This window comes from Stenotrophomonas sp. STEN038, from assembly GCF_056759895.1.
Genome location: NZ_JBRRDW010000002.1, coordinates 115,344 through 173,014, shown reverse-complemented (window position 1 = coordinate 173,014; position 57,671 = coordinate 115,344). Strand labels below are relative to the sequence as shown.

The window sequence follows — 57,671 nt, the reverse complement described above, 5'->3', positions numbered from 1 at the left end:
GTGTACGCGGCGTCCATGTCCGGCTGGGCCAGAGCTGGCGCGAAATCCTGTCCCATGGCGACTACCCGGCGGCCGCCACGCGCCTGCTCGGTGAGGCCAGCGTGGCCTCTGCGCTGTTCACCGGACACACCAAGGTGGATGGCCGGCTGTCCATTCAGCTTCGCAGCAGCACCGCCCTGCGCGCGCTGTTCAGCGAATGCACCTCGGCCGGCACCCTGCGTGGCATCGCCCAGCTGAATGACGGCGAAGACGCCCCCTCCAGCCTGAGCGCCCTTGGCGAAGATGCCCTGCTCGCCATCACCATCGAGAACCCCGGCCTGGACCCGCGCGAACCGCAGCGCTACCAGAGCCTGGTCGCACTGACCGGCGACAGCCTGGACGAGGCATTCGAGGATTACTTCCGCCACTCCGAACAGTTGCCGACGCGTCTGTTGCTGGCCAGCAACGGTGAGCACGCCGCTGGCCTGCTGCTGCAGAAGCTGCCGGGTGACGAGGGTGACGAGGATGGCTGGATCCGCGCAGGCGCCTTGTTTGACACCCTCGGCCGCGATGAGCTGCTGGCCCTGCCGGGCAGCGAACTGCTGCACCGCCTGTTCCACGAAGAGAACCCGCAGCTGGTCGGCGACAAGGCCCTGAGCTTTGGCTGCTCCTGCTCGCGCGAACGGGTCAGCGCCATGCTGCAGTCGCTTGGCGAGGAGGAAGCCAGGGCCGCCGCCGAGCCCACCGGGCAGGTCGAAGTACGCTGCGAGTTCTGCGGTCAGGAATATCACTTCCCATTAGCAGAATTCGGCGTATTGTTCAGCTCTACACCGGCCAACCAGCCAGCTCCCGAGCGGCTGCAATAACGGTCCAGCGAGTTACGTTCTGGGGAGGGCGAAGACTTGTTAAGAAACCATAAACCGCATAGGATCGAGAACTCACGCGCCGGGAACTTCCTGGCGCCAACGGGGTCTTACTGAGTCCATGAACGCCTTACTCCGCCTACCGCTTGCCCTGATGATCGCCTTTGGCGTGGTCACGGGCGCGCATGCACAGAGCAAGCCGCGAGCCGTGGACAGCACCGTGTTGCCGGTTTGGAACCGCGGTAGCGGCAAGGTCGAAGCCCTGCTCTATCTGGAGCCCACCGGCACCCAGAACGTCGGCGCACGCTGGAATTTCGGCCGTAGCTCGCTGGATGCGGCCTTCGGCCTGTCCTCCGGCGACTCGCTTGGCCTGCTCTGCAACGGCAGCGGCGGTAGCAGTATTGGCGGCCTTGCCAGCCACTGCATGCTCGCCAGCCTGGGCGATGATGACGACAACAATGCTCGCCATATCTCGGCCACCACAGCGTTCAACCGTCCCGGCGGGCGCGTCGGCATCACCGCCGGCACCGGCCGCGACACGCTCCCGGCCTGGTTGTCGAACGGCGGCAAGGCCGGCGCGGCGCGGGTAGAACAGAACGACCTGACCGTATTCGGGCAGAAGAACATCGGCCGCGAAGGCTTCGTCTCCATCGGCGGCACCTATGCCAAGGCACGCCTGGTGCCATTGACCGATGCTGCTCCGGCAGTTGTCGACCAATGGGATAGCAAGAGCCTGAGCGTCGGCGGCGGCTACGGCGCCTTCAGCGCCAACGTGATCGGCCGCGTGGTCGATGCCCCCGGCCACAGTGGCAAATGGGAGGGTCTGGGCTTGGGCATCACCTGGCGCACCCCGTGGAGCGGCCAGCTCACGGTCGGCGCCGAAAACGTCATCACCCGTGGCAAGAACCCGTTCTCGCCGCGCAACGAAAGCAATGACGACGGTGCAATACCGTACGTCCGTTACGAACAAGACCTGTAATCCGGGTTACCAAATCACTTTGAGACAACGCCCCGTTCGGGGCGTTTTGCGTTTCTGCCTGTCAAATCAAGGCTTTGCCAAATTTCACCCTATTTTCCCCAATCATTAACCAATCTTTAATTTATTTGCAGTCGCAAGTACTATCGGTACAAGCCATGAGTTTTGAGTTCGCCTTTCGAACTCCCTCGCGGCCACACCAAGCACCACCCAAGTCAACTTGGCAGAGAGAGAGACCCAATGATTTGCAAGACCAACAAGCTGCGCGATGCAGTTGTCATTGCGCTGGCCGCAAGCGCCGGCACCGCCGGTGCCGCCTACGCTCAGGACGCCGAGAAGAGCGGCGCCACCAACCTGGACCGCATCGAAGTCACCGGCTCGCGCATCAAGCGCACCGACGTCGAAGGCCCGAACCCGGTGACCGTTGTTACCCGTCAGGACATCCAGGCTGCCGGTGAAATCTCGGTTGCGGACTTCCTGCGCAACAACGTCTACAACTCGTTCGGCTCGACACGTGAGTCCTCAGGCTCGGCAACCGGTTCGCAGGCCACCATCAGCATGCGCGGTCTGGGCTCTGCCTATACCCTGGTGCTGTTGGACGGCCGTCGCATCACCCCGTCGGGTGCATTGGCTGGCGGCGCTGCCAACATCAACATGATTCCGACCTCCGCGATCGAGCGTATCGAAATCCTGCGCGAAGGCGCTGGCGCGGTCTACGGTTCGGATGCCATCGGCGGCGTGGTCAACATCATCACCCGCAAGGACTACGAAGGCGCCAACATCCAGGTGGGCTATGAAAGCCCGAAGGTCGGCCCGGCCGGCACCACCGGCAGTGCTTCGGCTGGCATCAGCTCCGACCGCGGCAACATCACCTTCGTCCTGGATTACCAGGAGCGCGAGATGATGTACAACCGTGACATCAAGGACCTGGTCACCGGTGCTGGTCTGCCTTGGCCCACCAGCCCATACAACACCTCGGCTGGCCTGCTGACCCCGAACGGCATCAGGAGTGTCGCCAACTGCGATACCTTCGAGAACAGCATCCGTACCGGCCCCAACAGCTGCGGCTTCGATCACGGCGCAACGTCGGCCAACGAATCCTCGCTGCGCCGCAACGCATTGCTGGTCAACGGCAACTACAACATCACCGATAACACGACCATGTTCTTCCGCGGCCTGACCTCGGAAACCAAGAGCCTGGGCGTGTACGCATCGGCACCGGTGGACAACTCGGGCCGCGGTCCGGGCAGGTTGCCGACGATCGCAGCGAACAACCCGTTCAACCCGTTCGGTGTGGCCGGTACGCTGTACTACCGCTTCACTCCGCTGGGCACCCGCGACTCCCATCGCAAGGACACCCTGCGCGACTACACCTTGGGCCTGCGTGGCAACGTCGAACTGTTCGGCGGCGCTGACTGGGAAATCGCAGTCAACCACGGCACCTCGGCGCAATCCAGCGTCGGTCTGAACTACGGCATCGGCAGCACCCTGCAGCAGCTGATCGACTCCGGCCAGTTCAATCCGTTCGACCCGACCCATCCGAGCGTGAAGGCTTCGGCCGGCAAGATCGGCCACACCGTCTACGTCGAGTCGGTCAACAAGACCCAGGGCGTCGACGGCAACATCTCGTTCGACCTGTTCAACATCGGTGATCGCACGGTCGGCTTCGTCACCGGCTTCGAGTACCGCGAAGACGCCCTGAGCCAGATCTATGACGCTCAGAGTGCCGCCGGCAACGTCTTTGGTTCCGCTGGCGCAGGTACCCGCGGTGATCGCAATTACGGCGCACTGTATTTCGAAGCCCTGTTCCCGCTGCTGGATAGCGTCAACCTGACCGTTGCCGGTCGCTACGATGACTACAGCGACGTTGGCAGCAAGTTCTCGCCGCGTGCCTCGCTGGAGTTCCGCCCGATCGAATCGCTGCTCGTCCGCGGCTCCTGGGGCAAGGGCTTCCGTGCCCCGACCCTGTCCGATCTGCATGGCGCAGCTTCTTCCACCAACCTGAACTCGCCGTCCGACACCACCATTCCGCATGCCGGTGGTGACGAACTGGCCTGCAAGGCGCTGGCTGCCTATCGCGCATCCTCCGGCAACGCCACCTATCAGCCCTACCCGTTCAACCCCTGCAGCACTTCTGATCAGTTCACCTGGCTGCAGACCTCGAACAAGCTGCTGAAGCCGGAAGAGTCCAAGAACTGGGGCCTGGGTGTTGTGTGGAGCCCGTCCGACGCGTTGTCGGTTGCATTGGACTACTACGATATCGAGATCGAGAACATCATTGCGACCATTCCGCGCGCACTGGCGTTCCGTTACGGTGACGAAGGTCGTCCGGCCTACGGCGTGGTCCGTGGCAATGACATCACCACCCCGACCGGCACCACCCTGCCGGGTGCAGCCAACCTGATCTACCTGCCGATCGACAATGGCGCCATGCAGACTTCGCGTGGTCTGGACTTCGAGTTCAACTATCGCCATGACGTTGGCGCCTTCGGCACCCTGAGCTCAAAGTTGGCCTGGTCGCACACCCTGGAATTCGACTTCACCCCGGCGGGTGCAGGCGCCACCCAGGAACGTGCTGGCAAGTTCGGCTACCCGAAGGACCGCGGTCAGCTGGGCCTGGGCTGGAACAAGGGCGACTGGTCGGCCAACGTGATCGGCAACTACATCGCCGGCCACAGCAATGGCACCAAGGCTACGACCTTCAGCTCGCAGACCACCGTCGACCTGCAGGCCAGCGTTGCCACTCCGTGGAATGGCCGTGTGACCCTGGGCGTCCGCAACGTCGCCAACAAGATGCCGCAGTTCACCACGGCGCTTGGCTTCCCGCACTACAACAACTCGCTGTACAACATCTGGGGCCGCACCCCGTACCTGCGTTACGAGCAGAACTTCTGATCATCTGAGCAGAAACTGTGACTTTGGACGACCCGCTTCGGCGGGTCGTTCTTTTTCGGGATACCGTACCTGGCGGACACAGCGGATGTCCCGTAATCGCCGGGCGCCTTCTGCTTGAACTGGCAAACGCTCTCGCGCAAGCTGTCCGCCGAACTGGAAAATCCCTTGCTGATGCCCTACGCAACCGATCCTGATGAGCAGGCCGCGCCATGGACACGCCTCTGGCGAACCGGCGTACTGCACTCCTGTGCATCCGGCATCAATGGCAACTATGACGATGCATTCGCACGATTCTGGCAGCAACAGTTCAGCGCGTTGCCGGAACAGGCAGTGATCGTCGACATTGGTACCGGCAACGGGGCAATCCCGCTGCTGGCGCAATCCTTTGCCGATAGCTGGAACATGCGGTGGCAGGTGCACGGCGTCGACATCGCCGACATAGATCCACCCACTTCCGCTGGAGCAGCTGCACATTCGTACGGAGACATTCGCTTCCACCCCAATACATCCATGACCGAGCTCCCCTTTGCGGACGATTCGGTGGACCTGATCTGCTCGCAGTTCGCCTTCGAATATGCGCCCAGGGAAAAAGCGGCAAGTGAGTTGCTACGGGCAATCGGCGCCCATGGCCGGGCTGCAATGGTCGTGCACAGCCATGACTCCGTGATCCATTCGGTCAGCCGCAGCCAGGCCGATGCCTGCACCTGGCTTCTCCACGGAAGCGGCATCTTCGACGCGACCAGAGCGCTGCTGCGGCGGATGGCACAGGCAAACGACAGCGAGGCTCGCCAGCGACTTTCCGCCGATCCGCACGCCGAGTCCGCGCGCACCAATTTCAACAACGCCGCATCCCAGCTGCTGGACAAGGCCGAACAATCTCCCGATGCGAGGATCCTGCAGACATTGGCGCAACAACTGGGGCAGCTGCTTCGACACCCTTGGCACAGCGCCGAAGATGCTGATGCCGCGGCGAAGTCGTTGCAGGCCTGGACAGAGGATGAGCATGCCCGGTTGAAATTGATGCTGGCTGCGACACTCGATCCAACCGCCCTGCAGGAAACAACCATGCTGCTGGGCGCTACCGGCCTTCCCGTGCGGACTGGCAAGCTGGTTTACCAGGACGCCACGGTGATGGGCTGGACGTTGGTGGTTGGTCATGGATAAGTCCCAGCACGCGCGTGGATTGCATGCGAGCGGTCACTTGGACGCGGCAAGGCACGCATACCAGGATGCCCTGACGAGCTCACCGGATGATGTTGCGCTCCGGCGCGACTTTGCGGTGTTGCTGATGCAGTCGGGCAGCGAAGCCGAGGCAGCTTCCCTGCTGGATCGGAAGGACGTATTGCTTGCAGCCGACGCCGACCTGCTCAGCATTCTCGCGCTCTGCCTGCGCGCTACCGGTCATCACCAGCGCGCACTTGAGGTCTCTCGCGAAACGACGGTCCGCGATCCACGCAATGCACTCGGCTGGATGCTGCTTGGCAGCCTGATGGTCAACACAGGATCGGCCGCTGCGGCGCAAGCGCCATTGCAACGTGCATTGGTGCTGGAACCGAATTTCGGCGAAGCCTGGCACTACCTCGGCGAATCGCTGCAGGCACAACGGCAATGGGACAACGCCATCGCGGCCTACCGCCGGGCCTCGACGCAGCAACCAACCGAGATAATGAATATCGCCCTGTGCCAGTCCCTGGCCGGTCGCACCGACATCGCGCTTCGTGACTTCGAGGCCGCACACAGGATGCTGCCGGAGCGCACTGACGTGTTGGCGCAGCTCGCACACTGCCAGGCAATGCTCTGCCAACATGACAGCCAGGAGAAGAGTGAAGCTACGCTGGCCAGACTGCTTGCCGCCAACACCAGCCATCGCGCTGAGCCGGAGCCATTCCTGCTTTCCACATTGGCATTGCCTGAGACACTGAAGGCAGAGTCCATCAGCAGGTACAGCCAGGCAATCCCGGCGAGATCGCAGTTTGTCCTGCCTGCCGGCAAAGCACGAGAACCGGTCTCCGCACGGCGCATCAGGATCGGCTACCTTTCTGCCGACCTCGGCGAACATGCCATCGGCAGCTTGGTGCGTGAGCACTTCGCAGCGCATGACCGTGGTCGCTTCGAGGTATTCGGCTATTCATTGACAGGTACCCATGCGCTTCATCCCGCCATCGTCGAAGGATTCGACACGCTGATAGATGCATCCACCCTGGATGACGACAGCCTGGCCAAGTGCATCGCAGATGATTGCATCGATGTATTGATCGACATGAGTGGCTTCACGCTTGGGGCACGGCCTGCTGTATTGGCGCGCCGCCCGGCGCCAGTGCAATGGGGATGGCTTGGCTTCATCCACGGCCAGCAAGCGCCCTGGCTGGATGGGCTGCTGCTGGATTCGCATGTCCAGCCTCCCGGCGAGCACTGGCACTACGCTGACAAGCTGATCCACCTCGAAGGCAGCCTGTTTCCCGCGTCACCGATGCGACCCGGCATTCGTGACCGGGCCCGGTTCGGGTTGCCCGAAGATGCGACCGTGCTGGCCAGCTTCAACAACACCTACAAGCTCTCCGGCAAACTCATCGGTAGCTGGAGCAAGATCCTCGCCCAGGCCGATGCCGCACACCTGATGGTCTTTGTACCTTCCATGGCACGCACTGGTTTCCTGCAGCAATGGCAGTCCTGCGGCGGCCCCATTGAGCGTCTGCATCTGGTCGACAAGGTCGAGCTTGACGAGCAGTCGGATCGCGCCGCCAGCTGTGACCTGTTCCTTGACGCGTTCCACTACCAGGCGGGGGCAACCGCAATCCACGCCATAAGCAACGAGCTACCGCTGCTTTGTGTCGAGGGGCCAGCACCTTTGGGGCGCCTGGGTGCAGGCATCAATCGTTTCCTCGGCATGGACGAGCTGGTCTGCAGGGATGCGGATGCTTATGTTGAACGCGCGGTACGCTTGGCCAGGTCGCCTGCACTGTTGGCTGAGCAGCGACAGCGGCTACGCCAGCAAGCAGCCGATCGGCACCTGTTCGACCCGCGTCGCGCTGCCGCTTCCATCGAAGCCGCCGTGCTCAAACACTTCGCCTGATAAGCCTGCAACCAGCGTTCGATAGCCCCATGTCACGACAGATTGCCAGCACCGATCACATACGCCAGCTGATCCAGCAAGGTCAGCCAGCGGCTGCAATGGCATTGCTGGATCAGGCGCTGCTCGCCGCACCGCAGGACCCCGAACGGCGCTACCTGCGCGGCATGCTGCATGCGGCTGCACACCGGAACCTGCAGGCGCTCCATGATTTTGACGCCGCGCTGCTGATGGCACCGGACCTGCCACCGCTGTTGTTCAATCGCGGACTCGTGTTGTTCCGGATCGAACGGATGGAGGAGGCCCTCCAGGATTTCGAGCGGCTCAGTCAGATCGACCCAAGCAGCACCGATACCTGGATCAATATCGGCCTGATCCATGCCCGTTCCGGGCGTGCGCAGGCGGCACTGGAAAACCTTCAGAAAGCAGACCGCCAACGACCTGGTGACCCGGTAATCCTGCGCGGCATCGCCAATGCACTACGCGAGACCGGCCAAGCGGATGCGGCAAGCCTGGTTCATCAACGCGTGCTGTCCTTCGCGCCTAACGACCCGGCCGCGCTCACCGACTACGCACTCTGCCTGTTGTCATTGGGCAGGATCCAACAGGCCGACAATATCTATCAGCAGGTGCTGATGCTCGACCCGACGGACCAGACTGCATTGGCGGGGCTGTACATGACCGGCAAGGAACTCGGCAACGACAAACTTGTTGACCACCTGATGGACTATGGTCGCCTTCTTGGCAGCGATGACGTGCTGGCCAATACCATGACCAACCTGGACGCCCTGCGCGAACTGGCGCTCTCACATGCGGGTCTGATCTGGGAGCCTGCCGGGCGCTCCACCACCTTCGGCCGGCAGAGCCCGATGCTCGACCTGTCACAGGACCAGGAACTGCAGCGCTTCGAGCAATTGCTGGTGCGGACCGTCGAATCGCGGATGCAGGCACTTTCTGCCATGGCACCATTGTCCGCTCACCCCTGGATGAAGGCCATGCCGCGACGCTGGCGGCTGCAGTCATGGATCACCGTGCTCGAACAGGGGGGCCACCAAGCACCGCATATCCATCCGGCAGGCTGGCTCAGCGGCGTGTTCTATGTCGATCCCGGTCAACCGGACACGCCTGCAGCGGGCAATCTGCTGTTCGGGCATCCCCAGCAGGGGCTTCCACTGCACCGGCCTGACACCGAGCACACGGTGGTCCCGACCTCAGGCCGGCTGGTGACGTTCCCGTCCTACTTCTTCCACAACACCACGGCTTATCAGGGGCCATCTCCACGGATCAGCATTGCCTTCGATGTGATTCCGTTGCGCTGAATCAGCCCAACGCCGGACACCCCAGCAAGGCCAAGGCGCCACAATCGGATCCCGCCCAGCGCCAGCGTCAATCAGTTGGCCGGAATCAAGGTCTCGATCACGTGCTCGACATAAGCCTCGAAATCCTCACGCGCCTGCTTGGGCTGCTGCAACTGCAGCGACAACTGCAGGAAGCCGACATATGCAGCATAGGCAAGCCGGGCACGATGGCGGGCATCGGTGGAGCTCAGTCCAGCCTGGCGGAACGAGGCGATCAGGTATTCCATGCGCCGTTGCGAGACGCGGTCGATGACCGGACGCACCATCGGGTTGTCCAAGGCCTTCAGCAGTTCGCTGTAGATCACGTGCGGAGTGACTTCATGCGCGACCAGCTGGAACAGCGCGCGCAGCCGCGTGCGCGGATCAGGCACCTCTTCCAGGCTGCCGAAGACCTGCTGCTGCTCCACTACTTCCCAGCGCTCCAAGGCTGCTTGCAACAGCGCGTCGCGCGAGGGGAAATGCCAATAGAAGCTACCCTTGGTCACGCCGAGGCGACGCGCCAGCGGCTCGACCGCAACCGCACCCACACCCTGTTCAGCGATCAGGTCCAAGGCCGCTTGCGCCCAGTCATCCGCGCTCAGGCGGCTGTTCCGCGTGCTGCGGGACTCGGTGCTGGAAACTGAAGAATCGTTCATGGGCAGATTTAACCATACGGCGGGGACTGGTTGCAGTATGTGGGCAACAAATCCAAGGACAATCTGGCAAATAAATGATCAAGCGAAGCATCCTGAGCCTGCCCAGCCAGTATTTCCATACTCATGGGTATTGACAGCCTTTCAGGCCATTCCATACCATCAGGTATGGTTACGCCTACTTCCTTCTCTGTACCCCCTGAAGACATTCGCCTGGAAGGTGCGCATGGCGCTGGCTTGGGCGCGTCCAGAACCAGCGGAAAACAGCCCTGCATCCTGTTCGCACATGGCTTCGGCCAGACCCGCGGCGCATGGACCGCAACCGCAGAAACGCTCAATGCCGAAGGCCACGCCACGCTCAGCTATGACGCGCGTGGCCATGGCGATTCGGACTGGAATGCCAGCGATGTGACTTACCACGGCGACCAATTCACCGATGACCTGATCGTGGTCGCCGGCGAGCTGCCGCGTCCGCCGGTATTGGTCGCAGCTTCCATGGGCGGCCTGTTCGGCCTGATGGCCGAAGCGCGCTGGCCGGGCCTGTTCTCGGCGATGGTGCTGGTGGACATCACCCCGCGCTGGGAAACCAGCGGCGTGGAGCGCATCCTCGCTTTCATGAGCGCGCATCCGGACGGTTTCGCCTCGCTGCAGGCCGCCGCCGATACCATCTCCGCTTATATGCCGCACCGCCCACGCAAGAGCGAGGATTCACTGCGTGCGCTGCTGCGCCCAGGCAAGGATGGCCGCTGGAACTGGCATTGGGACCCGCGCCTGGTCGACGAACTGGCCCGCGACAGCGAGCAGCACCAGGGCGTGATCGCACAAGCAGCGCGGCAGGTGCAGTGCCCGCTGTTGCTGGTCAGCGGTGGTCGCAGTGACCTGGTCTCGCCGCAGACCGTTGAAGAATTCATGGCGCTGGTGCCGCACGCGCAACATGTCCATCTGCCCCACGCCACCCACATGGTGGCCGGCGATGACAACAACGCGTTTACCGCCGCTGTGTTGAACTATCTGGACGCACTGCCTTCCGCAGCGTCCGCCCGAACCGAGCACGTTACCGGAGCACGTCCATGAGCATCGTCGTACCTTTCCTGGCCCTGCTGCTTGCAGCGGCCTTTGTTGCCTACCACCGCATGCGACTCGTCGTATGGACGGTCATCAGCGTGGTGGCCCTGGCAGCCTGCTGGTTTGCCGGCATCAACCAGACCGCGATCATCGTCGCCGCCGCCATCGTCGCGCTGGTCTGCGTGCCGGTGCTGCTGCCGTTCCTGCGCAAGCCGCTGATCACCGCACCGTTCATGGGCGTGTTCCGCAAGGTGCTGCCGCCGCTGTCCAAGACCGAACGCATCGCCCTGGAAACCGGCTCGGTCGGTTTTGAAGGCGAGCTGTTCACCGGCGACCCGGACTGGAACATCCTGCTCAACTATCCCAAGCCGCAGCTCACCGCCGAAGAACAGGCCTTCATGGATGGCCCGGTGGAAGAACTGTGCAAGATGGTCAACGACTTCGAGATCACCCATGTACACGCGGACCTGCCGCCGGACATGTGGGAGTTCATCAAGAAGAACAAGTTCTTCGGCATGATCATCCCGAAGGAATACGGCGGCCTGGGCTTCAGCGCGCTGGCCCACCACAAGGTGATCCAGAAGCTGGCCTCGGTGTCGAGCGTGGTCAGCTCCACCGTCGGCGTGCCGAACTCGCTGGGGCCGGGTGAACTGCTCAACCATTACGGCACCCAGGAGCAGAAGGATTACTACCTGCCGCGTCTGGCCATTGGCCAGGAAGTGCCGTGCTTCGGCCTGACCGGCCCGTTCGCCGGCTCCGATGCGACCTCGATTCCCGACTTCGGCATCGTCTGCAAGGGCATGTGGAAGGGCGAGGAAGTACTGGGCCTGAAGCTGACCTTCGACAAGCGTTACATCACCCTGGCCCCGGTCGCGACCCTGATCGGCATGGCCTTCCGCATGTACGACCCGGACGGCCTGCTCGGCGATACCAAGGACATCGGCATCACCCTGGCACTGCTGCCGCGTGACACCGATGGCGTGGAAATCGGCCGTCGCCACTTCCCGCTGAACTCCACCTTCCAGAACGGCCCGATCCGCGGCAAGGACGTGTTCATCCCAATGAGCCAGCTGATTGGCGGCGCCGAGAAGCGCGGCCTGGGTTGGAACATGCTCAATGAGTGCCTGGCCGTTGGCCGCTCCATCACCCTGCCCTCCACCGCGTCCGGCGGTGCCAAGGCCGGCGCGGTGGTGACCGGTGCCTACGCACGCATCCGCAAGCAGTTCGGCCTGTCGGTCGGCCGCTTCGAGGGCGTGGAAGAAGCGCTGGCCCGCATCGGCGGCAAGGCGTACAAGATCAGCGCGCTGTCGCAGGCGACCGCAGCCGCGGTTGACCGTGGCGACGTGCCGTCAGTGCCGTCGGCGATTGCCAAGTACCACTGCACCAACATGAGCCGCGAAGTCATTTCCGACGTGATGGACGTGATCGGCGGCAAGGGCATCATCCTCGGGCCGCGCAACTTTGCCGGCCGCAGCTGGCAGGCCGCACCGATCGCCATCACGGTGGAAGGTGCCAACATCATGACCCGCTCGCTGCTGATCTTCGGCCAGGGTGCCATCCTCTGCCACCCGTGGGTGCTGAAGGAAATGAAGGCCGCGCAGGATGAAGACCGCAAGGCCGGCCTGCGTGAATTCGACCAGGCGCTGTTCGGCCACGTCCGTTTCGGTATCTCCAACGCCGTGCGTTCGCTGTGGTTCGGCCTGACCGGTGCGCGCTTCGGTGCCGCCCCGGGCGACGCTTACACCCGCCGCTACTTCCGCAAGCTCGACCGTTACTCGGCCAACCTTGCTTTGATGGCCGACATCTCGATGATGACGCTCGGCGGCAAGCTCAAATTCAAGGAATCGCTGTCTGGTCGCCTGGGTGATGTGCTCAGCCACATCTACATGACCAGCGCCATGCTCAAGCGTTACCACGACGAAGGCGCACCGAGCGCTGACCAGCCGCTGCTGGCCTGGGCCTTCCACGACAGCGTGCACAAGATCGAGGAATCGCTGTCGGCTGCCCTGCGCAACTTCCCGATCCGTCCGATCGGCTGGCTGATGTGGGCACTGATCTTCCCGTTCGGCCGTCGTGCCGAGGCACCGGGCGATCGCCTGAGCCGCCGCGTTGCCGCAACGCTGATGGCACCGGGCGAGGCCCGTGACCGCCTGGCACAGGGCGTGTTCCTGACCCCGTGCGAGAACAACCCGGGTGGCCGCATCAACAGCTACCTGTCCAAGGCGATCATGGCCGAGCCGGTGGAACGCAAGTTCATCAAGGCGCTGAAGACCAAGGGCATCGAAGCACTGACCTTCGCCACCCAGCTGGACGAAGCGGTGGCCGAGGGCGTGATCACCCAGGACGAGCGCAAGCTGTTGGAAGAACTGCGCGAGATCACCATGGACACCATCACCGTGGACGACTTCGAGCCGCACGAACTGCGTTCGGCCGGCTACTACGACCTGCCGGGCAAGCAGCGCCCGCAGCCGCAGCAGGCCGCGTAAGCCAATCCACCTGCAGTACCGACGGCGGGCCTTGTGCCCGCCGTTTTCATATCAGGACACCATGCCATGACTGCGCCCTTGCTCTCGCTATACCGTCGCTTTACCCGCTGGCCCGCCGGCAGCTGGCTGTTCTCGCGTGCTGTCTGCTTCAAGGCACCCTACTTCGCCAGCATCTCGCCGCTGATCACCGCGCTGGAGACGGGCCGCTGCGAAGGCGTGATCCGCCAGCGCCGCCGCATCAGCAACCACATCGGCACGGTGCATGCGATCGCGATGTGCAATCTTGCCGAGCTGGTCGGCGGCGTGATGGTGGATGCCAGCCTGCCCGGCGACATGCGCTGGATCCCCAAGGGCATGCAGGTGAAGTACCAGGCCAAGGCGCTGGGCGTGTTGAAGGCGGTGGCCACCCCGCAGCAGCCCATCATCAGCACCGACCACGGCTACGACTTGCCGGTGCAGGTCAGCGTCACCGATGCCGCCGGTACCGAGGTATTCCAGGCCATCATCGCGATGTGGGTATCACCACGCCCAAGCCGCGGCGAAGGCTGACTCATGCAGATCGCGGAATGGATGCTGCGCCTCGGCGGACTGCACTGTCTGGGCTTTACCCTGTTCCACCTCGCGTTCTGGCGTTTGTTCGGCTGGAAACACGAGCTGGCAAAGCTAAGCGCAGCCAACCGCGCAATCATGCAGATCCTCAATCTGCGCCTGGTCTACGTGTTTGTGGGAATGGCCGTGCTGTCACTGGCGTTCACCCGCGAACTGCTCGATACCCGGCTGGGGCACGTGGTGTTGGCTTTCATGACCTTGTTCTGGCTGGGCCGCACCATCGAGCAATTCGTTTTCCTGCGCATCAATGACTGGCGCGTGCACCTGCTGACCGCCTTGTTCGTGCTGGGCGCCGTGCTGTACGCAGTACCGTTATGGCTGGGATTCTCGCTCTACATCAGCCGTTGATCCCCAGCGATGCCCCGTAGTGCCGAGCCATGCTCGGTAGGGGCCTTACAAGCCAACCCAACGTAGTGCCGAGCCATGCTCGGCACGAGCTCTACGGGTAATGCCCCTGCCGAGCATGGCTCGGCACTACGGTTGATCTATCGGCAATACCCCTGCCGAGCATGGCTCGGCACTACGGTTGATCTATCGGTAGTGCCTCTGCCGAGCATGGCTCGGCACTACAGCGCGCGTAGCAGCAGCGCCACGATTGCCGGTACGGCCTGCACGTAGAAGATGCGCGGGCTGACGCTGTACGCGCCGTAGGCACCGGCCACCACCACGCAGACCAGCGAGAACGTCACCAGCACCGGCTGCGCCAGTACCAGCCCGGCAATGATGCCTGCCGCAAGAAAACCGTTATACAACCCCTGATTCGCCGCCAGCACGCGCGTGGCCTGCGCCTTCTCCGGCGTGTTGCGGAAGGTCTTCAAACCCTGTGGCTTGGTCCACAGGAACATCTCCAGCACCAGGAAATACACATGCAACACCGCGACCAGCAGTGTCACCACCATTGCACTCACGCCCAATACGCTCATCGCCATCTCATCCTCGCAGCACAGCGGCAACCCGCCGCGGGGGAATCACTCAGCGATCCTGCGGCAGCTTCTTCTCTTCGCGCAAGACGCCCAGCGCCGACAGCGTCATGAACACCGCCACCGCTGCGCCACCGACGAACACCGCCTGCGAACCAAACAGGGACAAGCCCTTGTGTACCCAGGCGAAGGTCAGGTCAGCGCCACGGTAAACGACGGTATCGATGGCCGCACCGGCCTTGTAGCGCCATTGCCGGTCCACACGCGTATAGATCGTCTCGCGTGCCGGTTTGCCCAACGAGAATTCGCTGGCGCGGGTGAGCACCTGGATCACCGCCACCATCACCGGCAACGGTGATGCTGCCGCGATCGAGAAGCCGATGATGATCGCGAAACCCGGAATCAACAGCGCCGGAGCCACGCCATAACGTGACAGCAACCAGCGGGTCAGGCCCAGCTGGATGATCAGGGTCAAAGCATTCACCGCCAGGTCGATGCGCGAATAGAACGCGGTACTGGCCGCTGGATCGGTGATCATGCGGCGTACGATCGAGGCCTGCTCGTTGTACAGCATGGTCCCCACGCCCACCCCGAAGACCACCATCAGGGCCAGCCAGCGCAGCAGCGGCTCGTGCGCGATCAGCTTCAGTCCGTCAAACACACTGCCGCCCATGGGCTGCTCGCCATCGGCCAATTGCTGTTCGCGTTCGCGCTGCACCGCCCACGGCCGCAATTTCCAGATGCAGAACAGGCAGATCGACAGGAAGCCGGCTGAGACCAACATCAGGTTGGCGATGCCAACACGCTGCACCAGCGAGCTGGTGATGATCGGCCCGAGGAACGCCCCAACCGTACCGGCCGCGCCGATGTAGCCGTAGAACGCACGCGCCTGCACGTTGGAGAAAACGTCGGCCATGAAGCTCCAGAACACCGCCACCGCGAACAGGTTGAAGACGGTGATCCAGAAGAAAAACGCCATGCCACGGCCCGGTACATTGGCGCTGAACATCGCGTAGAAAACGAACAGGGTGAAGATGAAGAAGCCATACACCAGCGGCAGGAACACCCGGCGCGGATAGCGGCTGACCAGCCAGCCGTACAGCGGCTGCAGCACCAGCATGATCAGGAACACGCAGGAGAACAGGAACTGCAGGGTGAAGTCCTTAAGCGGCATGCCATGGCCGGCAAACCACGTGATCAACCCTGTCGGGAACAAGGCCCCCATGTCCGCCGAGGCCGCCATCGCCTCACGTACCGGGCGTAGCACGTAGTAGCCGCTGAGCAGGCAGAAGAAGTACAGGAACGACCACCACAGCGGCGGTGAGCCGCGCAGCGCCAGCAACAGCCGATGCATTGCACCGGGTCCGCGCGGAACGGTCATGCGGCACCCCGGCGAAGCGGGTGGCGAGAGGACGGCGGCATCGGGGAACTCCGGTGGGACTCGGCAGAGCGCGTACGTTATCTAATGCACTGCAACATCGCCAGTGCGGCAGGGCTTACCCCGGTACAACGCGCCGTTCTATCCTGAGTGACTCGGGAGGGAGAAGCGTGTGAGCGAAGCTGCAAAGGAATTCGACTACATCATCGTCGGTGCCGGTTCGGCCGGCTGCGTGTTGGCCAACCGGCTCAGTGCCGACCCGCAGCTACGGGTGCTGCTGATCGAAGCCGGCCCACGCGACTGGCACCCCTTCATCCATATGCCGGCCGGCATCGCCCGGCTGGTCAACAACCGCAAGGTCAACTGGAGCTACGACACCGAGCCGGAGCCCGCGCTGGGCAACCGCCGCCTGTGGTGGCCGCGCGGCAAGGTGCTGGGCGGCTCCAGCTCGATCAATGCCATGTGCTATGTGCGCGGCGTGGCCGGTGATTACGATCGTTGGGCGCAGGCCGGCGCCACAGGCTGGAACTGGGACAGCGTGCTGCCGTGGTTCCGCCACAGCGAAGGCAATGCGCGTGGCGCCGATGCGCTGCACGGGGCCGATGGCCCCCTGCAGGTAGCCGACCTGCGCCACGTCAATCCACTCAGCCACGCCTTCATCGCCGCCGGGCAGCAAGCTGGCCACGCACACAACACCGACTTCAACGGCGTCCAGCATGAAGGCGTTGGCCTTTACCAGGTGACGCAGAAGAACGGCGCTCGCTGCTCCTCAGCCGCCGCGTACCTCACTCCTGTGCGTTCGCGCACCAATCTGCAGGTGATCACCGGCGCACTGGTTGAACGGCTGCAGATCGACGCTGGGCGCGTTACCGGCGTGCACCTGCGGATGGGTGGCCAGCGACAGCGGTACCGCGCGGCCGGCGAAGTGCTGCTCAGCGCTGGTGCGATCAACTCGCCACAACTGTTGATGCTGTCCGGCATCGGCCCCGCCAATGCGCTACGCGCGCAGGGCATCGACGTCCAGCTCGACCAACCGGGCGTTGGCGCCAACCTGCAGGACCATCTGGATATCTGCACGCTGTACCGCAGCGTGCCAGGCATCAGCTACGACCGCGCCAGCGAGATCATGATCGGGCTGAACTACTTTCTGCGCGGTCATCGGGGTGCCGGCACCAGCAACGTCGCCGAGGCCGGTGGCTTCGTTCGTTCGCGCTTCGCGCCGGATGATCGTGCCGACATCCAGCTCCACTTCGTCCCGGCGATGCTGGATAACCACGGCCGCAATCGCCTGCCCGGCGACGGCTACACCCTGCACGCCTGCTACCTGCATCCGCGCAGCCGCGGCCGCATCAGCCTGGCCAGCGCCGACCCCGCCGCACCCGCGCGCATCCAGGCCAACTACCTCAGCGACGCCGAAGGCTTCGATCTGAAGATGATGATCGAGGCCGCGCGCCTGAGCCGCGACATCCTGCAGCAGGCCGCGTTCGCAGCTTGGCGCAAGTCAGCGCTGTTCCCCGCCGATGAGCACCTGGACGATGTCGGGCTGGAAGCCTTCATCCGCGCCAAGGCCGAGACCATCTACCACCCGATCGGCACCTGCCGAATGGGCAGCGACGATGCGGCCGTGGTCGATCCGCAGCTGCGGGTCCGCGGCATCGATGGATTGCGGGTGATCGATGCCTCGGTGATGCCGACACTGGTCAGCGGCAATACCAATGCGCCGACCATCATGATTGCGGAGCGGGCAGCGGGGTTGATGCTGGGGTGAGGCCCAGTGGTTGTTGGCAGGGAGAAGCAAGCAGAGGCAGAAAGCCCCCCTCCCCGGCCCTCCCCTTCGCCTTTGGCGAAAGGGAGGGAGACAAGCTACTCACGTCACCTGCAGCATTGCTGGCAAGGGGCAATGCAAGGTGGCGCAGATCGTCCGCAGCAACTCGGCCTCGGCGATGTTTACGCGCTGGTTGTGGCTCACCGTTGCGGTCACCGCTTCCACCAGCAGCTGCTTGGCCAGCGGGTCCATTGAATCCAGCGGTGCCCAGACTTCATCCAGGGCCAGCACGCCGGTGGCGGGCGGCGCGTACGGCAGATGATCCTGCGGCACGATGCGCTGCAGGCCGGCCAGGTAGGCGCGACGCGCGCCCGCTTCGTCGCCGGGGTTGCCGGCGCGCGCCACCACCGACAACAGGATGGCGAACTCGCGCTGCACGCCAGTGGCTTTGCGGCGGCCGAAATGCAGGTGACGCGATGGATCCAAGGCTGCCTGCACCTGCACCAGCAACAAGCGGGACAGGCAGTACTCGAACAGGGAGATGCGCCCATCGGCGTGGGTCACGGCATCAATGCAGCGCATGAAGGCCGTCAACTGCGGGCGCGGCAAGCTGCGCAGGGTCGGGAATGCCAGAGCCGCCAATGGCAGCCGCAGCGCGGCGTGCAGCTCGCGCAACGGGCCTGCCGCGATGCTCACTACGCTGGTGGCCATCGGCTCGCCCAGTTGCGCGCTCACCGCTTCGCGCTGGCGCGCGGCGACCGCGGCATCCACGTCCAGCAACATCGCCAGCAACAGCGGCTGTGCGGCGCCACGATCGCCGGCCAATGCGCGCAATGGCGGCGGCAGACTGCCGGCCAGGCGCACTGCCTGCTGGTAGTCGTCGTCGGCAGGCGTCGCCACCTGTGCGGCAACCATCACCGGATCAACAGACACCCGCTGCACTCCCGGCAACGGCGGTAGCACTGCATCCACACTCGCCACATCGCGCCCTGCCAGGCCCAGCACGCGATCCTCGGCCAGCCCGTCGGGCGGCGCAGCGGACCAATCGCCGCGAAGTCGCTGCAGCTGTTCGGCGCGAAATGCTGGCTCCAGCCGCTGGATGCGTTCCAGCAACGGCGGATGCGTCGCGAACCAGCTGGACAGCCGCAAGCCTTCGCCAAACAACATATGGCTGACTTCCTCGGCACCGGCACGGTCGGCCAGATGCGAGCCGTCATCCAGCCCGCCGATCTTTTTCAGCGCACCAGCCAAGCCCTGCGTCTGCCGGGTGAACTGCACCGCCGAGGCGTCCGCCAGGATTTCGCGCTGGCGCGATACCGCCGCCTTGATCAGCCGACCAAACAAGACGCCGATGCTGCCGATGGCGATGCCGGCCAAACCAATCAGCATCAACAAGAACACCGGCCCGACACTGCGACCGAAGCGCACACGCGTGCCGCCGCCCATATGCAGCAGCACGCGCTTGCCGATCACACTGAGCATCAGGATGCCGAACAGCACGCCCATCAGGCGGATGTTCAGGCGCATGTCGCCATTGAGGATGTGGCTGAACTCATGCGCGATCACGCCTTGCAGTTCATCGCGGTTGAGCCGCTGCAAGGTGCCGCGGGTCACCGCAATGGTCGCGTCGGCAGGCGAATAACCGGCGGCAAAGGCGTTGATACCCGCTTCCTGCTCCAGCACGTACAGGCGCGGCATCGGCACGCCGGAGGCGATTGCGATCTCCTCCACCACGTTGCGCAGCCGCCGCAATGCAGGATCGCGGGTATCGGCCGGCACTTCGGTGCCGCCCATCTGCGCAGCCACCGCCTCGCCACCGCCGCTCAGCGAACGGTTCCGGTACAGCGAGGCGAAGCCGATCACCGCCAGGGTCAGCAGGCTGCTCCACAGCACGCCGCGCACGCTGCCAGTGCCGAACCACACCAGCACATCCACCACCAGCACGATGGCCAGCACCGCAAACGCAAACAACAGCACCAGCCGCCCGGAGTTACGCCGCGCCTGGGCCTGGTGTTCGAAGAAGTTCATCCCGCGCCCCTGTTATACCTGCGCCAGGTTCAGAACTGCACCTTGGGCGCTTCGCGCACCTGCTCGCGCTTCTCCTGCGGAATATCCAACAGCGCCGCCGTGGCGAAATTGAACATGTCGGCAAACACATTGGCCGGGAAGGTCTCGCGGCGGTTGTTATAGCCCATCACCGCATCGTTGTAGGCCTGACGCGCGAAGGCAACCTTGTTCTCGGTGCTGGAGAGCTCCTCGCTGAGCTGCATCATGTTCTGGTTGGCTTTCAGTTCCGGGTAGGCCTCGGCCACCGCCATCAAGCGCCCCAGCACACCATTCAACTGACCCTGCGAGGCCGCCAGCTGCGCCATCGCCGCCGCATCACCCGGATCGGCCTTGGCCGCAGCCAAACCTGACTGCGCCGCGCTGCGCGCCGCGATCACTGCCTCCAGGGTCTGTCGCTCATGTCCCATATAGGCCTTGGCGGTCTCCACCAGGCTGGGAATCAGGTCAAAACGCCGCTGCAGTTGCACGTCGATCTGCGCAAATGCGTTCTTGTAGCCGTTGCTGGCCCGCACCAAGCCGTTGTAGATGCCCACACCCACCGCCACAACTGCGACAACCACCACAAGAAAGATCAGCAATATCAACGCGATGCCCATTCATTCTCTCCCCGTTTGTGCATTGGTGAAAAGCGGCGCTAGAATCGCCAACAGCAGTAGCTTACAGGCACCGATCACGATGAAAGACACGAGCAAGCGCCGGCACATTCGCCCGGTGGCATCGGGATTGCTGGGGGTGTTGATGCCCTTCGCATTGTCGTCTACCGCGCAGACTCCCACCCCCACCACCCTGGCCGTCGAAGCATCGACTGCCGCGGCGTTGCCGGTGAACTTGGAGAACGCGCCCACACAATCGCCGACGCAGCCGATGCCGTATCGCACTGCGCTGCGCCCGGACCAGGTGCAAGCGCTACCGGCCGACTTCAATGTCGCCGCCATCGAATCACTCGCCGAGCAGCTGACCTACGGCAACCGCGTTCCCGGCATGGCCATGGCCATCGTCCAGAACGGCCGTGTGCTGTCGGCACGTGGCTACGGTGTCACCGATATCAGCAACCCGCAGGAAGTGGACGCACACACCGTGTTCCGTCTGGCGTCGTTGTCCAAGGCCTTCGCCGGCACCATGGCAGGCCTGCTGGTCAACGACGGCACCCTGCGCTGGGACAGCAAGGTCACCGACTACGTGCCGGGCTTCCGCCTGGCTACGCCTGAAGCGACCGACAAACTGACTGTGGCCGATGTGTTGAGCCAACGCGTCGGCCTGACCAGCAATGCCTATGACCGCGATGTCGAGGCCAATGCCGATTACTACTCGCTGACCCAGAAGCTGGCCACCGCGCCACTCAAGTGCGCACCGGGTGATTGCTATTCCTACCAGAACGTCGCCTTCAGCCTGGTCGGCGATGTGGTGTTCGCGGCCTCCGGCAGCTTCTACGAGCAGGCTGTTGAAAAGCGCATCCTCAAACCGCTGGGCATGAACGATGCCAGCCTTGGCCTGGCCGGCATCCAGGCCAGCTCGCGCTGGGCGCGTCCGCACGTGCGCAGCCGCAACGGCTGGGTGTCGCTGACGCCCAAGCCCACCTACTACCGCGTCGCACCGGCTGCCGGCGTCAACGCCAGTGCCAGTGACATGGCGCAGTGGCTGCTGGCCCACACCGGCCACCGACCGGATGTATTGCCGGCACCGTTGCTGGCAACGCTGCATGCGCCGCTGGTGAACACGCCCGGCGAAATGCGTTCGGGCTGGCGCCACCAGCGCCTGGACTCGGCGGGTTATGCACTGGGTTGGCGCGTATTCGATTACTCCGGCCACCAGGTGGTCTTCCACGCCGGTGCGGTGCAGGGCTATCGCGGCCTGGTCGCACTGCTGCCGGAACGTGATCTTGGCATCGCCATCATGTGGAACGGCGAGAGCAGCCTGCCCAGCGGCATGATGCCGACCATCCTCGATCGCGCCATCGGCCTGCCGACGCAGCGCTGGCTGGACGTGGACACCGACTTCGGCAGCGACAACCTGATGGCAGAAGATGCGGCTCCGGCACGCGGTGGCAAGAAAGGCGCGTCTTCGGATCGCGCGGTGGCATCGCCGCGCTGAGTTGCATGGTGGTTTCCAGCAGTACGGGAAAGGCGGCCGATGGCCGCCTTTGTCTTTGATCGTTAGTCGAAACCGCAGCCAGCAGATCCGATGCAGCACTGGCTTCGCGGCTGACGCCGCTCCTACAAAAAGCCGGCGCCACCTGTAGTGCCGAGCCATGCTCGGCAAGGGGCTTTACCAGCAAATCAAAAGCACCCCTCCCAACCCTCCCCTTGCCTTCGGCAAAGGGAGGGCTCGGTTCGTCGGCATCGGTCAATGTGTCGACAAAGCTCGTAGCTCCGGTAGTGCCGAGCCATGCTCGGCAGCGGCTTTACCAGCAAATCAAAAGCCCCCCCCTCCCAACCCTCCCCTTGCCTGCGGCAAAGGGAGGGCTCGGCTCCTTGGCATCGGTCGATGGAAGTCAGATCTCCCTCTGACGCGCAGGCATTGCCCGAGCGGATGCATCGCTGGCTTCGCGGCTTACCCCGCTCCCACAAACCAGTCCTCATCTCCAGCGCTCTGGATGTTGAGCGACTTCGCGGCTGACGCAGCACTCAATGGTGGGCTGCTGCCGAGCATGGCTCGGCACTACCGTGCAGGCCGGCCTGATCGGCGCCTGCCGTTCCGGTTCGCCCATAAAAAAACTCCCTCCCCGCTGGGCAGTCGGGGAAGGAGTTTCAGGTCTTGCTAGTGGAGCTGGATCAGATCAGCGGCGCCGGGGTAGCCGGCAGCGCTACCGGAGCGGCCTTCTTCTTGCGAGCGGCCGGCTTCTTCTTCGCAGCAACCTTCTTGGCGGCCGGCTTCTTGGCGGCAACCTTCTTTGCAGTCTTCTTTACGACCTTCTTGGCAGCTGCCTTCTTGGCAACCTTCTTGACGGCCTTCTTAGCTACTTTCTTGACGGCTTTCTTGGCGGTTGCCTTCTTGGCAACCTTCTTGACGGCCTTCTTAGCTACTTTCTTGACGGCTTTCTTGGCAGTTGCCTTCTTGGCAACCTTCTTTACGGCCTTCTTGACGGTCTTCTTGGCTGCTGCCTTCTTGACGGTCTTCTTGGCTGCTGCCTTCTTCACGGTCTTCTTGGCGGCTGCCTTCTTCACGGTCTTCTTGGCAACAGCCTTCTTTGCGACCTTCTTCACTGCCTTCTTGGCGGTTGCCTTCTTGGCAACCTTCTTCACGGCAGCCTTCTTGGCGACTTTCTTTACCGCCTTCTTGGCGGCCGGCTTTTTAGCAGCTTTCTTCGTAGCCATGGTTTGTTCCTCGTCAGTGATCTATGGAATTGAAATGCCCAGTTGAAGCAAATCCGCGGTGTTCGGCGGAGGACCGACGACGCGTCTAGCGCATCGTTACGGATACAGAAACACCCGCAACGGGTCCCGCTGCAGGTGCCATATAAAAATCAGGGGGGTGTTTCGCGGAAGGAAGCGAGTCCTGCTCCACCATCAAAAAAATCCTGGCGGACGTCCAAGTTGTGCTTCGCGTCTGAATGTTGATCCGGCTCACTCGCTTCCGCAGGAAAGGTCTGCTGGGCGAAACCTAATCACGGTTTTTTTTACTGTCAACTATCTTTGCAAAATATTTTTCGGAAGCCTTCAGCCTTCCACGCCCGGCCGCCTGCCGCCACAGCCCGTCACCTGCACCCTTCGACACCACGCCTGCATGCTTAAAAAAAAACACAAAGTAAAAAAACATCGGTAAAAGTGCACTATTCGTTTCGACGCAGCCAACATGCAGCTGTGTTCGCAGTACACCAACGCCATCTCACGGTGTGCGACCAGCAGTCGCCGCCGGCCACTTCCAGCACCCAAAAAAAAGTTTGCCAAAGGCAACGCTTTAGCTGCGCAACGGATCATTTTGCGCAAACTTTTTGGACCACTTCGCAGTCCGCAACGACACCGATCAGAACCACTTCGCGTCCGTTGGCATCCACATCAACGCGTCATCGACAGCCACTCATCACCGCCGATCATCACGTGATGCTGACACCGACATAAAAAAACGGCCGCTGGTAGCGGCCGCTTTTCGGATCACGACAGGACTCAGTGGTCCTCGTTCTCCAACATCTCGGCATAGTCGTCCGGGCCGAGCAGGTCGTTCAACTGGTCCGGATCGGACAGCTCGACCACGTACAGCCAACCGTCGCCGTACGCGTCTTCGTTGATGGTTTCCGGCTTGTCGGTCACCGCTTCGTTGACTTCGACAACGGTGCCGGACACCGGGCTGTAGACGTCGGAAGCAGCCTTCACCGATTCGACCACCGCGGCACCCACGCCAGCCTGCACGCTGTCACCGACAGCCGGCAGTTCGACATAGACCAGGTCACCCAGCAAGCCCTGGGCATGATCGGAAATACCGACGGTAACGCGGTTGCTGCCTTCGACACGTGCCCACTCGTGGGACTTGAGGAACTTGAGGTCGCCAGGGATCTCGCTCATGGAACTACTCCGGAAAAACGGTGGTCGGGATGAATCGCTAGTTTAACGAACCGGAAGCAAGGTCGCTTCCGGCCCGGTCCTACAGGTCAAAGATTGATGCCGGCCTGTGCCTGGCCGTCACGCACGAACGGGAACTTGACGATGCGCACCGGCACTTCCTTGCCACGGATGTCCACCCGCACATCACCCGGTGCACCGGCCGGCACGCGTGCAAAGGCGATCGCCTTGCCCAGCGTCGGCGAGAAGGTACCGGACAGGATCTCGCCTTCGCCATTGGCGGTGAGCACCTTCTGGCCGTGACGCAGCACGCCCTTCTCGTCCATCACCAGGCCGATCATCTGCCGCGCGTTGCCGGCGGCCTTCTGCGCTTCCAGCACGGCGCGACCGGTGAAGGCGCGCGGCGTGCCATCGGCCAGATCATCCAGCGCCACGGTCCAGGCCAGCGCCGCCTCGTACGGAGTGATGGCTTCGTCCATGTCCTGGCCGTAAAGATTCATGCCGGCTTCCAGGCGCAGCGTGTCGCGCGCACCCAGGCCGGCCGGCTTCACGCCAGCAGCCAGCAGCGCATTCCAGAACGCGACGACCGCGCTCTGCGGCAGCAGCACTTCGTAGCCGTCTTCGCCGGTGTAACCGGTGCGTGCGACGAACAGTTCAACGCCATCGGTGGAGTTGACGTCCAGCGCGGCGAAGCGGCCGAGCTTGTCCAGGGCGGCACGATCCGACTCCGCCACCAGGCCAGCGACCAGTGCACGCGCCTGCGGACCCTGCACGGCGACGATGGCCAGGTCTTCGCGTTCGACTACTTCGACGCCGAAGGCTTCGGCGTGCTGACGGATCCAAGCCAGGTCCTTCTCGCGGGTGGAAGCATTGACCACCATGCGGAACATGTCCTCGGCCAGGAAGTAGACGATCAGGTCGTCAATCACCCCGCCCTGCGCATTGAGCATGCACGAGTACAGCGCCTTGCCGCTGACCTTGACCTTGTCGATGGAGTTGGCCAGCAGTTGGCGCAGGAACTCACGGGTGCGTGCACCCTTCAGGTCGACCACGGTCATGTGGCTGACGTCGAACATGCCGGCGGCGGTGCGGACCAGGTTGTGCTCGTCGATCTGCGAGCCGTAGTGGATCGGCATGTCCCAGCCTCCGAAGTCGACCATCTTGGCGCCGAGTGAGCGGTGGGTTTCGTTGAGCAGAGTCTTCAGGGTCATGGCCGTTCCACACTAAGGGGACCGCCATTATCCCAGATGGTTACTTTTAAAACCTGCGGCACTGCCACAACGGCAGTGCCGCAACGGTATTCAGACTGGCTGCACCTTGAGCGTCATGCCATCCACGGCCACCACCCGCACTGTACTGCCCTGCGGCAGATCGGGGCCGGCGACCACCCAGAACGCATCATCCACCTTGGCCCGACCGACACCGGCGCTGATCGCCTGCTCCAGCGTCACCACCCGCCCGATCAGCTGCTCGGCGCGACGGTTGAGCAGTGGCTGGTCGCTGGGCCGCGCACGTTGCCGGAACCAGGTGCGATAGACCTGGATCGAGACAAAGCTCAGTACCACGAACAGGATCACCTGCAGCAACACGGTCATGCCGTCGATCGCCCAGACGGTGAGGAACACGGCCGCTGCGGCGATGCCCATCCACAGCATGAAAGCCCCCGGCGCCAGCGCCTCGGCGGCAAACAGGGTCACCGCCAGCGCTGCCCAGATCACCACTTCCCAGCGCATGGCTCAGCGCCCCAGCGGCGGCGGGTTGCCGCGTGTCGGCTGCTTCGCTTCGCCTTGCTTGGCGAAGGCTTCCTTGGCCAGTTCCGAAATACCCGCAATGGAGCTGATCACACCGGTCGCCTCCATCGGCATCAGCACCAGCTTCTGGTTGGGCGAATTGGCCAGTTCACTGAAGGCTTCCACGTACTTCTGCGCGATGAAGTAATTGATCGCCTGCACGCTGCCATTGGCGATGGCATCGGACACCATCGCGGTCGCCTTGGCCTCAGCTTCGGCCAGACGCTCGCGCGCCTCGGCATCGCGGAATGCGGCCTCCCTGCGCCCTTCTGCTTCCAGCACGGCGGATTGCTTCTGGCCTTCGGCGCGCAGGATCTCCGATTGGCGGATACCTTCGGACTCCAGAATGGCAGCGCGCTTGTTCTGCTCGGCCATCTTCTGCTGCTGCATCGACTGCACCAGGTTGGCCGGTGGCTGGATGTCCTTGATCTCGATGCGGGTGACTTTGACACCCCACGGATTGGTGGCATGGTCGACCACGTTGAGCAGCTTGGCGTTGATGGTTTCGCGCTGGCTCAGCGATTCGTCCAGGTCCATCGAGCCGATCACCGTACGGATATTGGTCTGCACCAGCGCAATCATCGCCACTTCCAGGTTGGCTACTTCATAGGCCGCCTTGGCCGCATCCAGCACCTGGAAGAACACCACCCCATCCACCCGCACCACCGCATTGTCCCGGGTGATGACGTCCTGGCTGGGTACTTCCAGCACCTGCTCCATCATGTTCACCTTGCGACCTACGCCGTAAACAATTGGAATCAGGAAGTGCAGACCGGGGGTCATCGTGTGCGTGTACTTGCCGAAGCGCTCCACCGTCCACTCGTAGCCCTGCGGCACCATCCGCACCGTCTTGAACAGCACGATGATGCCGGCCACCACGACCACCAACGCCAACAACCCTGCTCCGCTGCCCATGAGATCGCTCCTCGTGCTGATTGATGGGCCGAGTATAGCGACAGCCCCGGAAACAACTGGGCAGGCGCTTACAGCCGCACCCGCCCGCGCAGGATGTCGACGAACATCACCCAGTCACCGGCAAATGAATAGAAGGGGTGGCGAAAGGTCGCCGGCCGGTTCTTCTCGAAGAAGAAGTGCCCAACCCAGGCAAAGCCGTAGCCGCATAGCAGCGCGAACCACAGCCAGCGCAGCTGGCCGCTCCACAGCAGCATCGCCACACAGAGCAGCACGCCGCAGCTGCCGATGAAGTGCAGGCGACGACTGACGACGTTGCTGTGTTCGCCCAGGTAGAACGGGTAGAACTCACGGAAACTGCTGAAACCTGACATGGCCTGCACCCAGGGCTGGATGCCTCCAGCATAGGCGCTTCAGTTGCTGCGCGGGGCGAACATGATCACCGCCATGCCGAGCAGGCAGAGGCCGCCGCCGAGCAGGTCCCAGCGGGTGGGTTTGACCGAATCCACCAGCCATAGCCACAGCAGCGCCATGCAGACATAGACGCCGCCGTAGGCGGCATAGACGCGCCCGCTGGCAGCCGGATGGAGGGTCAGCAGCCAGGCGAACAAGGCGAGGCTGGCAGCAGCCGGCAACAGCAACCACGGGCTGCCCTGCTGCCGCAGCCATAGCCACGGCAGGTAGCAGCCGACGATCTCGGCCAACGCGGTCAGCAGGAACAGCGCCAGGGTTTTCACTGCGCGGCGTCCTTTTCGTGCTGTTTCACCTGCTGCCAGAGTGCTTCCTGCTGCTGCAGATCAAGCTGCGACATTGCTTTCCCCTGCTCGGCCGCCAGCGCTTCCATCGCGCGGAAACGGCGCTCGAACTTTTGGTTGGCATGACGCAGGGCGGTGCCGCTATCGACCTTGGCGTGGCGGGCAAGATTGGCGCAGACGAACAACACGTCGCCCAGTTCTTCCTGCAGGCGGGTGTGGTTGTCGACGCCAGTGGCAGCAAGCTGAAACTCGGCCTGCACTTCGTCGATCTCCTCACGCAACTTGTCCAGCACCGGCACTGCATCCGGCCAGTCGAAGCCGGTGCGGGCGGCACGCGACTGCAGCTTGGTAGCGCGCAGCCACTCCGGCAGTCCACGCGAAATACCGGCCAATGCAGACCCATCCTGCTCACCCTTGGCGGCACGCTCGCTGCGCTTGATCTCGTCCCAGTTGGCCAGCACTTCGTCGGCGTCGCTGACCTCGGTGTCACCGAAGATATGCGGATGGCGGCGGATCATCTTGTTGCTGATCGATGCCACCACGTCGCCGAAATTGAACGCGCCCTGCTCGCTGGCCATCTGCGCATGGAACACCACCTGCAGCAACAGATCGCCCAGCTCGTCCTTCAGGTCCGGCAGATCGTTGCGGTCGATGGCATCGGCCACTTCGTAAGCCTCCTCCACCGTGTACGGCGCGATGCTGGCGAAGTCCTGTTCCAGGTCCCACGGGCATCCGCCATTGGGATCGCGCAGGCGCGCCATGATCTGCAACAAGGTCTGGATATCGGTCAGTTCGGACATGCGCGCATCACCTTTCATTACGAATACGCCGGCAATCGCCGGCGTTTGAGATTCTCTGCAGGCAGGCTGCGGCCTGGCATCAAAGCCCAGCCACCCACTCCTGCCATGGCAGCGAGGCATCACCCAAGGCGACGAAGTCACCGTTGAGCAGCCGCGGGCGTTGGTTGTAGGCGAATGGCACACCGTCATCGGCAGCCAACACCACACCACCTGCGGCTTCCAGTACGCACTGACCGGCAGCGGTATCCCATTCACTGGTCGGCCCAAGACGCGGGTACACGTCCAGCGTGCCTTCGGCGATGCGGCAGAATTTAAGCGAGGAACCCTGCGCGATCAGCTCGATCTCGCCCATCCGCGCCAACAAGGTCGCGGTGCGCGCACTGGCATGTGAGCGACTGGCGGCAACCCGCAGCGGCGATGCCGGTGGCACCCTTGTGGTGATCGCATCCTGCTGTTCACCGCTACGGCGCCAGGCCTGGCCACCGCGCTGTGCATGCCAGATGACCTCGGTCACCGGCGCCTGCACCACCCCAAACACCGATACGCCCTGTTCGATCAGGGCGATGTTGACGCTGAACTCGCCATTGCGCTTGATGAACTCGCGGGTGCCGTCCAGCGGATCCACCAGCCAATAGCGCTGCCACTGGCGGCGGGTCTCCCACGGCAGTTGCGCCGATTCCTCGGACAGCACCGGGATATCAGGGGTCAGCTGCGACAGACCCGCAACAATCAGCCGGTGGGCGGCCAGATCGGCGGTAGTGACCGGGCTGTCGTCAGCCTTCTGCTCGATATCGAAACCGCTGGCATAGACCTGCATGATCGCCGCGCCTGCGCGCTGGGCGATATCCAGCACGCCTTCGCGCAGGACGTCATCAACTACTGCGCTCATGCGCCACCTCGCAGCCACTCACGGGCAATGAACAGGGCAGCCAGCGAGCGTCCCTCGGAGAAATCCTCGCGCAGCATCAGCTGGTCCAGCTCGGCCAGCTTCCATGGCACCACTTCCAGTTCCTCGGGCTCATCGCCAGGCAGGCGCTCCGGATACAGGTCGCGCGCCAGCACCAACGTGGACTGGTGACTCATGTAAGTAGGTGCCAGGGTCAGACTGCGCAGTGCGTCCAGCCTGCGCGCGCCGTAACCGGCCTCCTCCTTGAGCTCGCGGTCGGCCGCTTCGATCGGCGTCTCGCCTTCATCGATGCGGCCCTTGACCAGACCCAGCTCGTAGCGGTGCAGGCCGGCGGCGTATTCACGCACCAGCAGCACGGTCTCATCATCGAGCATCGGCACCACCACCACCGCGCCGTGACCACCACTGACCAGCCGCTGGAAATGCCGGCGCTCGCCGTTGGAGAACTCCAGATCCAACTGCTGCTGGCGGAACGGACCGATGTGTTCTTCGACCACGTTATGGATCTGTGGCAGGCGGCGACTCATGCGCCGCTCCGGGCAAAACGACGGTAGATCGATAGAATGCGCATTGGCAGATACGTTTTCATGACGTTGAAATGCTAGCAGACCCAGCCGCTCCCCACGCGGCACCGCCTTTGCGAGAACTCCCATGCGCCTTACCCGTTGCCCGATTGAACTGCCGCTTGCCGCCGGCCAGAGCCTGTCCCTGCCTGAGGATGTCGCCAACCATCTGGTCCGGGTGATGCGCCTGCGCGAAGGCGAAGGCTGCGTGTTGTTCAATGGCGATGGCCATGACTACGCGGCCACCATCAGCGCGATCAGCAAGCGCGAGGTACAGGTACACATCGACAGTGCCCAGGCCATCGACAACGAATCACCGCTGGCGATCACCCTGCTGCAGGGCATCGCGCGCGGCGAGAAGATGGACCTGATCCTGCAGAAAGCCACCGAACTGGGGGTCAACCGCATCATCCCGGTCAACGCCGAGCGCACCGAGGTAAAACTGGACGCAGCCCGCGCCGAGAAGCGCATCGCCCATTGGCGCAATGTGGTCGGTTCGGCCTGTGGCCAATCCGGGCGTGCACGGATTCCGTCCATTGGCAGCCCGCAGGCGCTGGCTGCGGCCACCGCGGCACTGCCTGAGCAGACCCTGCGCCTGACCCTGGACCCATTGGGGGAACATCGCCTGGCCTCGCTGCCCGCAGCGCCAGCCAACGGCGTGGTGATCGCGATCGGTCCGGAAGGCGGCTGGTCGCCGCGTGACCGCCAGCAACTGAGCGAGGCGGGCTTCCAGGGCCTGCAGTTGGGCCCGCGCATCCTGCGCACCGAGACCGCCGGCCTGGCCGCCATCGCGGCCCTACAGGCCCGCCTGGGCGACCTGTAGCGCCGAGCCATGCTCGGCTGAGCGTTATCGGCTGCACTCACTGTTGTGGAAGCGGTGTCAGCCGCGAGGCCGACACCGCTGGAACAACCAACCGGTCTGCAATCTGATGGGGTGAGAGCTTCGCGGCTTACGCCGCTCCCACAATGTTGAGGATTGCCGGGAAAGCTTCTGCCGAGCATGGCTCGGCACTACGGGTGCCCTATGCGGGTGCCTTGTGCCGGTCAGGCTACGGCTTCTGCCAGGGCGAGGATCACGGCGCTTTCCACGGCGTCCAGGTCCGGCAGCAGTGCGCTTTGTTCGCCTAGCAGCACGCGCATGTGCACGCCAACCGGCAGGCTTTCTTCCGATGCGTCAGCCAGCAGGCCGTCGCGGGGTACCGCGATCAACTGCGGGAAGGACTGGGTCAGCAGGGCGAAATACGGCAGGTCCGGGTTACCACCCAAGGCCTTGAGCACCACCACCTTGTTGTTGCTGGTCACCATTTCATTGCCATGGCCACTGAGCCCGGCATAGGACAGCAACGGCACGCTCCAGCCATGCCACGCGATCTGCCCGACCAGCCACCCGGGGGTATTGGCAATCGGCTCGACCGCCACGCGGGACATCATTTCCGCCACCGTCGCATTGGGCAGCAATACGCGCTCGGTACCGGCCTGTATCAGTACCCCACGGACTTCATCGTTGTTTGCGTAGCTCATCGTCAGTTCCTGGGTCGCGCTGCGGTCACGCCGCGCAATGCACAGCCAATTCGGCGGCGAGATATTCCGGATCACCGGCGTTCATGCCAGCGACGGCCAGCTGACTGGCAGCGGCCGGGTCATAGCACCCCTCGCCGATCTGCCCCGCCACCCAGCCACCCTTGCCAGCAAATTCCAACACCGGCGCGACCATCGCTACGTCGGCGCCACTGAGCATAAGCACCGCGCTGCGGTCTGGCTGCAGGGCGCCGAGCAGGTCGTTGGCTTCCGCACAGAAGCGCAGGCCCTCGGCACTCGCCTCCACGCCGATCACATCGGGAAGAATGTAGACATCGCCCGGCACCAGGTTCTGCCCTGGGTCGGCCAAGGTCACCGGCAACGGCGTGGCCCGTGCCATCTGCTTGACCAGGTTGGCATAACGACCGCCATCCAGACGCAGCTGCACCAGCACCGGTCGCGCGAAGTCTTCCGGCAAGCTGGCCAGCACGCGGCGCACCGCGTCCGGGCCGCCGATACCAGCGATCAGCAGCACCGCGCCATTCCCTTCTGCAGGGCCGGCATCGATCTCAACCAGGGACAACTCGCTGTTGAGCAGGCTGGCCAAGGCCGGAGGCGGCTCCGGGGCACTGTTGGTTACAGCTGGCGGCGTCTCATAGCCATCGTCCTCTACCAGCGACCAGCTGCTGAAGTCAGCAATCGGCGCCTTCTTGCTTTCGGGTTCAACCGGTGCGGCAACCAGCTCCGGCGGCAGCGGCGGTGGCAGGCTCGGCGACAGCGCTTGCGGGGCTTGCGTGTTCCCGGCGATCAATTCCTCGAAAGACAACACTTCCGGATGCGGTTCAAGCGCGCTGGTCGGAGCGATATAGATTTCGTCGGCAGGCAGGTCATAGGCCTGCACCTGCGCCTCGTCCAGGTGGAACTGCAGCGGCGCGTCCACGTGACCATCGGCCGGGCGCGGCGGCAGGCCGGGCTCGAGGGTGATTGCCGGCTCGGCGTCTTCATTCTCCAGACCCGGCGGCAGCACGTTGTCATGCCCCTGCAGCTTGGCTGCCAGATGGCGGATCCAACGCTGTGCTTCCCAGCCTTCACGGCGTGCCGCCAGCTCGGCCTCCTCGAACAACAAGGAAAGCTCCGGCGTCTCCAACACCGACTCCAGCCGCTCCAGCGCGTCCTCGATCGCCGGCTCCAAGGCCACCAGCACGACCTGTGGCGCAGCCGAGGTCAACGCGGCCGGTTCCAACTGGTTGGGGTCTTCTTCCAGCACGATGCGGCCGCCGGCGGCCACCAGTGCCTCGCGCAGGCGATAACGGGCGGCACCGGCACGCGCCAGCAGTGCAACCGGCTTGGCAGTGTCGTCAGTCGCGTGCACGGGCGATCCCCAGCAGGTCATAGACATTGCGCATCAAATCCAGCTCCTGGTACGGCTTGCCGAGATAGCGTTGGACGCCGATCTCGAATGCGCGCTGGCGATGCTTGTCGCCACTGCGCGAGGTGATCATCACGATCGGGATGTTCTTGTAGCGCGGATCCGCACGCATCGCAGTGGCCAGCTCGTAGCCGTCCATGCGCGGCATTTCGATATCCAACAGCATCAGGTCGGGGATGCGTTCTTCCAGCCGCTCCAGCGCTTCCACGCCGTCGCGAGCCACGGCCACATCCAGGTTGTGACGTTCCAGCACACGGCCGGTGACCTTGCGCATGGTCAGCGAGTCGTCGACCACCATCACCAGCGGCACGTGGCGCTGGCTGCTGGCCTCGATGACTTCGACCGTCTGCTGCGGCTGGGTCAGATGACGACGTACCAGCGGTGCCACGTCCAGGATCACCACCACATTGCCTTCGCCGGTGATCGTTGCACCGTAGATACCCGGCACCGAGGCGATCTGCAGGCCCACCGGCTTGACCACGACCTCGCGGTTGCCCAGCACCTGGTCGATCGCTACCGCTGCGCGCAGGTCGCCGGAGCGCACCAGCAACAGCGGAATTTCGGTCTGGCCTTCGGCCTTGGCGGCAACCTGACCCACCAGCGTGCCGAGGTTGTACAGGCTGAAATCTTCGCCGCTGTAGTGGTAACCGCCTTCGCCCGACTCGAAACGCTCGCGCGAAATACGGCCGATACCACTGACCGATGCCACCGGCACCGCGTAGGTGGTTTCGCCGATGCGGACGAACACCGCCTGGGTAACCGCCAGCGTCTGCGGCAGGCGCAGGGTGAAGGTCGCGCCCTGACCGCGCACCGAGTGGATATCCACCGAGCCGCCAAGCTGACGCACTTCGTTGCGCACCACGTCCATGCCCACGCCGCGGCCAGCCAGCTGGCTGACCTGTTCGGTGGTGCTGAAGCCGGAAGCGAAGATCATCTGGTCCAGCTGGGTGTCGTCGACCTGCTCGTCGCTGCCCAACAGCCCACGCTGCTCGGCGCGGCGACGGATCGCCTCGCGGTCCAGGCCGGCACCGTCATCGCCGACTTCCAACACGATTTCCGAACCTTCGCGACGCAGGCGCAGGGCGATTTCGCCTTCTTCCGGCTTGCCCGCGGCGGTACGTACAGCCGGCTGCTCCAGGCCATGGGCAACCGAGTTGCGCAGCATGTGCTCCAACGGCGCGACCATGCGGTCCAGCACGTTGCGATCGAGTTCGCCGTGGGTGCCTTCCAGCTTCAGGTGCACCTGCTTGTCGGTTTCCTGCGCGGCCTGACGCACCACACGACGCAGGCGCGGCACCAATCCATCGAACGGCACCATGCGCGCACGCATCAGACCGTCCTGCAGTTCCGAGCTCACGCGCGACTGCTGCTGCAGCAGGGTGTCGTAGTTGCGTGACAGATCGTCCAGCACACCTTGCAGACCGCCCAAGTCGGCAGCCGATTCGTTCAGCGCACGGCTGAGCTGCTGCAAGGTGGAGAAACGGTCCAGTTCCAGCGGATCGAAGGTCTGGTCGGCCTGCTCATGCTCGCGGCGGTAACGCGCCACGATCTGTGCTTCGGTCTCCAGATCCAGGCGACGCAGCTGGTCACGCAGACGCGCGTTGGTACGGTCCAGCTCAGCCATGGCGCCGCGGAACGCGCCCAACTGCTGTTCCAGGCGCGAGCGGTAGATCGCCACTTCGCCGGCGTGGTTGACCAGGCTGTCGAGCAGGTCGGCGCGTACGCGCACCTGCTCCTGTCCGCGCGGTGCGCCTTCTTCTTCGTTGCTGGCCTGCTCTTCGCGCAGCGGTGCAGACAGCGGTTCGATCGCCGCCAGCGGCTGCGGCAGCACGTCGACAGCGGCAACACTTGCCGGTGCCGATTCGAACGTGGGAGCAGCGGCTTCCACCGGTGCCTGCGCGGCTTCGGCGCGACCATCGGTGCGCGCTTCGAAGGCCTCGATCAGATCGGTCGGCATCACTACCGCGCGATGCTCGCCGGTGCGGATCAACAACTGGTGCAGACGGTCGAAACCGCGCTCCAGCAGCTGCACGTCGGCGCGGGTGATCTCGGTGCGGTTGGCTGCAACCGCCTCCAGCAGCGATTCGATGCCATGACCGAGGTCACCGATGGCATTGATGCCGGCCATGCGTGCGCCACCCTTCAGGGTGTGCAGGTCACGCTGCAGGCCAGCCAGCGCTTCGCGGTCTTCCGGCGCGGCGCGCATGTCGTTGACCAGGCCATCGCAATGATCGAGCAGGTCCTTGCCTTCCTCGACAAAGATATCGACCAGCTCGCGGTCCAGGTCGGCGAAGTTCAGCGGCCCGGCGTCCAGTTCGTGTGCCACAGCTGCGGCGACCGGTGCCTCAGCCTGTTCCGGCAATGCTGCGGTCAGCGGTGCCAGCACGGTCTTGGCGACGACAAAGGTTTCGACGGCAGCTGGCTCGACAAGCTCGCTCACAGCCACATCATCAAGCTGTGCGGCTTCTTCAAGCTGCTCGGCTTCCTCAATCGCCAGCGCGTCCTCGACCGAAGTATCTTCTTCGTCCGAAGCAGTCTCTTCGATCAAAGCGGCCTCTTCGGCTTCGGCTTCGGCCTCAGCTTCGATTTCGACTTCAGCTCCGGGCTCGTCTTCATCAGCAGCTTCCAGCTCCGGCGCTGCATCCACAACCGGTTCATCACCAATCACAGCAACAGCATCAGTCTGAGCGACGGCGATCGACGGCTGCACGACGCTGTCATCGGCAACTTCGTCGAGCTCCGCGGCGACGTCAACCTGATCTTCGGCCACTGCCTGTTCAACTGCTTCCGTTGCTGCCAGCTCGCCTTCTTCAGTCGACCCCGCCGTGCTTGACGCTTCGGCTCCGGCTTCAGTTGGGCCCAGCTGCGCTGCGCCAACGGCAGCTGCGACGCTGGCGATGGCCAAGGCGCGTGCGACAACGCTGTCACGGTCATCCAGATGGCCGGATGCCTCCATCGCGACCAACGTATTCTGCTGACCGTCCTCGGGCCGGGTGTCGACTGTGTTGGCTGCAGATGCTGCATCAACATCAGCGCCGACGGCCAGTTCGGGTTCGATCTCGGCTGCTTCTGCGGCCACCTCGGCGTCGCGTGCAGCACCCCAGGTCGAGGCCCGCACGGCGTCATAGTGGTCTTCAGCTTCGGCGGCATGCTGCGAAACGGCCGGCTCGACGACCTCAGCCGATTCGGCGACGTCGATCTGTCCGCTCACTTCGCCAACGGCAAGCTCGGTTTCCAGCCCGCTCTCATCGCCGGCTTCAAACGCCTGCGACAGTGCCTCGGCATCAACCGAATCAACATTGTCAGCTGCTGCGTGCGCGCCGCGCTCGGCGACGTCTGCAGCAACCTGCGCTTCAGTGGCTTCCAGCGTTGCCACATTGCCAGGTGTCTCTTCCAGCAGGCCAGAGTCGAAGTACGCGGACAGGTCTTCCGTACCCACCACCTCGGAGCTGACGTCGCTGTCCAGCGAACCTGTTGACTGCAGGGCCACGACATCGTCTGCAACAAGCTCGTCTTCGGCCAGCATCGGCGGCCACTTGCCATCCGGCAGGTCATCAACCAGCGCCTGCAGACGCTCCGCCACGCCCGGGAATGCCGGGATGCGCGGCGAAGGCGCGCGCAATGCGGTGATCGTGGTGTGTACCGCCGCCGCCATCTGCGCCAGCGCATCCACGCCCGCGGCGGTCGGCGTTACCGCCGCCGCCAGCGAACGCTTGACGAAGGTTTCCGCCGGGCTGGTGATCTGGGTGATCACCGGCACATCGGTCATCGCGAATGCACCGCTCATGGTGTGCACGGCGCGCAACAGGTCTTCGGAGACAGCTTGCGGCTGTGCAACCGAGCCAGCCAGCCAGGTATTGACCGTGACCAGATGCGCGCCGATCTCGGCTTCGAGAATCTCGCGCAGCACCTCGTCCACCGATGCAGGGGTGCCTTCCGCATCCTCGATCTCGATCGCGGCTGCAAGATCGCTTTCCGCCGCCTCGGCGATCTTGAGTTCCGGCACCACTTCGTCAACCGGCGCGGCGGCTGCAACAGCACTGGCACCGGTCACGTAGAACGCTTCTTCGCCTGCTGCAACGCGGTCAGCCACGTCCTGGATGCCCAATAGATCGGACTGGATGTTGCCAACACCGCGCAGTGCCGCATTCAATTCCGGCAACACGTCATAGGCCTGCGTCACCGCAGCCATGACCGCAGGACTGGCGGGACGGCTGCCATCAAGCACGCGGTTGAGCATGCTCTCGATCTTCCAGCTGAACTCGCCCAAGGTGCGTGCACCAACCAGGCGCCCGCTGCCCTTCAAGGTATGGAATACGCGCCGTACCGGGCGCAGACGCTCCATGTTGGCTGGTGCTGCGCGCCATGCGGGCAGCAGATTGCCAAGGTTCTCCAGTTCTTCGTCGAATTCCTCGATGAAGACGTCGCGGATGTCCTGATCGATTACGTCGCCGCCATCGATGAAACCGCCGTCAAGCTGCTGCGCCGGCGCGGAAGCACGTGTCGGCGCGGCAGCACTGGCAGTGCTGGCAGCGACTTCCGCAGTAGCGGGCTCGGGCTGCAATGACTCAGGTAGCGCGAAAGGATCGAAGGCCTCGGCAGCCGCATCAAGCTGCGCCATGAACGCAGCGGTTTCCATATCCAGTGTGGATACGGCTTCGACAGACTCGGAAACCGATTCAATCGGTGCAGATGTCTGCTCCCAATCATCGGCGAGCGATACCTGCGCACTCGTTCCGCCATCGATCACCGGATTGACGGCTTCCAGCTCCGGGCTGAAGAACACATCGGTGTCAGCAAACTCAAGGTTGACCAGCTCAGCATCAAGCGCGCCGGTGCTGGCAGGCTCGGGCGCCTGCACTGCTTCTGTATCGGTGCCGTCCAGCGTCAGCAGCGACGTGTCGAAGTGATAGTTCTGGCTCGCGCCAGCGGAGCTTGCGTCCTCGGCGGCGACCGGGTCGAAGCTCGCGGCAAACGGCGCCGGTGCTTCTGCTTCATTCGGATTGGCCAGTTCGTGGCCTTCAAGCACCATCGGCGCCAGGCTGAAGCTGCTCTCAGCAGCTTCAGGTGTCTCGGCGGCAACTGGATCGAATGCAAAACTCTCCGCTGCGGCATCTGCTGCCTGCGCTGCAGACACGTCCACGTTCTGAACCGGTGTGGTCGGGGTTGCCACCGCATTGATCGCCGCGCCAAACACCAACGGGTAATCAGCGGCAGCTGCCTGCGGCTTTTCTTCCACTTCCAGTGGCGGCAACGGCGGCGGCATGGCCGCTGCGGCGATAGCCGGTGCCTGCTCGACGACCTGCGATGCTTCGCCCGCCGTTTCGACAGTTTCAGCCGGTGCTTCAGCCACATCCACAACTACCGAATCAGCCACGCCGATGCCCGCGCTGTCCGCAACGGCTGCGGTGCTGAGGTCGGCAGCCACCGTCTCGACCGCAGCGCTGTCGGCCACCGCGAACTGCGACGGAATCGGCCAGTAACGCAGGGTTTCCAGGCTGGTGCGGGTGATATCGAGGATTTCCTCGCGGCCCGGGCGACGATCGCGCAGGGCTTCAAGGAAGTACTCCAGGCTGGCCATCGCGTCGGCCAAGGTGTCGAGCTGGCGGCCGCTCGGGATACGCTGGCGTGCGATCAGTTCGACGTCGATGTACTGGCGTACAGCCTGCAGGTAATCGGCCGGTACCGGCATCTCCAGCATGCGCAGTGCGCCGGAGACCTCGCCCAGCAGGCGTGGCACTTCGGCCAGGCGTGCATGGTCCCAGTTGGTCTCGATGAAGGCGACAAAGGATTCGCGCGCGGCGGTGAAGTTGGCGATGGCTTCATGCGCCAGCACTTCCACGGTACGGCGTGTCTCCACCGAACCCGCATCATCTTCACCTGCGACGTTCGCGCCCAGATGGGCGACCTGCTCGTCCAGCGATGCGTCCACATAGAGCAGCGCGCCGGCGATATCCAGCAACAGGTTGTCGTCGATCTGGCGACTGCCGTTGACGACTTCATGCAGCGAATCGCGCTGCTGGGCAACGATGCCACGGGCAACGCCCAGGCCCATCACACCCAAAGTATCTGAGACGGCGCCCAGCTCATTGACCTGCACCTGCAGATCGGCCGGGTTGCCATCCATGCGCATATGCAGATCGAGCGCATCCTTGATGCGCATCAGTTCTTCCTTGACCGCATTGCCCACGGTGTCCAGCAGTTCGCGGTTACGCCCGCTCACGCTGCCACGGGCATGCTCCAGTTCATCCGGACTGGCGTCGCTGGCATCGGGATTGAAGGCGAACAACACGCTTTCATTGATGCCTTCAGCGCCGCGTGCTGCACGGATGTCATTGAGCAATGGCAGCAACACGATCGGAATATCACGATGGCCGTTCTGCAGGCGCTCCAGATAGTCGGGCAGCAGCACGGTGCCACGCATCAGCGTGGCGCAGGCTTCATCGCGGTCGGCGACGCCACCGTCACGCACTGCATTGGCCAGCAGCTCCAGCTCCTCGGCAACCATCGCCGGCGCATACAGCTCAACCATCCGCAGCGTGCCCTGCACCTGGTGCAGATAACCGGCGCAGAAGCGCATGCGGCTGGAATCGCTGGGATCTTCCACGAACGCTTCGACCTCGTTGCGCACCTGGCGCAGGGTCTCGTCCAGCTCGGGCTTTACCCACCCAAGAGCTGCGTGGCTCATCGCATCGCGCAAGGTACTCATCGCACTCCCCCGTGCAGCATCAATTGCATGCCGTCCGGGCGGCCCTGCGTTGCGTTGTGACGAAACTTCATCTGCTGATTCCTCTGCATCCCCGCCCGATCAGTCCGTTCAGGCCGGCAACTTGAAGTCGGCCACCGAACGGCGCAGCTCTGCCGCCAACTGGTTCAACTGACCCAGCGAGTCGGCGGTCTGCCCGGCACCCTGCGAGGTCTGGCCGGTAATCTGCCGGATAACGCCCATCGTCTGGGTGATGTCGGTAGCTGCCGAGGCCTGCTGGTTGGCGGCGATGGAGATGCTTTTAATCAAATTGTTCAATGCGTTCGACACGCGTTCAATTTCGGTCAGCGCGGTACCGGCGTCTTCGGCCAGACGCGCGCCGGACACCACTTCGGCGGTGGTCTGTTCCATCGAGGTAACGGCTTCGTTGGTATCGGCCTGAATCGCCTGCACCAGACCTTCGATTCGGCGGGTTGCGCCGGAGGTACGTTCTGCAAGGCGCTGCACTTCGTCGGCCACCACGGCAAAACCGCGACCGGCTTCACCGGCCGAGGCTGCCTGCACGGCAGCGTTCAATGCCAGGATGTTGGTCTGCTCGGAAATGTCGTTGATCAGTTCCACGATCGAGCCGATCTCCTGTGAGGATTCACCCAGGCGCTTGATGCGCTTGGAGGTTTCCTGGATCTGGTCGCGGATCTGGTCCATGCCCTGAATGGTCTGGCGCACCACGCCGGCGCCTTCGGTAGCGATCACCACCGAGCGCTGTGCCACTTCGGCCGACTCGGTGGAGTTGCGCGACACCTGCTCAATGGAGGTGGCGATTTCGCCGATACGGTCCGAGGCGCTGGTGATCTCGTCGGCCTGGTGGCCTGCGGCTTCTGCCAGCTGCATTGCCGTTGCCTGGGTTTCCTGTGCCGACACCGCCACCTTCGAGGAGATGTCGTTGATGGTGGTCACCAGGTGGCGCAGTTCGTCCACGGCGTAGTTGATAGCGTCGGCGATGGCGCCGGTCATGTCCTCGGTCACCGAGGCCTTTACCGTCAGGTCACCTTCACCGAGCGAGCTGATTTCGTCCAGCAGACGCATAATCGCCTGCTGGTTGCGGCTGTTGAACTCCACCTGGGTCTGGTAACGCACGTCCTGCTCGCGCGAACGGGTACGCACCGTGCTCCACACGAAGCCGATGATCGACAGCACCGACAGGCCGCCGAAGATCACGCTCCACCAGAAGTTCGGGAAGATGCGGGTATCGCGGGCCGAACCGAAGGCCGAGAACGCATCGAACAGCTTGCGGCTGCTTTCCAGCATCTTGTCCGAACCGGTCGCCAGTGCGGCTGCCGAGGACTGTGCGGCGAACAGGTTGCGCGAGCTGGCCAGAATGGCGTCGGCGTCCTTCTTCATCTTTGCCCACTGGTTGGCCGACTGTTCCAGCGCAACCTGTGCATTGGCATTGCGCACGGCGGCAATACCCATTTCCTCATTGCCGTTGCGCAGGCCTTCCAGCACCTGCGTGAACACCACCATGTCGCGGGCCAGCGCGTCACCGGCGCCGCTTGCACCGGCACCGCCAGCGCGGATTTCGGTGACGCGACGGGCCATGGTGCCAACCACCACCACCTGCTGCAGGCCGTTGTAGACCTGCGAGGACTGGGCGCCGCCGGCAGTCATTGCGCGCACCACTTCGTTCAACTGCGCCTGCAGCTGCGGCACCGCGCCGACAAAGGCATCGGCATTACCGGCCAGGGCCAGCACGGCTGGCTCGGAGGCGACGATCTGCTCGGCGTTCTTGGACAGCGGCTTCCAGGTATCGACCAGCGCGTTCAGCGGGCCGGACACGCCAGTCTCATTGCCGTAACGGCCCTGCAACTCGCTGACCGTACTTTCCACCTTGCTGCGCGTGTCCTTGAACGCTGCGTAGCTTTCGCGGCTACCGGCCACGGCTTCACGGCCCTGGTTGGCCAGCTGCTGTGACAGCACCTGCAGATCGGCGGCGCCGGTACTGGCGCCGGCCAGTCGACTACCCTGCCAGGTGGCCACGCCGGTGTTGGCACCGAACACCACCATCGAGAGCACCAACAAGCCCAACCAGAAGTTGGTGCTTACGTTGCCAAGCTTGCCAGCCTTGGCGGCTTCAGGAGCAGTACTCATCGTTCGACCTCGGTCTCAATACGAAGAGGCAAGCGCGCCAATCAGGCGGCCGCTTGCCGGAATTCAGGAGTGCGGGAAAGCAGTGACAGCGAAAACACACCCCAGTCACGGCCTTCATCATGGAAGGCACGTTCGACGAAGTGCGCGTAACGGCCCTGGGCGATGTCACCGGCCGGCACCTGCATCGGTGCCTCGAAGCTGCGCTGGCCATACAACTCGTCGATCACCAGCGCGACGTCGCCGCCACTCTGGCGCATGATCAACACGCGCTGGCCTTCCTGCGGCGGCGTACGTTCACCTTCCAGGAAGTTCTTCAGGTCCACCACCGGGAACAGGTTGCCGCGCAGGTTGCCCACGCCCAGCAACCACGGCTGCGCGCCGGGAACCGGAGTAACCGGCGGCATCGGCACGATTTCCACCACTTCGCGGAAATCGGAGACCAGATGCCGGCTGCCAACGCGGTAACCCACGCCACGCCAGACATCCTGCGAAAAGCTGCGCTCGGGCAGCTGTACCGCGTGCGCCAGACTGCGGCGTTCGTAGGCTTCAAGGATGTCGAATGGAGAACGCATCAACCCACCAGTTTGTTGATCCGCGCGATCAGATCTTCCTCGCGCGGCGGCTTGACGATGTAATCGCTGGCGCCTTGACGCATGCCCCAGGCCTTGTCGGTTTCCATGCCCTTGGTGCTGACGATCAGTACCGGGATGGCACGCGTGGACTCGTCACGCGACAGCGCGCGGGTCGCCTGGAAACCGCTCATTCCCGGCAACACCACGTCCATCAGCACCAGCTGCGGAGCCTGCTCACGGGCAATCTGCAGGCCGTCCTCGGCATTGTCAGCCGACAACACCTCGTGCCCAGCCTTGAGCAACCACTGTGTAAACACCGCCCTGTCGGTCGGTGAGTCCTCGATCAAAAGAATTCGAGCCATTTTGTGCCTTTCCCCCTGGTCAGGCGTTGACGTATGTGCGGATGGCACCTAGTAGTTCGTCGCGGGTAAATGGCTTGGTGAGGTATTGCTCGGAACCGACGATGCGGCCACGGGCTTTGTCGAACAGGCCATCCTTGGACGACAGCATGATCACCGGCGTCGACTTGAACAGCTGGTTGCCCTTGATCAGCGCACAGGTCTGATAGCCATCCAGCCGCGGCATCATGATGTCGACGAAGATGATCTGCGGTTGCTGGTCAGCGATCTTGGCCAACGCTTCGAAACCGTCAGTAGCGGTAACGACCTCGCAACCTTCACGTTTGAGCAGTGTTTCAGCCGTGCGCCTGATGGTCTTCGAATCATCGATGACCATCACCTTCAGCCCTGCGAGTTCCCCACCCGCAGCCATGTTTTCAACCATTTTTGTTCCCCGAACGCGCGACCGATACCAAGTGCGATATTGCCGCGAAAGCGCATCTATATCCCAGCCCAGCCGCGAACTGTCAAGCGATGTCCGCAGGACTTGGCCGATCCCCAATGTAATGTGACCTGCATCTCAATAAAAGCGCAGCACCATTCAGCCTCAGCGTTCCGCTTTCCGCGCTGTGCGGCCCCGCCCTGAACGGCTAACATCGTCGACCAGATCTGCTGGATTCAAGTCATGCCTTTAGACGTCATCGTGGTGATGGACCCCATCGCCGACATCAAGATCGCCAAGGACACCACCTTTGCGATGCTGCTGGAAGCCCAGCGCCGCGGGCATCGGCTGCACTACGTGCGCCCCGGCGGGCTGTCCCTGCACGGTGGCCAGGCCCAGGCCGAGGTTGCCCCGCTGCAGGTGCATGACGACAAGGCCGGCTGGTTCAGCCTGGGCGAGTTCGCCCCGCTGGCATTCGGCCCGGGGCAGATCGTGCTGATGCGCAAGGACCCGCCATTCGATGGCGAGTACCTGTACGACACGCACATCCTCAGCGTCGCCCAGCAGGCCGGCGCCACCGTGGTCAACGACCCGCAGGGCTTGCGCGACTTCAACGAGAAGCTGGCCGCGCTGCTGTTCCCGCAGTGTTGCCCGCCGACCCTGGTCAGCCGCAACGCGCGCGAACTCAAGGCCTTCGTGCTTGAACACGGCCAAGCCGTGCTCAAGCCGCTGGACGGCATGGGCGGGCGCTCGATCTTCCGCAGCGGCACCGGCGATCCGAATCTCAACGTGATCCTGGAGACGTTGACCGATGGCGGCCAACACCTGGCCTTGGCACAGCGCTTCATTCCCGACATCAGCGCTGGCGACAAGCGCATCCTGCTGATCGATGGTGTACCGGTGGACTATTGCCTGGCACGCATCCCGCAGGGCGACGAATTCCGCGGCAACCTGGCCGCTGGCGGTCGCGGCGAAGGCCGTCCGCTGAGCGAGCGCGACCGCTGGATTGCCGCCCAGGTCGGCCCGGAAATGAAGCGCCGCGGCATGCGCTTCGTTGGCCTGGATGTGATTGGCGACTATCTGACCGAGGTCAACGTCACCAGTCCTACCTGCGTGCGCGAGCTGGATGCGCAGTTCGGCCTGAACATCGCCGGCCAGTTGTTTGATGCGATCGAGGCTGGCCTGGCCTGATGTATTCCCAGCCTGACGTCCTGCCCGCGGCACCGCGGGTCAGCGAGCAGCAACGCCTCACCGCCACCCTGGTGCTGTCCACGCTGGTGCATGGCTTGCTGATCCTAGGGGTGGGCTTTGCAGTGAGCGACAACGCACCGCTGGTACCGACGTTGGATGTGATCTTCAGCCAGACCAGCACCCCGCTCACGCCCAAACAAGCCGACTTCCTCGCCCAGGCCAACCAGCAGGGCGGCGGCGACCACGACAAGGCCCAGCGCCCACGCGATTCCCAGGCTGGCATCGTGCCGCAGTTGCAGGACGGGCTGGCACCGGTGCCGTTGCAGGCGCAGAACGCGGCAGCGCCACCGCCGCCGCAGGCGCGCATCATCACCAGCACCCAGGGCAAGGACCCGGTTGCGAGCGCGCAGACCCAACCGCTGCCGGATCGCCCTGATACCAACGCACCGATGAGCGCGCGCGAACAACGCGATGCGGCGATGGCGCGGCTGGCGGCCGAGGTGCATCTGCGCTCGGAGCAATACGCCAAACGCCCCAACCGCAAGTTCGTCTCGGCCAGTACCCGCGAGTACGCCTATGCCAACTACCTGCGCGCCTGGGTCGACCGCGCCGAGCGCGTCGGCAACCTGAATTATCCCGACGAAGCGCGCCAGCGCCGGCTCGCCGGCCAGGTGGTGATCACCGTTGGCGTGCGTCGTGACGGCAGCGTGGAGAGCAGTCGCGTGCTGCGCAGCAGCGGCGTGCCGCTACTGGATGCCACCGCCCTGCGCGTGATCGAGCAGGCGCAGCCGTTCCCGGCATTGCCCGAGACCAAGGACGACATCGACATCCTGCAGGTCACCCGCACCTGGATGTTCCTGCCCGGCGGGCAGCTGCACGACGATCGTTGAACCGGTTGTTTTGTAGGAGCGGCGTAAGCCGCAAAGCTCGTACATTCCCAGATCGCAATCAGGCCGGTAGTTCAGACAACACCGGTTTCGCGGCTTACGCCGCTCCTACAAAACCCAACAGATCTCAGCGCTTGGAATCGCGCAACGCCTGCTGTTCGATCAGGGTCAGCGCGACGTTGTCGCGCAGGTAGGCGGGCTGCACCAGCTCCGGGGCGATGGCTTCGCCGCGCAGCATTACCGGTACGGCGATCTTCAGCACGTCGGCAGCACTGGGCAATGCCTGCGCATCCACACTGCTCAGCCGCGGCTGCAGGCGCGCGTTCAACACGCCCTCGCCCGCCGCGAAACCAGTACCGACACCGGCCCAGGTGCTGTCATCGGCCGGCAGCTGCACCGCATCCGGCGCGACCAGCAACTCACGCTCCTGCAACTGCAGTGCGCCATCGGCGTCACGCAGATAGCGCGCCGCGTAAAGCTCCCCCATGCGCGCATCGATGCAGGCCAGCACCCGCGGCGCATCGGCCGGCGCACGCAGTGCCAAGGTCTGCAGGGTCGATACCGGCAACAAGGGCCGATCCAGCGCCAAGGCAATGCCCTGCGCGATGGCGATTGCCAAACGCACGCCAGTGAAGGCACCCGGCCCACGGCTCAGCGCGATCGCGTCCAGCTGGTTGCGGGCAATACCGGCTTCAGCCAGCAACTGCTCGGCCCACGGCAAGCTCAGCTCGGCATGCCGACGCGGCGCTACTTCAAACCGTTCCAATACCTGCCCATCCACATACAGGGCGACGGAACAGGCTTCAGTGGCGGTTTCAAAGGCAAGCAGCTTCATGGCATCACATCAGGAAAGGGAGAACGGCGGCGCTTCCGAACCAGCGTCGGCCGAGGCCGGCGGGCTGGCGGAATCCGCCACCGGCGCCCATTGTCGCGCAAAGAAGGCCTGCACATCGGCCAGCGCGCGGGTACGGCGGAATGCCGGCAGCGAATCCAGGAAGATCCGGCCGTAGCCGCGCGACAGCAGGCGCGGGTCGCACAGCACCAGCACGCCGCGATCGGTCTCGCTGCGAATCAGCCGGCCCACGCCCTGCTTGAGCGCGATCACCGCCTGCGGCAGCTGCTCATCGCGGAACGGATTGCCGCCTTGGCGGCGGATCGCATCCAGCCGCGCTTCGAACACCGGATCATCTGGAGCAGCGAACGGCAGCTTGTCGATCACCACCACGCTCAGCGCATCACCAACCACGTCCACGCCTTCGCGGAAGCTGGCCGCGCCCAGCAGCACGCCATTGCCTGATTCGCGGAAGCGCTGCAGCAGGCTGGCACGTGGCGCTTCACCTTGCACGAACAGCGGCCACGGGCCATCACGCAGCGCATCGGCCGCCTCACGCAGCGCGCGATGCGAGGCAAACAACAGGAATGCCCTGCCCTGCGACGCTTCCAGCACCGGCCGCAAGGTGGCGATCAAGGCCGCGCCATAACCACGCGCAGCCGGATCGGGCAGCTGCTGTGGCAGATAGCACAGGGCCTGCTGCTGCCAATCGAAGGGACTGGGCTGTACCAGGGTATCCGGATCATCCAGACCCAGACGCTTGGACAGATGTTCAAAGCCACCATCCACGGTCAAGGTGGCCGAAGTGAATACCCAGGCCGCCATCGAGCGCAGACGGTGCTCGCGCAACGGCCCGGACACGTCCATCGGCGTGCGCTGGCAACGGAAACCGCGCGGTGTCAGTTCGTACCACAGCACATCGTTGCCATCGTCGACGGGAAACAGCGAGTCGCTGGCCGCTGGCGCGACACCTTCTCCCGGCGCGACTGCAACCTCATCGATATCCCACGCATCGACCGCGCCACTGTCGCCGTCATCCAACCAGCGTGACAATCGCGACACACCTTCCAGCGCGCGTGCATGGCAGGCATCCAGCCCCGGCGAGGCTTCACGCACAAAGCCCAATGCATCACGCAGCTGGGCCATCCCCGCAGCGACCGCATCAAAGCCTTCCGCCACCGCCGGCACCGCCAGGGCACGCCAGCGGGTGCCACGTTGCGGCAGTTTTTCCATCGCCTCGCGCAGTTCGCGCAAGGCCAGTTCAAGCGTCGCCACCGGTTGCTGCAGGGTGGCCTGCGCACCAGCAACGCTGCGGCACTCTGCGAGGCAATCGCGCGCCAGTTCCTGCCACGGACGCATGCCGAAGCCTTCACCAAAGAAGTTGGCCGCAAGCTCAGGCAACTGGTGCGCCTCGTCGATGACGAAGGCCTGCGCGCCGGGCAGGATTTCGCCAAAACCTTCCTGCTTCAGAGCCAGATCGGCGAGCAGCAGATGATGATTGACCACCACCAGATCCGCCTCCTGCGCCCGCTGCCGCGCCTGCACCACGAAACAATCGCCCCAGAACGGGCAATCGGTTCCCAGGCAGTTGTCCACGGTCGAGGTGACCATCGGCAGCAACGGCGAATCATCGGCCAAGCCATCCAGCTCTGCCATGTCGCCGTATTGGGTGCGGCCGGACCAGGTGAGGATGCGCTGGAACTGCGCCACCTGCTCGGTCGAGGTGAAACGCGGCTCGCCGCGTGCCTGATCCAGGCGATAGCGACATAGGTAATTCGCCCGCCCCTTCAGCAGAGCGGATCGATGACCAACGCCCAATGCGGCGCGCACGCGCGGCAGATCGCGGTGATAGAGCTGGTCCTGCAACGCGCGGGTACCGGTGGAGACAATGGTCTTCAAACCGGACAGCAAGGCCGGCACCAGATAGGCGTAGGTCTTGCCGGTGCCGGTACCGGCTTCGGCCAGCAACACGTCGCGCTGCTGGAAGGTCTCGGCGATGGCCCCGGTCAGGCGCAGCTGGGCGGGGCGCGGCACGAAGGCATCGAGCTGACGCGCAAGCGCGCCGCCTTCACTGAGTGCTTCGCAGCTGGCGGTGACTAGGGAGGACATGGCTCAAGCGCCGGGAATGGTGAATCGAAAATAGGAAAAGGCCGCAGACCTCAATCGGAATGGTGAACGCGCCATGGCACTGACGGAATACACCCTCGCCCGGCGTTCAGGCACTTCCATTCCCTGTTCCCAACTCCCCATTTCCGGTGCAAATCAAAAGCGCTTGATCCCCGGCACGGTGCAGCCTTCGATCTGCGCATGCGCGGAGACGGCATTCTCTTTTTCGGCGCGGGCCAGACGCGATTGTTCGATGGTGGCCCAGTGGCGACGGCACAGCGGACCGGTGCGCGAGCCCAGATCCACCGCCTTCCTCGCCAAGGTCTCGGCACGCGACCAGTCAGCCTGCAGCAGGGCGATTTCGGCGCGTTCCTGCAGGATGCCCGGGTCATCGGTCACCTGCAGCAGCGCTTCGTTCAAGGCTTCGGCGGCACCGGCCAGGTCGCCGGCTTTGCGCAGGGCGATGGCGGTCTGGCGCAGATCATCCACCTGCGCATCGCGCAGCGGCTGCACTGACAGCTCGGTGTCATCGACACCGGCAATGGCATCCACCGCAGCCAGACGCTGGGCCGGGGTGGTGTTGTCGACCACCGCCGGCTTCGCCGCCGGTGGTGCGCTGACGCAGCCTGCAAGTGACAGGGAAGCTGCAGCAGCAAGCATCGTGTAGCGGATCAAAGACTTGGTATTCATGCTTGGGATTATCGCGCAGGCGTCTGTGCAGCGGGGGCCGCAGCCGGTTCAGGTTCCTTGCGATCCAACCCCAACCAACCGCGCCAGCCGCCGCCGGACTGCTCTTGGGCACCGTCGGCACCTTCTTCCAGTGGCACTTCCGCCGGCACTGCACAGGGCACGTACTGCGGCGCATAGCCAACCACGAACGGGAAGCGGCGCGCGCCCGGGCAGGACTCGTCGGTGGCATTGCTCCCTGCCGCTTCCACGTACTGCCAGTCCAGGCCCTTGTTGTTCACATGCAAGGCCTTGCTGGGCAGGTTGCGGAAGATCCCCGACCACACCCGCATCGCCCCGGAAGCACCAAACAAGCCGGTCTGCTCGTTCTGGTCGTTGCCCATCCAGATCACCGCCAGATGGTCGCCGGTATAACCGGCATACCAGCTGTCACGGCCGTCGTTGGAGGTGCCGGTCTTGCCGGCGGCCTGCAGCCGCGACAGACCTGCGGCGTTCAAGCCCGAGGCGGTACCGCTGGAGACCACTTGTTGCAGGCCAACGCTGATCAGGTTGGCAGCGATCGAGTCGCCCTCCTGCGCCGGCGCCGGGCTCTTGTCATAGCGCTTGAGCAGCTTGCCCTGCGCATCGACCACGCCACGCACCGCATGCAATGGCTGGATTTCGCCGCCGGAGGCAAGGAATTGATACAGCTGGGCCATGCCATAAGGGCTCTGGTCGGTAGAACCCAGGATCACCGCTGGATTGGATTCGGCCTTGAGCCCGGCCAGCACGTTGATCAACTGGGTCAGCCTTTCGGGGCCGACCTGCATGCCAACGCGCACGGTCGCCTGATTGTAGGAACGTGCCAACGCATCGATCAGCCGCACCGTTCCGTGGCTGCGGTTGTCGGCGTTGCCCGGGGTCCAGTTGCGGCCGCGGCTGAGCTTGACGGTTACCGGCGAATCATCGACCCAGCTGGCCAGCGAGAAACGATCCGGCTGGGCGAGCGCCAACAGATAGACGAAAGGCTTGAGTAGCGAGCCGACCGGCCGCTGTGCCTCGATGGCGCGGTTGAAACCGGGCTCGGATACATCGCGGCTGCCGACCACGGCCAGCACATCGCCGTTATGCACGTCGGTGACCACCAGACCGGTCTGCAGCTCCGGGCGCCGCTTGTTTTCCAGCGCCTTGATGGTGTGCGCGACCGCGCCCTCGGCATAGGCCTGGGCCGACGGCGACATGCCGGTGAAGACGTTCAAACCCGCACCTTGCAGCACACTTTCCGGGTAGTCATTGCCCAGCTGGCGACGTACCAGGTCGACATAGGCCGGGAAGCGGTTGGCTGCGGCAATACCCGCCGTCTTGGACACACCCAGCGGCGCCTTGAGGGCACGCTGATACTCGGCTTCGTCGATCAGGTTGTTCTCGTGCAGCTTGCCCAGGACGAAGTTGCGGCGGTCCAGCGCATTCTCGGGGTTGCGTCGCGGGTCGTAGAACGACGGGCCCTTGACCAGACCGATCAGCAACGCGATCTGCTCGCTGCTCAGCGAGTTGAGATCGCGACCGAACCAGAACTCGGCACCTGACGACACCCCATGGATGGCCTGCTTGCCACGCTGGCCCAGGTAGACCTGGTTGAGGTAGGCCTCAAGGATGGTGGATTTGTCGTAGCGCGCCTCCATGATCAGCGCGTACAGCACCTCGTTGAACTTGCGGGTTATCGTCTGTTCCTTGCCGATGCCGAGCAGGCCGCTGCGGGCCAACTGCTGGGTCAAGGTGCTGGCGCCCTGCCTGGTCTCGCCGCCCGTACGGATGGTTACCCATACCGCGCGCGCGATACCGCTCAGATCGATGCCGTGATGACGGGCAAAGTCCTTGTCTTCCACCGCCTGCAGGCCGGTGACCAGCAGCTCCGGCACTTCCGCAACCCGCACCAGCCGGCGCTCTTCCTGCTTCTGCCCATACAAGGTGGCGATACGTGCCGGGTCCAGACGCGCGGCTTTCAGTGCCTTGCGGCTGCCTGCATCGCGCAGGGAAGCCACCTGCCCGCCGGAGACCACCACGTCCACCTTGCGGGCGGCAACATTGCCATCAACGTCGACATAGCCGCGACTGGAAATACTGAAGCTGCCACCCTGCGCCTTGTAGGTGCCGGGACTGTTGCCAGCACCGTCATCGCGGTAACCGGAGGCCGCCAGCTCGGTCTTCAACGTATTGGCGTTCATCGCCGTGCCCGGGCTGAGCACCAACGGCCGCGCATAGACGCGGGTCGGAATCTGCCAACGCAGCTCGCCAAAACGCTGGCTGACCTGACTGTTCAGGTAGAGCGTATAGGGGATCATGAAGCCCAGCCCCAATGCGGCTGCAGCCAATCCCCAGGTGATCAAGCGGCTCCGCCACACAGGGCTGTTGCCGTCGGTATCGTCTTCGAACTCGTCGGAATCGTGGCGTCGTGGCACAGGGATGCGAGAATGTGGTTTGCAATGAGTCTAACGCAGCCGCATCCCCGGGGGCGTTGGCTGTCAGTTCCCTGCTTAAGCTGGAGTTCCAAAGGAATGTCGATTTCGCTGGCCGATGCGCGCTACGCCGTCAACCGCATCATCGGCCTGGTCCGCCGGGGTCTGGCCAGCCTGCGCACCCGTGGCTGGCGGGCAACCCTGCACCGGGTTGGCGTGCATACCCGCCGCCAACCGCCGGCTCAGCGTGACCCGCTGTACTTTCCTACCAACGCCCCCTTTACGCCGTTCAGCGTGCCACGCAGTGAGCGTCCGACGGCCAGCATTGTCATTCCGGTCTACAACCACTGCGCCCATACGCTGGCCTGCCTGCGTGCCCTGGCCGCGCATCCGCCTGCTGCCAGCTGCGAAATCCTGGTCATCGATGACGGCAGCAGCGACAGCACCCGCGCCTGGATGCAGCAGATCGATGGGCTGCGTTACCACCTGCGGCCGCACAACGGCGGCTTCATCGCCGCCTGCAACGACGGCCTGCGGCTCAGTCGCGGCGACTATGTGGTGCTGCTCAACAACGACACCATCCCCCAGCCCGGCTGGCTGGACGCACTGCTGGAGACGTTCACCCGCATACCTGAAGCCGGCCTGGTCGGGTCCCAGCTGCTGTATCCGGATGGTCGCCTGCAGGAGTCTGGCGGCGTGGTCTTCGCCGATGGCAGCTGCTGGAGCTACGGCCGCTTTGAATCAGCCGAAGATCCCCGCTACAGCGCGTTGCGTGATGCCGACTATTGCTCCGGCGCAGCACTGGCCATACCGCGACTATTGTTTGAAGAGGTGGGTGGACTGGACAGCTTGTATGCACCGGCCTACTACGAGGACACCGACCTGGCTTTCAAGGTGCGCGCAGCCGGACGCCGCGTGCTGGTGCAGCCCGCCAGCCGCGTCGTACACGATGAAGGCACCAGCAATGGCACCGATACCAGTACAGGAGTCAAGGCCTATCAGGTCCGCAATCAATCCGTGTTCGCCGCCAACTGGCGGGACGTACTTGCAGCGCAGCCCGCGGCCGGCAGCGTGCCATCCCCTGCCCTGCTGCATCGGCGCCAGCGGCAGATCCTGATCATCGATGAGTGCCTGCCACAACCTGATCGCGACTCGGCCTCGCTACGCCAGTTCAACCTGATCCGCATGCTGCTGGCCGAAGGCGTGCATGTGGTGTTCCTGCCCACCCGCGGCGAGCCCGCCAGCCCCGCCAGTGAAGCACTGCAGGCCATGGGCGTGGAGGTCTGGCACGCCCCCTTCCTCGATGGCGTGGGCAGTTGGTTGCGCGACAACGGCAAACGTTTCGCGGTGGTCATGCTGGTCCGCTACCACGTTGCCAACGAATGCCTGCCCTTGCTGAAGCAGTTCGCTCCGCAGGCGCGTACCGTATTCGACACCGTCGACCTGCACTACCTGCGCGAGCGCCGTGGTGCCGAACTGGCCCGCGACCAACGCCTGCTGCGCAGCGCCGAACGTACCCGTGCCAGCGAGCTGGCGGTGATGGCTGCCACCGATGTGACCCTGCTGGTCAGCGCCGCCGAAAAAGAGCAACTGGTGACCGACGCGCCGCAGGTGCAGGTGGAACTTATCTCCAATCTGCATGAAGTCGCTGGCGCCGGCCAGGGCTGGGCACAGCGGCATGATCTGGTGTTCGTCGGCGGCTTCCGCCACCCGCCGAATCTGGATGCGATGACCTGGTTCATCGGCGAGGTATTCCCGCTGATCCATGCGCAGCGCCCGGAGATCCGCTTCCATTGCATCGGCGCCGATGTACCCGACAGCATCCACGCACTGGCCGCGGACAGCCCCGGCGTGCTGGTGCATGGCTATGTGCCGGATGTTGTTCCTTTCATGACCGGCATGCGCGTTGCGGTGGCGCCGCTGCGCTTCGGCGCCGGGGTCAAGGGCAAGGTCAACCTGAGCATGGCCCACGGCCAGCCGGTGGTCGCCACCACCTGCGGCGTGGAAGGCATGCACCTGCATGACGGCCAGGATGTGCTGGTCGCCGATGGCAACCAGGCATTTGCCGCTGCAGTGTTGCGCGTGTATGACGATGCCGCGTTATGGCAGCGTCTGTCGGACAACGGTTTGGCCAATATCGCCAGGCACTTCTCGATGGATGCGGCGCGCCTCGCCGTGCAGCGGGTATTCCTCAATCGGTAGCGCATTGCACGGCGATCTCTGCCAGATACCTGCGCGCGTGGAATCTGCGCGCGCCATGACCATCAAGTTCAATCGCTGCTCAGCCCTCGCTGGCGCACGCAGCAGCCTGCTTCAGCGATATACCGGATAGCGCCGACACAACGCCGACACCTGCTCACGCACCTCGCCGGTCACTTCATCAAGCCGGCCCGTCCCAAGACTGTCGAGCACGTCGGCAAGCAGCCCGGCCAACTGCTCGCATTCGGCGACGCCAAAGCCGCGCGTGGTCATCGCAGGTGTACCGATACGCACGCCCGAGGTCACGAACGGCGAGCGTGGGTCATTCGGCACCGAATTCTTGTTGGTGGTGATCCAGGCACGGGCCAGCGCGGCATCCGCTTCCTTGCCGGTGAACGGCTTGCTGGACAGGTCGATCAGCATCAGGTGGTTGTCGGTGCCGCCGGAGACGATCTGGTAACCACGCTGCTGCAACACCGCCGCCATCGCCCGCGCATTGTCGATCACCTGCCGCTGGTAGGTCTTGAACTCCGGCTGCAGCGCCTCCTTGAAGGCAATCGCCTTGGCCGCGATCACATGCATCAGCGGCCCGCCCTGGATGCCCGGAAAAACGGCCGAATCCAGCCGCTTGTTGAAGTCCGCGTCCTGCCCCTTGCTGAGGATGATGCCGCCACGTGGTCCGCGCAGGGTCTTGTGGGTGGTGCTGGTCACTACGTGCGCGTGCGGCAGCGGGTCCGGGTATTCGCCGGCCGCAACCAGCCCTGCCACATGTGCCATATCCACCCACAACAGTGCACCCACCTTGTCGGCGATGGCGCGCATACGCGCCCAGTCCTTGTGCCGCGAGTACGCCGAGAAGCCACCGATCAGCAGCTTGGGCCTGCTCTGCATCGCGATGCGTTCCATCTCCTCGTAGTCGATCAGGCCGCTGCGCGGATCAAGCCCGTACGGCACGATCCGGTAGTGACGGCCGGAAAAATTGGATGGGTTGCCGTGGGTCAGGTGTCCACCCTGCGCCAGGTTCATGCCCATCACCGTGTCACCCGGATTGGCCAGTGCCAGGAACACCGCCGCATTGGCCTGTGCACCGGCATGCGGCTGCACATTGGCGTAGTCGCAGTTGAACAGCTGCTTGACCCGCTCCAACGCCAGCCGCTCGGCCACGTCCACGTTTTCACAGCCGCTGTAATAGCGCTTGCCGGGGTAGCCTTCGGCGTACTTGTTGGTGAACACCGAATCCTGGATCGCCATCACCAGCGGACTGGCATAGTTCTCCGAGGCGATCAGTTCGACGTGATCATGCTGGCGCTGCTGTTCGGCCGCCAGCGCCGACGCCAGCTCGGGGTCGAAGTCGGCAAGATCGTTGGATGTGTCATACATGGCTGTTGCTCCTGTGCTTGAGTTGTTCGGTGGAATGCTCGACTCCGCTACCGGCTTGGCAGCGCATCCAGCCAAGTGCCAAATACCGCCCGCGCTGCCAATGGCAAGCTCGATGCCGCGGCCTCGGCCTGCCTGCGCAATACACAAGGATCGATACCGGCCTGGGCAAGCTCACAGGCATGTCCGACCAGCCACTGTTCGATCTGTTGCGGCTGCGCCTCCAGATGGCACTGCAGCGCGAGCACATGCTCACCGACGCTGAATGCTTGATTCGCGCACAACGCGGTCCCGGCCAGAGGCGTCGCTCCCTCGGGAATCTCAAAGCGGTCGCCGTGCCAATGCAGCACCGGCACCTGCTCCAGGCCAGCCAACGCAGAAGCCCTGCCCTGCGCGGTCAGCGTCAACGGGGCGAAACCGATCTCTTTCAGCCCCATGCTGGCAACCTCCGCACCCAGCGCGCGTGCGATCAGCTGCGCACCGAGGCATATACCCAACAGCGGCAGCCTGCGCTGCAGTTGCCGCTGGATCAACGCCAGCTCATCAAGCAGAAATGGATACTCGCGCTCGTCGAATGCAGCTATCGGCCCGCCGAGCACGACCAGCAGGTCGGGCTCCTCCTGAATGTGCAGATCATCGCTGGCTGCCTCCAGATAACGCACGCTGTAGCCGCGCTCGTGCAACAGCGACTGCAAGCTGCCGAGGTCCTCAAATTGCAGATGGCGTATGGCGAGGGCAGTCTTCATTGCCCTGCCTCCGCAGCCACGCCGTCACTTGGCCAGTAGTAGCTGTCTGGCAGCGGCCGCGCACCGAATATCGCCTGGCCGACGCGCACCACGGTGGCACCCTCTTCTATGGCGATTTCGAAATCGCCCGACATGCCCATCGACAATTCATTCAACGAATCACCAACAGCTGTGTCCTGCCGCAACCGATCGCGCAGTTCGCGCAGCTGCACGAAGCAGCGGCGCACGCGCGCGGCCTCGGCCGAGAACACCGCCAGCGTCATCAGGCCACGCACGCGCAACGCCGGATAGGCACCCAGCGCCCGCAGATACGCGGCCACCGCATCCGGTGCCAGCCCGTACTTGCTGGCCTCGCCCGAGGTGTTGACCTGTACATACACATCCAGCGAACGGCCTTCAACCTGTAGCCGACGTTCAAGTGCTTCGGCCAGGCGCAGGCTGTCCAACGCTTGGAACTCGCTGGCGAAGCGCGCCACGAGCTTTGCCTTGTTGGTCTGCAGATGGCCGATGATCGACCATTGCAGGTCGCCCAGGTCCTGCATGGCCTGCCATTTGCCTGCAGCCTCCTGCACCTTGTTTTCGCCCAGCACGCGGCAGCCGGCGGCATGGGCCAGGCGCAGGCTGGCTTCGGGTTTGGTTTTGCTGACCGGCAGCAGACGCACCTGCGCAGGGTCGCGGCCAACGCGCAGGCAGGCGGCGTCCATCCGTGCCCGCACCGCGGCCAGGTTGTGGCGGAAATCCTCCACCGTCGCCGCCTGGGGATAGCGCCCATGTTGCGCGTGTTGGGTCTGGGTGGATGACGAATCAGCCATTGGCCTGCTCCGGTTTGTTGCTGTTGGCTAGCGCTGGCTGGCTTCGCGGCGACCAGCGCCCATGCAGCAAGGCATGGGCCAGCAAACCGATAAGCAGACCCCAGAACGCGCCACCGATGCCGAGCAAGCTGATGTTGGCGGCTGCCGCCAGGAATGTGATCAGCGCCGCTTCGCGCGTGCGCGGCTCGGCCAGCGCCGTGGCCAGGCTGCCGCCTATCGTGCCCAGCAGTGCCAGCCCGGCGAGGGTGGCAATGAAAGTCACCGGCAGTGCCATGAACACCGCGGCCAAGGTCACCCCGAACACCCCGACCAGGATGTAGCACAGGCCCGCGGCAACCCCGGCAATCCAACGCCGCGAAGGGTCTTCATGCGCTTCGCGGCCGGTTGCGATTGCGGCGGTTATCGCAGCGATATTGAACGCATGCGAACCGAACGGCGCCATCAGCAGGGAACCGAGTCCGGTGACCGCCACGATTGGATTGGCGCTGGTCTTGAAGCCGTCGTTGCGCAGTACCAGCATGCCGGGCATGTATTGGCCGGTAAGGGTGATCAGGAACAACGGCAGCGCCACGCTGAGCAGCGCATTGAGCGAGAACACGGGCGTTGTCAGAATTGGTTTGGCCAGCTGCAGCGACACCGCCGACAGATCCAGCCGGCCCTGCAGCCACAGGAACACCAACCCCAGCAACAGGATGCCGACAATGGCATAGCGCGCACTGACGCGCTTCAGCAACAGATAGGCCACGATCAACAAGCCTGCGAGCAGCGGATCAACGGCAAGCCCGGCAAACGCACGCGTGCCGAACTGCAGCAGGATGCCGGCCAGCAGGCCGGCCGCCACCCCGGCAGGAATCAACCGGATCAGCCGGTCGAACCAGCCTGACAGGCCCAGCACCACGAAGGCAGCGGCTGAAATCAGGTAAGCACCGATCGCTTCGTTGTACGGCGTTGTCGCCAGCG

At 64.0% G+C, this 57,671-nt stretch carries 46 protein-coding genes (2 of these 46 cut by a window edge); 16 read left to right on the top strand and 30 right to left on the bottom strand.

The window, feature by feature from the left end:
- The 6 genes from hslO to ACVOLS_RS01595 all read left to right on the top strand — a co-directional run.
- Positions 1-845: the 3' portion of an Hsp33 family molecular chaperone HslO gene (hslO, locus tag ACVOLS_RS01620; protein WP_481544184.1), read on the top strand. The gene continues 49 nt to the left of window position 1, outside the view; only the last 845 of its 894 coding nucleotides appear in the window; its start codon lies off the left edge, out of view; its stop codon occupies positions 843-845.
- 118 nt (positions 846-963) lie between these two features.
- Positions 964-1,821: an XOO1806 family protein gene (locus ACVOLS_RS01615; protein WP_481544183.1), complete on the top strand. Its 858-nt coding sequence runs from the start codon at positions 964-966 to the stop codon at positions 1,819-1,821.
- 237 nt (positions 1,822-2,058) lie between these two features.
- On the top strand, positions 2,059-4,713 hold the full coding sequence (locus ACVOLS_RS01610; protein ID WP_481544182.1) for a TonB-dependent receptor plug domain-containing protein: 2,655 nt from the start codon (positions 2,059-2,061) through the stop codon (positions 4,711-4,713).
- Between the two features lie 114 nt (positions 4,714-4,827).
- Positions 4,828-5,877 (top strand): class I SAM-dependent methyltransferase, encoded by a 1,050-nt coding sequence (locus ACVOLS_RS01605; RefSeq protein ID WP_481544181.1) that lies wholly within the window; start codon positions 4,828-4,830, stop codon positions 5,875-5,877.
- Positions 5,870-7,786, top strand: coding sequence for an O-linked N-acetylglucosamine transferase, SPINDLY family protein (locus ACVOLS_RS01600; protein ID WP_481544180.1), 1,917 nt, complete (start codon positions 5,870-5,872; stop codon positions 7,784-7,786). Before ACVOLS_RS01605 ends, ACVOLS_RS01600 begins: the two co-directional genes overlap by 8 nt.
- A 29-nt stretch (positions 7,787-7,815) precedes the next feature.
- Positions 7,816-9,102 carry a putative 2OG-Fe(II) oxygenase gene (locus ACVOLS_RS01595; protein ID WP_481544179.1) on the top strand — a complete coding sequence of 429 codons (1,287 nt, stop codon included), beginning with the start codon at positions 7,816-7,818 and terminating at the stop codon, positions 9,100-9,102.
- A gap of 71 nt (positions 9,103-9,173) precedes the next feature.
- Here ACVOLS_RS01595 and ACVOLS_RS01590 read toward each other — a convergent pair whose 3' ends face one another.
- The gene (locus ACVOLS_RS01590; protein ID WP_481544178.1) at positions 9,174-9,776 is read right to left on the bottom strand and encodes a TetR/AcrR family transcriptional regulator; all 603 of its coding nucleotides are present in this window, start codon (positions 9,774-9,776) and stop codon (positions 9,174-9,176) included.
- 165 nt (positions 9,777-9,941) lie between these two features.
- On the opposite strand from ACVOLS_RS01590, the gene ACVOLS_RS01585 reads away from it, so the two are divergent.
- From ACVOLS_RS01585 to ACVOLS_RS01570, 4 genes are all read left to right on the top strand, one after another.
- Positions 9,942-10,847: an alpha/beta fold hydrolase gene (locus ACVOLS_RS01585; RefSeq protein WP_481544177.1), complete on the top strand. Its 906-nt coding sequence runs from the start codon at positions 9,942-9,944 to the stop codon at positions 10,845-10,847.
- A complete protein-coding gene (locus tag ACVOLS_RS01580; RefSeq protein WP_481544176.1) occupies positions 10,844-13,324 on the top strand; it encodes an acyl-CoA dehydrogenase in 2,481 nt (826 codons plus the stop codon). Before ACVOLS_RS01585 ends, ACVOLS_RS01580 begins: the two co-directional genes overlap by 4 nt.
- Before the next feature lie 66 nt (positions 13,325-13,390).
- Positions 13,391-13,873 (top strand): hotdog fold domain-containing protein, encoded by a 483-nt coding sequence (locus tag ACVOLS_RS01575; protein ID WP_481544175.1) that lies wholly within the window; start codon positions 13,391-13,393, stop codon positions 13,871-13,873.
- A gap of 3 nt (positions 13,874-13,876) precedes the next feature.
- Positions 13,877-14,281: a hypothetical protein gene (locus ACVOLS_RS01570; RefSeq protein ID WP_481544174.1), complete on the top strand. Its 405-nt coding sequence runs from the start codon at positions 13,877-13,879 to the stop codon at positions 14,279-14,281.
- Positions 14,282-14,499: 218 nt separating this feature from the next.
- Here ACVOLS_RS01570 and ACVOLS_RS01565 read toward each other — a convergent pair whose 3' ends face one another.
- Positions 14,500-14,856 (bottom strand): DUF1304 domain-containing protein, encoded by a 357-nt coding sequence (locus ACVOLS_RS01565; RefSeq protein ID WP_481544173.1) that lies wholly within the window; start codon positions 14,854-14,856, stop codon positions 14,500-14,502.
- 49 nt (positions 14,857-14,905) lie between these two features.
- Positions 14,906-16,234: an NTP/NDP exchange transporter gene (locus ACVOLS_RS01560; protein ID WP_481544172.1), complete on the bottom strand. Its 1,329-nt coding sequence runs from the start codon at positions 16,232-16,234 to the stop codon at positions 14,906-14,908.
- A 169-nt stretch (positions 16,235-16,403) separates the two neighbouring features.
- Between ACVOLS_RS01560 and ACVOLS_RS01555 the strand changes: the two genes are divergently transcribed.
- Complete coding sequence (locus ACVOLS_RS01555; protein WP_481544171.1) at positions 16,404-17,999, top strand: GMC family oxidoreductase; 1,596 nt, start codon at positions 16,404-16,406, stop codon at positions 17,997-17,999.
- A 99-nt stretch (positions 18,000-18,098) separates the two neighbouring features.
- On the opposite strand, the gene ACVOLS_RS01550 is transcribed toward ACVOLS_RS01555, so the two are convergent.
- A complete protein-coding gene (locus ACVOLS_RS01550) occupies positions 18,099-20,024 on the bottom strand; it encodes a M48 family metallopeptidase (RefSeq protein ID WP_481544170.1) in 1,926 nt (641 codons plus the stop codon).
- Between the two features lie 29 nt (positions 20,025-20,053).
- A complete protein-coding gene (locus ACVOLS_RS01545) occupies positions 20,054-20,659 on the bottom strand; it encodes a LemA family protein (protein ID WP_481544169.1) in 606 nt (201 codons plus the stop codon).
- Positions 20,660-20,738: 79 nt separating this feature from the next.
- On the opposite strand from ACVOLS_RS01545, the gene ACVOLS_RS01540 reads away from it, so the two are divergent.
- A complete protein-coding gene (locus ACVOLS_RS01540) occupies positions 20,739-22,154 on the top strand; it encodes a serine hydrolase domain-containing protein (RefSeq protein WP_481544168.1) in 1,416 nt (471 codons plus the stop codon).
- Between the two features lie 680 nt (positions 22,155-22,834).
- On the opposite strand, the gene ACVOLS_RS01535 is transcribed toward ACVOLS_RS01540, so the two are convergent.
- The 10 genes from ACVOLS_RS01535 to nudE all read right to left on the bottom strand — a co-directional run bounded on the left by ACVOLS_RS01535 (position 22,835) and on the right by nudE (position 30,250).
- Positions 22,835-23,377, bottom strand: a complete 543-nt coding sequence (locus ACVOLS_RS01535; RefSeq protein ID WP_481544167.1) for a hypothetical protein — start codon at positions 23,375-23,377, stop codon at positions 22,835-22,837.
- Positions 23,378-24,166: 789 nt separating this feature from the next.
- A complete protein-coding gene (gene gcvH, locus ACVOLS_RS01530) occupies positions 24,167-24,562 on the bottom strand; it encodes a glycine cleavage system protein GcvH (protein ID WP_282270622.1) in 396 nt (131 codons plus the stop codon).
- 86 nt (positions 24,563-24,648) lie between these two features.
- Complete coding sequence (gcvT, locus tag ACVOLS_RS01525; protein WP_481544166.1) at positions 24,649-25,770, bottom strand: glycine cleavage system aminomethyltransferase GcvT; 1,122 nt, start codon at positions 25,768-25,770, stop codon at positions 24,649-24,651.
- A gap of 90 nt (positions 25,771-25,860) precedes the next feature.
- The gene (locus ACVOLS_RS01520; protein ID WP_481544165.1) at positions 25,861-26,292 is read right to left on the bottom strand and encodes an NfeD family protein; all 432 of its coding nucleotides are present in this window, start codon (positions 26,290-26,292) and stop codon (positions 25,861-25,863) included.
- Positions 26,293-26,295: 3 nt separating this feature from the next.
- Entirely contained in the window at positions 26,296-27,264 is a 969-nt protein-coding gene (locus ACVOLS_RS01515) for an SPFH domain-containing protein (RefSeq protein ID WP_481544164.1), read from the bottom strand.
- 68 nt (positions 27,265-27,332) lie between these two features.
- Positions 27,333-27,635 (bottom strand): Mpo1-like protein, encoded by a 303-nt coding sequence (locus ACVOLS_RS01510; RefSeq protein WP_282270617.1) that lies wholly within the window; start codon positions 27,633-27,635, stop codon positions 27,333-27,335.
- Between the two features lie 39 nt (positions 27,636-27,674).
- Positions 27,675-27,998 carry a YnfA family protein gene (locus ACVOLS_RS01505; RefSeq protein ID WP_296252628.1) on the bottom strand — a complete coding sequence of 108 codons (324 nt, stop codon included), beginning with the start codon at positions 27,996-27,998 and terminating at the stop codon, positions 27,675-27,677.
- On the bottom strand, positions 27,995-28,816 hold the full coding sequence (mazG, locus tag ACVOLS_RS01500; RefSeq protein ID WP_481544163.1) for a nucleoside triphosphate pyrophosphohydrolase: 822 nt from the start codon (positions 28,814-28,816) through the stop codon (positions 27,995-27,997). The genes ACVOLS_RS01505 and mazG overlap by 4 nt, the downstream gene beginning before the upstream one ends.
- 79 nt (positions 28,817-28,895) lie before the next feature.
- Positions 28,896-29,705 carry a 3'(2'),5'-bisphosphate nucleotidase CysQ gene (cysQ, locus tag ACVOLS_RS01495; RefSeq protein ID WP_481544162.1) on the bottom strand — a complete coding sequence of 270 codons (810 nt, stop codon included), beginning with the start codon at positions 29,703-29,705 and terminating at the stop codon, positions 28,896-28,898.
- Positions 29,702-30,250: an ADP compounds hydrolase NudE gene (gene nudE / locus ACVOLS_RS01490; RefSeq protein ID WP_481544161.1), complete on the bottom strand. Its 549-nt coding sequence runs from the start codon at positions 30,248-30,250 to the stop codon at positions 29,702-29,704. Before nudE ends, cysQ begins: the two co-directional genes overlap by 4 nt.
- A 124-nt stretch (positions 30,251-30,374) precedes the next feature.
- Between nudE and ACVOLS_RS01485 the strand changes: the two genes are divergently transcribed.
- Positions 30,375-31,109 carry a 16S rRNA (uracil(1498)-N(3))-methyltransferase gene (locus ACVOLS_RS01485; RefSeq protein ID WP_481544160.1) on the top strand — a complete coding sequence of 245 codons (735 nt, stop codon included), beginning with the start codon at positions 30,375-30,377 and terminating at the stop codon, positions 31,107-31,109.
- 221 nt (positions 31,110-31,330) lie between these two features.
- Here the strand turns inward: ACVOLS_RS01485 and ACVOLS_RS01480 are convergent, their stop codons facing one another.
- The 7 genes from ACVOLS_RS01480 to pilG form a co-directional block, all read right to left on the bottom strand.
- The gene (locus ACVOLS_RS01480) at positions 31,331-31,807 is read right to left on the bottom strand and encodes a chemotaxis protein CheW (protein WP_282271128.1); all 477 of its coding nucleotides are present in this window, start codon (positions 31,805-31,807) and stop codon (positions 31,331-31,333) included.
- 25 nt (positions 31,808-31,832) lie between these two features.
- Positions 31,833-33,176: a chemotaxis protein CheB gene (locus ACVOLS_RS01475; protein ID WP_481544159.1), complete on the bottom strand. Its 1,344-nt coding sequence runs from the start codon at positions 33,174-33,176 to the stop codon at positions 31,833-31,835.
- A complete protein-coding gene (locus ACVOLS_RS01470; protein WP_481544158.1) occupies positions 33,163-39,942 on the bottom strand; it encodes a hybrid sensor histidine kinase/response regulator in 6,780 nt (2,259 codons plus the stop codon). Before ACVOLS_RS01470 ends, ACVOLS_RS01475 begins: the two co-directional genes overlap by 14 nt.
- A gap of 108 nt (positions 39,943-40,050) precedes the next feature.
- Positions 40,051-42,087, bottom strand: a complete 2,037-nt coding sequence (locus ACVOLS_RS01465) for a methyl-accepting chemotaxis protein (protein WP_481544157.1) — start codon at positions 42,085-42,087, stop codon at positions 40,051-40,053.
- Between the two features lie 41 nt (positions 42,088-42,128).
- A complete protein-coding gene (locus ACVOLS_RS01460) occupies positions 42,129-42,659 on the bottom strand; it encodes a chemotaxis protein CheW (protein ID WP_282271121.1) in 531 nt (176 codons plus the stop codon).
- On the bottom strand, positions 42,659-43,021 hold the full coding sequence (locus ACVOLS_RS01455) for a response regulator (protein ID WP_481544156.1): 363 nt from the start codon (positions 43,019-43,021) through the stop codon (positions 42,659-42,661). Before ACVOLS_RS01455 ends, ACVOLS_RS01460 begins: the two co-directional genes overlap by 1 nt.
- A gap of 19 nt (positions 43,022-43,040) precedes the next feature.
- Positions 43,041-43,442 (bottom strand): twitching motility response regulator PilG, encoded by a 402-nt coding sequence (gene pilG / locus ACVOLS_RS01450; protein WP_057628851.1) that lies wholly within the window; start codon positions 43,440-43,442, stop codon positions 43,041-43,043.
- A 240-nt stretch (positions 43,443-43,682) separates the two neighbouring features.
- Here pilG and gshB point away from each other — a divergent pair, with 240 nt between their 5' ends.
- Both gshB and ACVOLS_RS01440 read left to right on the top strand, forming a co-directional pair.
- Positions 43,683-44,630, top strand: coding sequence for a glutathione synthase (gshB, locus tag ACVOLS_RS01445; RefSeq protein WP_282271113.1), 948 nt, complete (start codon positions 43,683-43,685; stop codon positions 44,628-44,630).
- The gene (locus ACVOLS_RS01440; protein ID WP_481544155.1) at positions 44,630-45,520 is read left to right on the top strand and encodes an energy transducer TonB; all 891 of its coding nucleotides are present in this window, start codon (positions 44,630-44,632) and stop codon (positions 45,518-45,520) included. Before gshB ends, ACVOLS_RS01440 begins: the two co-directional genes overlap by 1 nt.
- A gap of 124 nt (positions 45,521-45,644) precedes the next feature.
- Here ACVOLS_RS01440 and tsaB read toward each other — a convergent pair whose 3' ends face one another.
- The 4 genes from tsaB to mrcB form a co-directional block, all read right to left on the bottom strand.
- Positions 45,645-46,352 carry a tRNA (adenosine(37)-N6)-threonylcarbamoyltransferase complex dimerization subunit type 1 TsaB gene (tsaB, locus tag ACVOLS_RS01435; RefSeq protein WP_481544154.1) on the bottom strand — a complete coding sequence of 236 codons (708 nt, stop codon included), beginning with the start codon at positions 46,350-46,352 and terminating at the stop codon, positions 45,645-45,647.
- A 9-nt stretch (positions 46,353-46,361) separates the two neighbouring features.
- Positions 46,362-48,458 carry a DNA repair helicase YoaA gene (gene yoaA / locus ACVOLS_RS01430; protein WP_481544153.1) on the bottom strand — a complete coding sequence of 699 codons (2,097 nt, stop codon included), beginning with the start codon at positions 48,456-48,458 and terminating at the stop codon, positions 46,362-46,364.
- A gap of 153 nt (positions 48,459-48,611) precedes the next feature.
- Entirely contained in the window at positions 48,612-49,115 is a 504-nt protein-coding gene (locus ACVOLS_RS01425) for a tetratricopeptide repeat protein (protein ID WP_481544192.1), read from the bottom strand.
- A gap of 38 nt (positions 49,116-49,153) precedes the next feature.
- Positions 49,154-51,580 carry a penicillin-binding protein 1B gene (gene mrcB, locus ACVOLS_RS01420; RefSeq protein WP_481544152.1) on the bottom strand — a complete coding sequence of 809 codons (2,427 nt, stop codon included), beginning with the start codon at positions 51,578-51,580 and terminating at the stop codon, positions 49,154-49,156.
- Positions 51,581-51,676: 96 nt separating this feature from the next.
- On the opposite strand from mrcB, the gene ACVOLS_RS01415 reads away from it, so the two are divergent.
- Positions 51,677-53,779, top strand: coding sequence for a glycosyltransferase (locus tag ACVOLS_RS01415; protein ID WP_481544151.1), 2,103 nt, complete (start codon positions 51,677-51,679; stop codon positions 53,777-53,779).
- Positions 53,780-53,890: 111 nt separating this feature from the next.
- Here the strand turns inward: ACVOLS_RS01415 and glyA are convergent, their stop codons facing one another.
- The 4 genes in view from glyA to ACVOLS_RS01395 are tightly spaced (at most 47 nt apart) and all read right to left on the bottom strand, a layout consistent with a single transcriptional unit that may run on beyond the window.
- On the bottom strand, positions 53,891-55,156 hold the full coding sequence (gene glyA / locus ACVOLS_RS01410; protein WP_481544150.1) for a serine hydroxymethyltransferase: 1,266 nt from the start codon (positions 55,154-55,156) through the stop codon (positions 53,891-53,893).
- Between the two features lie 47 nt (positions 55,157-55,203).
- Positions 55,204-55,899, bottom strand: a complete 696-nt coding sequence (locus ACVOLS_RS01405; protein WP_481544149.1) for a glutamine amidotransferase — start codon at positions 55,897-55,899, stop codon at positions 55,204-55,206.
- On the bottom strand, positions 55,896-56,711 hold the full coding sequence (locus ACVOLS_RS01400) for a YggS family pyridoxal phosphate-dependent enzyme (RefSeq protein WP_481544148.1): 816 nt from the start codon (positions 56,709-56,711) through the stop codon (positions 55,896-55,898). The genes ACVOLS_RS01405 and ACVOLS_RS01400 overlap by 4 nt, the downstream gene beginning before the upstream one ends.
- Positions 56,704-57,671, bottom strand: partial view of a benzoate/H(+) symporter BenE family transporter gene (locus tag ACVOLS_RS01395; RefSeq protein ID WP_481544147.1) — the 3' portion only. 277 nt of this gene lie beyond the right edge of the window; 968 of the gene's 1,245 nt are visible here — the last part of the coding sequence; its start codon lies off the right edge, out of view — the gene reads right to left on this strand; its stop codon occupies positions 56,704-56,706. The genes ACVOLS_RS01400 and ACVOLS_RS01395 overlap by 8 nt, the downstream gene beginning before the upstream one ends.

Excerpts from the sequence above, each read along its gene's own strand:
- nudE (WP_481544161.1), bottom strand. The coding sequence starts at position 30,250 with ATGAGTCGCCGCCTGCCACAGATCCATAACGTGGTCGAAGAACACATC.
- ACVOLS_RS01455 (WP_481544156.1), bottom strand. The coding sequence starts at position 43,021 with ATGGCTCGAATTCTTTTGATCGAGGACTCACCGACCGACAGGGCGGTG.
- cysQ (WP_481544162.1), bottom strand. The coding sequence starts at position 29,705 with ATGAGCGCAGTAGTTGATGACGTCCTGCGCGAAGGCGTGCTGGATATC.
- ACVOLS_RS01515 (WP_481544164.1), bottom strand. The coding sequence starts at position 27,264 with ATGGGCAGCGGAGCAGGGTTGTTGGCGTTGGTGGTCGTGGTGGCCGGC.
- ACVOLS_RS01405 (WP_481544149.1), bottom strand. The coding sequence starts at position 55,899 with ATGAAGACTGCCCTCGCCATACGCCATCTGCAATTTGAGGACCTCGGC.
- ACVOLS_RS01535 (WP_481544167.1), bottom strand. The coding sequence starts at position 23,377 with ATGGCTACGAAGAAAGCTGCTAAAAAGCCGGCCGCCAAGAAGGCGGTA.
- ACVOLS_RS01480 (WP_282271128.1), bottom strand. The coding sequence starts at position 31,807 with ATGAGCTACGCAAACAACGATGAAGTCCGTGGGGTACTGATACAGGCC.
- ACVOLS_RS01460 (WP_282271121.1), bottom strand. The coding sequence starts at position 42,659 with ATGCGTTCTCCATTCGACATCCTTGAAGCCTACGAACGCCGCAGTCTG.
- ACVOLS_RS01485 (WP_481544160.1), top strand. The coding sequence starts at position 30,375 with ATGCGCCTTACCCGTTGCCCGATTGAACTGCCGCTTGCCGCCGGCCAG.
- gshB (WP_282271113.1), top strand. The coding sequence starts at position 43,683 with ATGCCTTTAGACGTCATCGTGGTGATGGACCCCATCGCCGACATCAAG.
- ACVOLS_RS01560 (WP_481544172.1), bottom strand. The coding sequence starts at position 16,234 with ATGACCGTTCCGCGCGGACCCGGTGCAATGCATCGGCTGTTGCTGGCG.
- ACVOLS_RS01590 (WP_481544178.1), bottom strand. The coding sequence starts at position 9,776 with ATGAACGATTCTTCAGTTTCCAGCACCGAGTCCCGCAGCACGCGGAAC.
- ACVOLS_RS01615 (WP_481544183.1), top strand. The coding sequence starts at position 964 with ATGAACGCCTTACTCCGCCTACCGCTTGCCCTGATGATCGCCTTTGGC.
- ACVOLS_RS01520 (WP_481544165.1), bottom strand. The coding sequence starts at position 26,292 with ATGCGCTGGGAAGTGGTGATCTGGGCAGCGCTGGCGGTGACCCTGTTT.
- ACVOLS_RS01510 (WP_282270617.1), bottom strand. The coding sequence starts at position 27,635 with ATGTCAGGTTTCAGCAGTTTCCGTGAGTTCTACCCGTTCTACCTGGGC.
- mazG (WP_481544163.1), bottom strand. The coding sequence starts at position 28,816 with ATGTCCGAACTGACCGATATCCAGACCTTGTTGCAGATCATGGCGCGC.
- ACVOLS_RS01600 (WP_481544180.1), top strand. The coding sequence starts at position 5,870 with ATGGATAAGTCCCAGCACGCGCGTGGATTGCATGCGAGCGGTCACTTG.
- glyA (WP_481544150.1), bottom strand. The coding sequence starts at position 55,156 with ATGTATGACACATCCAACGATCTTGCCGACTTCGACCCCGAGCTGGCG.
- ACVOLS_RS01400 (WP_481544148.1), bottom strand. The coding sequence starts at position 56,711 with ATGGCTGATTCGTCATCCACCCAGACCCAACACGCGCAACATGGGCGC.
- ACVOLS_RS01465 (WP_481544157.1), bottom strand. The coding sequence starts at position 42,087 with ATGAGTACTGCTCCTGAAGCCGCCAAGGCTGGCAAGCTTGGCAACGTA.
- ACVOLS_RS01425 (WP_481544192.1), bottom strand. The coding sequence starts at position 49,115 with ATGCTTGCTGCTGCAGCTTCCCTGTCACTTGCAGGCTGCGTCAGCGCA.
- ACVOLS_RS01470 (WP_481544158.1), bottom strand. The coding sequence starts at position 39,942 with ATGAGTACCTTGCGCGATGCGATGAGCCACGCAGCTCTTGGGTGGGTA.
- ACVOLS_RS01610 (WP_481544182.1), top strand. The coding sequence starts at position 2,059 with ATGATTTGCAAGACCAACAAGCTGCGCGATGCAGTTGTCATTGCGCTG.
- pilG (WP_057628851.1), bottom strand. The coding sequence starts at position 43,442 with ATGGTTGAAAACATGGCTGCGGGTGGGGAACTCGCAGGGCTGAAGGTG.
- gcvH (WP_282270622.1), bottom strand. The coding sequence starts at position 24,562 with ATGAGCGAGATCCCTGGCGACCTCAAGTTCCTCAAGTCCCACGAGTGG.
- ACVOLS_RS01575 (WP_481544175.1), top strand. The coding sequence starts at position 13,391 with ATGACTGCGCCCTTGCTCTCGCTATACCGTCGCTTTACCCGCTGGCCC.
- ACVOLS_RS01545 (WP_481544169.1), bottom strand. The coding sequence starts at position 20,659 with ATGGGCATCGCGTTGATATTGCTGATCTTTCTTGTGGTGGTTGTCGCA.
- ACVOLS_RS01415 (WP_481544151.1), top strand. The coding sequence starts at position 51,677 with ATGTCGATTTCGCTGGCCGATGCGCGCTACGCCGTCAACCGCATCATC.
- ACVOLS_RS01565 (WP_481544173.1), bottom strand. The coding sequence starts at position 14,856 with ATGAGCGTATTGGGCGTGAGTGCAATGGTGGTGACACTGCTGGTCGCG.
- ACVOLS_RS01540 (WP_481544168.1), top strand. The coding sequence starts at position 20,739 with ATGAAAGACACGAGCAAGCGCCGGCACATTCGCCCGGTGGCATCGGGA.
- gcvT (WP_481544166.1), bottom strand. The coding sequence starts at position 25,770 with ATGACCCTGAAGACTCTGCTCAACGAAACCCACCGCTCACTCGGCGCC.
- ACVOLS_RS01580 (WP_481544176.1), top strand. The coding sequence starts at position 10,844 with ATGAGCATCGTCGTACCTTTCCTGGCCCTGCTGCTTGCAGCGGCCTTT.
- ACVOLS_RS01550 (WP_481544170.1), bottom strand. The coding sequence starts at position 20,024 with ATGAACTTCTTCGAACACCAGGCCCAGGCGCGGCGTAACTCCGGGCGG.
- ACVOLS_RS01595 (WP_481544179.1), top strand. The coding sequence starts at position 7,816 with ATGTCACGACAGATTGCCAGCACCGATCACATACGCCAGCTGATCCAG.
- ACVOLS_RS01585 (WP_481544177.1), top strand. The coding sequence starts at position 9,942 with ATGGTTACGCCTACTTCCTTCTCTGTACCCCCTGAAGACATTCGCCTG.
- ACVOLS_RS01570 (WP_481544174.1), top strand. The coding sequence starts at position 13,877 with ATGCAGATCGCGGAATGGATGCTGCGCCTCGGCGGACTGCACTGTCTG.
- tsaB (WP_481544154.1), bottom strand. The coding sequence starts at position 46,352 with ATGAAGCTGCTTGCCTTTGAAACCGCCACTGAAGCCTGTTCCGTCGCC.
- ACVOLS_RS01440 (WP_481544155.1), top strand. The coding sequence starts at position 44,630 with ATGTATTCCCAGCCTGACGTCCTGCCCGCGGCACCGCGGGTCAGCGAG.
- yoaA (WP_481544153.1), bottom strand. The coding sequence starts at position 48,458 with ATGTCCTCCCTAGTCACCGCCAGCTGCGAAGCACTCAGTGAAGGCGGC.